Here is a 57,671-nt window from a genome sequence, read left to right as displayed (position 1 = left end):
TTTTAGCCTGATAAATTAAATCAACGCTTGTTCTTTTAATTTCTCCAATCCCCAAATCTATCATTATATTATCCGAGTAAAATGCCTCATTTATATAATTTACCACTAAATTTGTTACTAAAATCCCCAGACCATCAATATCCAGCTCCGTATAGCCATTTTTTCTTAAAAACCTGACTCTTGCTTCGTGAAAAAAAGATATCAACGAATCATGCCCTAAATGATTTCCATAATTAATATCATTAATCCTGACGTCAATTGCAGTACTGAATATGCTTTTTTTAATTGATGGAATTTTAAAGCTCGTCATTATTTTCTATCCTCTTTCAGGATCAATCACATTGGATAAGGATTCCATGAGATCCGCGCTGATAATTATTCGGATCTCCTGAATCTGCATAAACGATATAATTGCTAAATATCGTGCTTATTTGCCACTCCGCTAATCAGACTTGCCAGCAAATAGCGATACATTAAATAGAACCCTATTATAAAGAAATATCCCACTGCCAACCAAAGTACAATCAGCGGGTCTAAAAGTCCTCCTAAAAAAAACAACCCTAGAAACCCTGTCTGGACTGCTAGAGCCAGGAAAAACGCTTTTATCTTATTTCCCATTTTTTGCCCCATTTTTCATAATCTGCATATAGTAAATCAACAGTCTTCGTCATTCCATAGCTCTCAATTTAATGGAGTTACCGAAGGCTTTCAGCGAAAGATAAAATGGCTACAACGGAGGACTTATGAATTTAGAAATTTTAAAAACTACAGGTTAAAAGGAGGATGTGGTGGATCGAAAAAATTGCCTCTTAAATGAGGAAAATCTAATTTTTGGTGCCCAGGGCCGGAGTCGAACCGGCACGGACTTTTGGTCCGAGGGATTTTAAGTCCCTTGCGTCTACCTGTTTCGCCACCTGGGCATATTTGGAGGCTGAGGCCGGAATCGAACCGGCGTCCACGGCTTTGCAGGCCGCTGCATAACCACTCTGCCACACAGCCGTTTAACTTTAAAAAAAAAGCGACTGCTTCGTCGCTTTATTTGGAGCGGGAAACGAGACTCGAACTCGCGACCCCAACCTTGGCAAGGTTGTGCTCTACCAACTGAGCTATTCCCGCCTGTCTACGGGTTGCAATTCTACCGTAAATTCAGACCCTGTCAATAAAAATTAAATTATTTTTTTAATTAGTTAAAACTTTTCTTCTAGGGCGCAACAGGCCGTTTTTCCATGAGTTGAGGCCAGGCAATTGTAAGGTATACTATCATCGACCAAATAGTTAAAATTGCGGCTATATACAGCATGATAAAACCAATAACACCCCATATGGACTGAGAGGGGGTGAATGCCACTAATAAAAAAAGCGCGAGCATTTGAATAGTCGTCTTGATTTTACCAATATAGCTTACTGTGATACTGGCACGGCTGCCTATTTCCGCCATCCACTCTCTAAGTGCTGAAATTACAATTTCTCGCCCTACAATCACAATAGCCGGAATGGTGATATAGTCCATCTCCTTTGCACCAACAAGCAACAATAAACTACAGGCGACCAATAACTTATCAGCAACCGGATCAAGGAACGCGCCAAATGGCGACATTTGTTTTAATTTACGCGCCAGGTAGCCATCCAGCCAATCAGTAAAACTGGCCAGGGCAAAAATGGCAGCAGCCAACCCGTGCGCCCATTGAACCGGCAGGTAAAAAGCAATAATGAACACTGGAATGAGCATAATGCGCAGAAGCGTTAACAAATTGGGCAAACTGATTGAAATATTCACTTGCGCCCTCCCTCGGATAATTGTAAATAATCAGCTAAACGCTCGTAATCATCAAATACGGCCATGGCACCAGCCACAAGCAATGCCTCCTTCTGCTGGTGATAAAAATCTACGGCAACTGCGTCAACTCCAATATTTGTTGCCATTTCCATGTCCGTTGCTGAATCGCCTATCATCAGTGTTTCATCAGCGGAGACAGCAAATTCAGCCAGAATTTCCTCCAGCATTTGAGGGCAAGGCTTTGCCGGAGCCTGTCCCGCTGACCGGGTCACCTTAAAAAAAGCGTCCAATCCGCTGATATGCAAAACACGCTGCAAAGATTGATAACCTTTGTTGGTAGCTATCGCAATATGAATGCCCGCTTCATGCAAACGCTTAATAAACGCTTTTGCCCCGGGAATCAAAAAAACGTCCGTCGTCCGGGAAATTAATGATTGTTGCACTGCCTGCAGTAATTGCTCATGCTGCTCTTCGGTCAAATGAGGAAATACTTTCCTTAACGCTTTTACCAGCCCAAGCTCTACTGATTGACGAGCCAACTGCTCATCTACCTCACCAAAATTCAAGCGCTTTGCTTCCATCGCCACGCTATTAAAAATTTGCCCCAGTGTGTCCCCCAAGGTCCCTTCCCAATCAAACACTACCAAGCGATATAGCTTACCCATGACCTAACGAGCTCCTCGCACGTAATATTTTCAGTGTTTCAGCAAACTGTTCGTCCAAGTCAGCCTCAAACAAATAATTTTTTCCATTCAGGTTAAATTGAATTGCTCTTGCATGCAAATAAAGACGTGATTTTAATAATTCCAATCCTTCTATTTGCACTGGCTTGCCATATTTTTCATCGCCTGCAATTGGATGAGCCAGATGAGCACTATGCACCCTTATCTGATGAGTGCGTCCTGTTTTCGGGGAAGCTTCCACCCAACATGCCTGCTGATAATTTTCAAGCAACTTGAAAGCCGTTTCCGATGGTTTACCTTCCGGACTGACTGTAACAATTCTTTCCCCGGATTTTACTATATTTTTTTCCAAAGCAGCGGTAACAACCCTATTTTTTTTATCCTGCCAAGGATACATAAGCAGTGCCCAATAAGTTTTATGCACTTCCCTTGCCTCTAACAAAGCATGGATAGACCGCAGCATACTGCGCTTTTTTGCAAGTAACAAACAACCGGATGTTTCTTTGTCCAGACGATGAACAAGCTCTAAATAAGATAAATCGCTGCGTATTTTTCGAAATGCTTCGATCACACCCAAATCCACACCACTCCCGCCGTGTACAGCAATACCCGCAGGCTTATTAATTACCAGGAGGCTGTTGTCCTCAAACAAAATGCTCTCCTGTAATTTAAGCGACAGTTTATTACCAATAAAGGGGGATTCTTTGCTTTGCGAAACCCGCACAGGCGGAATCCGGATACAATCCCCCTGTGTCAAGCGTAAAGAGGCTTGCGCCCTCCCTTTATTCACACGCACTTCACCTGAGCGAATTATGCGGTAAATATGACTTTTGGGAACACCTTTAAGGATCCGCGTTAGATAATTATCAAGGCGTTGTCCTTCTTCTTCTGCACCAATCTCTGTATAACGTACATCACTCATTAGCATAAACCTGTTTTCTGTTGCTATTTTTTTTGGTAGTATTGAAAGCTGCGTGGTATTTAGCGCAAACCGAATTATAACGTATTTAAAGAAAGAAAAGTTTATTGGTCGGTTAGCCGACTTTATCAGGTCTGCGGATAATATGCTAAAACAAATCCAAATAGCTGGTTTGTGCAGATACAGTATGGCTGTTAGCATGAACTAAGTGATTAAAGGAATTGTGGTATAATTTAAGGCAGAACCTAATTTAATATAAAAAACGCGCTTCCCTGAGTTTAAGACATAAGGAAGCACCCCAGTATCAGAGCCAAATTGAAAACGAACTCATCAGATACCCACGCATGTCAGACATGCTTTACATCAGCCCTGGCTGTTTTGCGAATTACAGGCAAAGGATGGTTTCCTTATGCATAAAGCTATCAATAAGCCTTCTCATCACAAAATCTATTGCCAAAGATGTATTCATCAGCATGCGCCGCATATTTGCAGGTACCATGCGTGCGGTCTGTCATTAGGAACTGGGGGATGCTTAAAGAGGATATTTTTTGTTACTGCAGGAGCTCATTAACGTTTGCCGGGTGAAGGCAGGGCTTTAATTTTCGAGAAAGGTAATGCGATTTTTGATAAACGCAGCGAATATCAAGGCACAACATCCATCACCTGCTCTGTTAATAAGCTCGAAGAAACGCTTGCTGGCTATGCCCTTAACCTCCTGGATAACCAGGAAATGTGGCTTCGTGATAAACCAGTTCAAGCAACAAAAAATAGACGCCTTGCACTGTCTTACTTAGCGTTGCGCCCTTTGATGGGGTAGATAATGGAAAAAATGTTAATAAATGCAACGCAGGCTGAAGAAATCCGGGTTGCACTGGTAAAAAACAATCATCTTTATGATTTGGATATTGAGTGTCCTTCTGAAGTTAAGAAAAAAGGCAATATTTATAAGGCCGTTGTAACTCGCAGAGAACCGAGTCTGGATGCTGTATTCGTTGAATATGGCTCGAAGCGACAAGGTTTTTTGCCATTAAAAGAAATTGCCCCTGAATATTTAAGCAAAAACCCCGATGATTTTGGCGACGACAGACCACCTATCACCACCTTGATTCGTGAAGGTCAGGAATTACTCATTCAGGTTGATAAAGAGGAAAGAGGCAGCAAAGGTGCTGCGTTGACTACTTATATCACACTGGCGGGCTGTTATCTGGTATTAATGCCCAACAATCCAAAGTCAGGCGGTATTTCACGTCGTATTGAAGGCGATGACAGGGATGAATTAAAGGAAACCCTGAATGCACTGCAACTGCCTGATGAGATGGGACTTATCATAAGAACAGCAGGCGTCGGCAAGAGTCAGGATGAGTTACAAGCCGATTTGGATATGCTGTGTAACCAATGGCAAGCAATTAAGCAGGCTTATCATACCCAGCTTGCGCCCTGTCTGATTCATCAGGAAGGTGATGTCATTATCCGCTCAATTCGCGATAATTTACGTAAGTCAATTGGCGAAATCATCATTGACGATCAGGTTTCCTATGTAAAAGCCAAACAGTACATTGAGCAGGTAAAGCCTGATTTTTTACCCAATCTTAAACTTTATAACAGCACAATCCCGCTATTTAATTTTTACCAGATAGAAAGCCAGATAGAAATGGCTTACCAGCGAGAAGTCCTGTTACCTTCTGGCGGCGCATTAGTAATAGATCGTACAGAGGCTTTGGTTTCAATTGACATTAACTCAGCCAAGGCAACAAGTGGCTCGGATATTGAAACGACTGCATTAAATACAAACCTTGAAGCAGCTGACGAAATTGCACGTCAGTTACGTTTACGTGATCTGGGGGGATTGGTTGTCATTGATTTCATTGACATGAGCTCCAGCAAAAATCAACGGGATGTTGAAAATCGACTGAAAGAGGCGCTTAAAGCAGACAGGGCTCGTATTCAGGTCGGTCGCATCTCTCGCTTTGGCTTGCTTGAAATGTCTCGCCAACGCTTACGTCTTTCTTTAGGTGAAAGCGCTCAGGAAATATGTCCACGTTGCGAAGGGCGTGGTGTAGTTAGAAACATTCAATCTCAGGGGCTATCAATTATTCGATTGATTGAAGAAGAAGCCTTAAAGGAAAAGACCGCAGAAGTTCAGGTTCAATTACCTGCTGAAATGGCTACCTTTATTATGAATGAAAAACGTGAATTCATCCTAAATATCGAGAAGCGACATGGCGTTCAGGTATTAATTCTGGCCAACCCTTACCTGCAACCCCCACAGTACAATATTACACGCTTAAAGGAAGATAACGTTGGCAAACACAAAAAGCCAAGTTATTCTTTGTTGCAACAGCCTGAATTAAATGTAGTTCGCGCCGAAGATGGCGTTAAACTTGATGAACCAGCAGTAAAAGCTTTCTCTGCTTCACCGGCAAAAACGCAGCAAAACAATTTCATCAAACGTCTATGGACAAATTTATTTGGAGCCAATGAAGTCAAGGCTGCTACAGAAACCAAACATGAAAAAGGTGTACGCAGAGGTTCCGAACAACAACAAAAACAACAAACTCAGACATCCAGCGAAAAACGCTATTCAGGTCAAAACGGTCGACGCCGTCGCCCGACGGGAAACCAGCAACAGCGACAGCCTCAACGAAAAAAAGGCCAGAGCACTACCCATCAGGCTGGAGGTCGTGTTGTGCAAATGAAAACAGAAGCAGCAAAAAAAAGAGCACCCGTTAATAAAGAATCCAGAGATAATTGATTCGCATTAACGAATGCATCAATCATATGGCGCTCTAGTGTCTGTCGAAAATTGATCCCTACTGCCTACGTTCCGCGCTTCATGCGCGGTATCCACGCAAACCACACGAAACTTCCTCTTGACAAAGTTTGAGAATAGATTCCGCGCATAAAGCGCGGAACGTAGGCTCTGGTTCCAATTTTGACGAGACACCAGGCTAAACTTTGAGTAGGGTAAGTTAAAAAACAGGCGTTTATGCTTAAGTTAAATGAATTGTTAATGATTGCTATTGCGGGGTTTCTCTTATGGGCGGTTAATCTTTATCCGATTAATCCCTTTCTTAGTCTGATTCTTAACTTCGTTTTGATTGCTGCATTAGTGATTTACCTGATGCAGTTTTTAGGCCTGATAAAAAATATATTACCTACAATAAGAATTTTTTATTAGGCCTTGATTTGATTAGCAGATGCTATATTAACTTTTAAGCACAATGCTGAGGTAACTCCAAAAGAATGTCACCAATTGCTTTTAACCGCGAGTCATCAAATTGGTAAGCAATACTTGCATTATTCCTGCAGATTAACCGAATGTTCAAATGGATATCAGTACTGTCTTTATCAGCAACAACGGTATTAATCTCCGCAAGCGAACCAGACAGGCCATAATTTCCATAATTAATAACAGGCCCCTCATTGGAATATCGACTATAGCTGCCCGGAATTGACTTGTAGGAATAGCTGCACTGAATAGAAAAATAACCATTCGTCAAACCATCAGTCATGGCAGGCAAGATTAGGGTAGCCGCATTAAGTGCGGACGTGAAAAGGACAAGAAGACTACCTACAGCAATTTTTTTCATTAAACTATCCATTAAACAAGATTATCGGCGCTGGGATTATGAATCAATTTCCAACGAGTCACAAGCAGGGTATTCCAATAATCCGGGATTAGAGCTTGATAATAAACACCTGCCCCCGGATTTCACTGGCGCTCCATCCGGGTTACAGCTTTCAAGGAAAAACCACAGTTTTAATCGGACAGCCTCGCCCCATAATCAGTTAGCGCTGTCCGACTTAGTCTCGCTATAATCCTGTTGCAATCGGGCTTACCCCTATATTAGGGTTAAAGCCACAATCATCGAGGAGCTTCAGCAGATTATTACCTCGGGGAGTCAGACGTTTGATACAATAGGACTCAAGATAATTATAAAGTATATAGTAATAATCTGGCTGGGTGAGGATAGTCAATATTTTTTCAGCCCGCTCTACATGATGGACTTGACTATAATCACAGGCTTGAAAAAGAACTGAAGCAAGCATGGATGCCAGACTTGCCTTGCGAAGCGGATTTGCCAGATAAAATCGCTGGATACACTCATCCAGTGCCCGATCTTTATCCCATTCTACCAGATTAGTGTAAAGGCTCATGGGAACCTCTGCATCAAATTTATCAAGCGGTGCAGAATCCAGTTGTTGTAGGGCATAGGCAGCAGGTATTACGGCCTGAACATTCGCCCATGAGCAGTTACCCGCAATCTGGGAGCTTATCGGCAGCTTAATCAAAGGAATTAAACCTAATTTTTGATTAATTTTTTGATGAAAATAATGGCGGCTTTGCTTTCTATAAAGAAACTCTTGCAGGAAGCGTACGTTAATTGTCTCAGGGTTAGTTATCCGATAAATATTAACGCTACCTTCTTTTAGGCTGTTCTCGCCCCTGTCAATTTTAGCCCACCAATCTTTATAACGTATAAAACAAAACGCATGCCCGCGGCTGGCAGCAGGCAGAATCAACATCGGTGAGGACTGAATTAAATAAGCCAGACGCTCTTGGTCACTGTCCGTTAACATCGGATGCAACTGTAATTGTAATAATTCGGAAGCAACAGCAAAGGCATCCATTATCTCATGTAAATAAGGGAAGTGTTCCCGCAGGTGACGGGTTGAATAACTGCTGATGAAGCGCCTTAGGGAGTCTTTCACTACAGCGACTGTAAATTCAAGAATAAACCCTTCATAATCGAGTTCAATAAATTCACCGTCACCATTCACTATATCAACGTCCCCTTTAAGTTCAAAACGATGGCCTAATAACTTGCCATTGATGAAATCAAGTGCAAAATCAAGTTTTGCCCCATGCTGATAAAGCAGGTGTTTAAGAGCATCTTGCCCCCTTAAAACGGGATAAACCAATATCGCTAATCCAGCGCTGGTATAAGCATTAGGATTAGCACCATGGTTTAGCAGAAGACGTGATAATTCCAAATCATTATTATCAACAGCCCAATGAAGAGGTGTACGTCCGGTGACATCGGCTTTGTTGACATCCACGCCACGGGCAATCAGTTGTTCGGCTATATGGATCTGACGGGTTATAGCGCTTTCAATTAACGGGGTATAACCATACTCATCAATGTCATCCAACGATTCACCTTGACGAATATACAGGTCAAAATCAGGCATGCGGCAGCTGATGATCTCATTGGCAATGGTCATTTAAACATCCTATCTGGAAGGTTCTGGTGCTGTCTTCATTTTCGGTGCCAATCCCAAACGAAGTTGTTTCTCCATTTCCTGTTCCCGTCTTTCGTTTTCATATTTCATGTGCGCCTCGGTGTTCAGCGGTGGTTCAGGACTAAGATTAGGATCAATCCCATCATTGCGCTGGGAGTTTTGCCAAGGATGTTGCATGATGCTGTTCTGGAGTTCACCTTCAGGCGCCGTCTGGGGCTTTTCCTGATGATCACGCGCATGGATTTTGGTAGCCAGTTTTTTGCTTAATGTCTCTTGAAATGAAACTCGCCTTTCCCTTTCTATCCTTGGCGTTTCTTCAGCCAAAATGGATTTCGTACCACTCTCGTTTAAAGGTGGCCAAGTAGGAATGCCAATATTTGATTTGTTTCTTTTTGTCGCCATAATACTAGTATAAATTATAAATAATCACGTTGCAGAATTTCAGCAATTTGCACAGCATTCGTAGCGGCTCCTTTACGGATATTATCAGCCACTACCCACAAATTTAAACCATTCGGATGCGAAATGTCCTGGCGAATGCGTCCTACAAACACTTCATCATGCCCTACAGCATGAGTCATAGGTGTTGGATATTGAAGTTTTTTTATATTATCAATTACTTTAACACCTGGCGCTTTTTTTAAAATTTTTCTTGCTGCAGCTGCTGTAAGAGGCGCTTTTAATTCAAGGTGGATTGCTTCAGAATGGCCATAAAGGACAGGGACACGTACAGTTGTTGGATTCACCAAAATCGTTTCATCTTCCATGATTTTTTGGGTTTCCCAAACCATTTTCATCTCTTCACGGGTATAGTCATTTTCCTGGAATTCATCAATATGAGGCAAAACATTAAAGGCGATCTGGTGAGGGTAAACTGATGGCTTGATAGGTCTTCCATTCAATAACTCCCCTAACTGGGCAACTAACTCCGTAATTGCTTTCTTGCCTGTTCCTGATACGGCCTGATAAGTAGCCACATTAATGCGGCTAATGCCCACAGCATCATGTAAGGGCTTTAAAGCAACAACCATTTGAATAGTTGAACAATTGGGGTTGGCAATAATGCCTCGATTCTTATAGTCAGCAATGCGATGAGCATTCACTTCCGGTACCACGAGTGGGATGTCATCCTCATAACGAAAGCATGAGGTATTATCCACCACAATACAACCTGCTGCAGCGGCTTTGGGAGCGTATTCCCTGGAAACAGAACCTCCTGCAGAAAATAAAGCAATATCAGCCAGACTGAAATCAAAACCAGCCAAATCTTCCACATCCAGCTCCCTGTTATTAAACATAACGGTCTTGCCAAGTGAACGAGCGCTGGCAAGCGGGTAAAGATTATCCACCGGAAAATCACGCTCTTCCAGAACAGTTAATAATGTTTCACCTACAGCGCCTGTCGCGCCAACTACTGCAATATTTAAACGTCTATTCATTTAACTACCTTAATTTGTTCGAATAAGTCCTGCGGCTCACCTTATATATAAAATCCACTGTTTTGCGTGCTCCCATAGAGCACTGATTTGAGGGCAGTAGGCAATAAAGATAGGGGCTCTATTGTAGGAATCAACCGCTTACAGCCTATCATTATGGTTTACAGCATTTAGCCATTTTGCGCCTTATGACGCAACAGGTGATCCATCAATACCAAGGCCATCATTGCTTCAGCGATAGGCACCGCCCGAATTCCCACACAAGGGTCATGCCGACCTTTGGTGACCACGGTTACCTCATTTCCTTCTACGTCCACTGTTTTACCAGGCTTGATAATACTTGAGGTTGGCTTTAATGCCAGACTGACTTCAACAGGCTGGCCTGTCGATATGCCACCTAGCACCCCCCCTGCATTATTGCTCAGAAAGCCGGCTTTCGTCATTTCGTCGCGATGTTCACTGCCTGACTGGCAAACTGAATTAAATCCAGCGCCAATCTCCACCCCCTTTACAGCGTTGATTGACATCATGGCATAAGCCAGCGTGGCATCAAGCTTGTCAAACACAGGCTCGCCAAGACCCACAGGCACCCCCCGGGCAATTACTTTAACACAGGCCCCTACAGAATCCCCTTGTTTACGCAATTGATCAATTGCGTCCGCCAATTGCTGCACCTGATGCTGGTTAGGGCAGAAAAAAGGGTTAGTGTTAATTAAACCTTCATCGACAAAATCCAGCACGATGTCCCCCATCTGCTGCAGGTAACCCGTAATTTCAATCCCCACAACCCGATAAAGATAAAGCCGGGCAATGGCTCCTGCAGCAACTCTGGCCACTGTTTCTCGTGCAGAAGAACGCCCTCCTCCGCGATAGTCCCGATAGCCGTACTTATGTTGATAGGTAAAATCAGCATGCCCTGGACGAAACAAATGCCTTATCTCTTCATAATCTCTCGAGCGCTGATCCTGGTTGTGGATTAACAACGCAATAGGCGTTCCTGTGGTTAACCCTTCAAACACACCAGAAAGAATATCTACCTTATCAGCCTCCCGTCTTTGCGTTGTATACTTCGACTGGCCGGGCTTACGTTTATCAAGGAAAGGTTGAATATCTGAGGCAGTCAGAGCCAATCCTGGAGGACAGCCATCGACAATGCAACCCAAGGCAGGTCCATGGCTTTCACCAAAGCTTGTTACAGTAAACAATTTGCCCAATGTGTTTCCACTCATTTCAATTAACCTTGGGTTGCAAAATAAGTTTTCAATTGCTGTTGGGTTAACAGAAATACACCTTGCCCCCCATGCTCAAACTCAAGCCAGGTAAAAGGAACATGAGGAAAAGCCTCTTCCAGCGCTTGCTCACTGTTTCCTACCTCAACAACCAAAATACCGTCTTCGGTTAAATAATCATGGGCTTTTGCAAGGATTTTTTCAACAATGGCCAGGCCGTTGCTGCCAGTTTCCAATGCCAACCGGGGCTCATGATAATACTCAGCCGGTAAAGTCTGCATTTCCTCATGACTGACATAAGGAGGGTTAGAAACGATTAGATCATAACGAACATGAGGAATATTTTCCCAGCAGTCTGATTCAATAAGATTGACCGTCTCTTGCAAATCATGGCGCTCACAATTGATCGCTGCCACTTCCAATGCTTCAGGAGAAATATCTACAGCATCCACCATCGCTTCGGGAAATGCATAACTACAGGCAATGGCTATACACCCACTACCAGTACATAAATCCAGCACCCGTTCCACTCTATCGGCTATAAGCCAGGGAGAAAACTGCTGTTTAATCAGTTCTGCTATTGGAGAACGTGGGATCAGTACCCTTTCATCCACATAGAATGGCAATTCACAAAAGTATGCGCTGTTAGTTAAATAAGGAACAGGAACCTTATCGATTATCCGCCGGCTCAATTGCCTGGCTAATTTTTGTTTTTCTACGGAAGTGAGGCGAGCTTGCAACAGTAAAGGATCACTATCCAGAGGCAAGTGCAGGCTTGCTAAAATTAAAGCATGCATTTCATCCGATACGTTATCGGTACCGTGGCCAAAATAAAGATTTTTTCCATAAGCCTGGCTTATACCAAAACGCAGGAAATCGATAAGCGTTTCCAGCTCATCAACAGCCGCAAAAGAAGAATCATTCATAGTTGTCTCTTTCTCATAATAATGTCATTTGTTCCTGAAATTTCCAGCTCTACCGCAGGATTGTGCCCATTTCCACATGAACCGGAAAGTAAGTGACACCAGATTGGGAAAATTATAACAGTGTTGTCAAACTTTGTACCCAATTTATAAATCTATAAAATATGATTTTACCCTGATAATTTACCCAATCTTACAGCAGATATAGCCTGAATTAAGTTATAATAGCAATAATTGGTTAAATATTAATAATTATGTCTGATGATTTCTTGTCCGATGAAGACAAAACATTGTTTCGCCAAACGATAGGTGAAATAAAACCATTGCACCAAAGCAAAAAAGCATCCCTTACCCTTGAAACCAAACACTTCAAAAAACCCGAAACTCAACAAAAAGCGGTATTGTTGGAAAACAGCATCTATTTGTCAGATTATTACCAGGAAGAAGTACAGGCAGGCACCATCCTTTCCTATTGCAGCCACAGCATACCAGGCAAACGATTTCGCCAATTAAAATGTGGCCAAATCCCATGGCAATCCAGATTGGACCTGCATGGCTTAAGATCAGAGGAAGCCAAAGAAGCTTTAATTCAATTTATTCTTGAGCAAAGTGCCCTGGCCCATCGTTGTCTTTTAATTATTCACGGCAAGGGCAGCCCAAGAGGAGAAACACCTGTTTTAAAGAATCTGGTTCACCATTGGCTGAAGCAATTTCCCCATGTATTGGCGTTTCACAGTGCGTTGGCAAAGGATGGCGGCAGCGGCGCGCTCTATGTGCTGCTAAAACGACAACGGGAATGATTGAATTTATTTTGATAAACCCTTACCATTTGCACAAAATTTTGAATAATCACATCATGAGTAAACAAGCTATTATTATCGGAATTTCTGGCCCTTCCGCCTCAGGTAAGAGCCTTCTGGCCAATACCATTGTCAACGAACTTGGCTCGGAGCAGGTTGTTGTTATATCAGAAGACGCTTACTACAAAGATAACAGCCATCTGCCTTTTGCTGAACGGGAAAACATTAACTACGACCACCCGGATGCCTTTGATCATGCCTTGCTATATGAACATCTGCGCAGCTTGCAGCAAGGCAAATCAATCAATATTCCAGTTTATTCCCATTCTAAACACATTCGCCTGCCTGAAACACGTCAAGTCGGTCAACATGCAATTATTGTACTGGAAGGGATCCTGTTGCTGAGCGATAAAAGATTACGTGAGGTAATGGATATTCGTATTTTCATGTCCACTCCTCTCGATATATGTTTGACACGGCGCCTGAAACGCGATGTAGTAGAACGTCACCGCTCTTTTGAATCAGTAATACACCAGTATGAAACCACTGTTAGGCCCATGTACTTGCAATTTATCGAGCCATCAAGCCGCTATGCAGACATTATTGTTCCTCGTGGAGGAGAAAATCGCATTGCAATTGATATGATTCAGGCAAAGATGCGCGAGTTATTGGCAGTTCATCCAAACAGCTTAACCACAGAGAAAACCAGAGGAGAGTAACGTGGGATTTTTAAATGGGAAAAAAGCATTAATCGTCGGTCTGGCAAGCAGCCGCTCCATTGCTTATGGTATTGCCAAGGCTTTTCATGAACAAGGTGCAGAACTTGCCTTTACCTATCAAAATGAAAAATTGCAGAGCCGTGTCGAAACAATGGCAGGGGAGTTTAACTCCAATCTAACTTTTCCCTGTGATGTTGCTAATGATGCAGATATTAATGCTGTCTTTGAACAGTTAAGTAATTATTGGAATAACCTCGACATCCTTATCCATTCCGTTGCTTTCGCTCCCGCCGATCAAATTAGTGGAGACTTCATTGAGAGCGTAAATCGAGAGGGATTCCGTATCGCCCATGATATTAGCGCCTACAGTTTAGTTGGCCTGGCGAAGGCTGCCCTGCCCATGATGCAAGACACTCAGGGCTCTATTTTAACTTTAAGTTATTATGGAGCAGAAAAAGCCGTTCCTAACTACAATGTTATGGGTATTGCCAAGGCGAGTCTGGAAGCTTCTGTTCGTTATCTGGCTGCAAGCCTTGGACCAAAGGGGTTGCGAGTCAATGCCGTTTCAGCAGGACCGATTAAAACACTGGCAGCAGCTGGCATCAAAGATTTTCGTAAAATGCAAAACGCTTATGCCAACACCACACCACTAAAGCGCAATATCACCGCCGAAGAAGTAGGCAATACCGCTGCTTTTCTGTGCTCTGACCTGGCATCAGGCATTACAGGAGAGGTAGTCCATGTAGACGCCGGATACCATGCCATCGCCATGTCGGATTTGGATTAAGATTATTCAACGGAGGTTTTAAAATAGCCAAGTCATTAAAATCTTCGTTGAAAACCGGCAATAGCATCAAGAGTCTTTATACATCATAACAAAAAAGAAGAAAGCTATGTTTAAAGGATTGATTTTTATAATCGGCAGTTTATTGTCATGCCTCCTGCACGGAAACGGCATACCTTCATTTTATCAGGTGGACTTAATTGTATTTACCCACCAGGATGCAGGCTCTCTTCCAGGAAATCTAACAACAATCACACCCGATACATCGCATGGCATCCCCTTGCTTCCGGAAACAAGCCCTGCACTTAGCCCATACCATCTGCGACCCTCCTCTACGTCCCAATTAAAACAACAGTACTGGGCATTAAACCAAAAACCACAATATCATGTGCTTTTACATTATACCTGGGTACAGCCTTTTAATAATCAGCGGGCAATTATCTTGCCTAAAATCAGCCGTAACGGTTGGCAAGTAGAAGGCACCTTACGTATCCGGCGTTCCAATTACTACCTCCTGGACACGGATTTACTCTTCTCAACACCTGATAGCAAGGCTTCCTTTACTTTTAATCAAAAACAGCGGATATCTGGGGGCAAAGTTTACTATTTGGATCACCCTCAAGCCGGTATGCTAATCAAGGTGCATCAGTTAGGGTAGCAACATCTACTATAATTAATGTAATCGCTAACTTGGGTCTGCCATACGCCAAGGATAGATAATGTTAGGATGGGCTTTTGTTTTTTTACTAGTTGCCATGATTGCTGCAATATTCAGTTATAGGGCGCCATCAACCTCTACCTATATTGCAAAACTTATCTTCTACTTCTCTATTTTTATTTTCATTTTGTTGTTATTTGCCGCCATTTTTAGCTCAGCTCCACCACAGCCTGGCACAAAATTTTTCTAATAAATCATAAGGATAGCTGTCAACAATTGTCCTTAATCCAGAACAACAGGAGCCTTCGCACGATTAATACTACCTAATTTTTGCATCCAGCCATGGATAGTGATCGCTAACATTTTTTCCTTATAAAGATAATCATGATCTGCACCCGATAATTGTTGATAAGAATATTTTTTGTTCTCAACATTCTGCTTGCGTGCGGCAGCTTGTTCCAGTACCGGCGTATAATCAAACTGACCGGTAATATCCAATAAAGGAAATGAAATTTTTTTCATTAAATCAGCCGTATCCTCATTTTCAGGAAGATCAAAGGCTGATAACAAAATCATTCCATTCAGTTGTTTGGATTGCAATTTGCTGAAATAGCCCACAGAGCCGGATAATTCTGAACCATAGTGGATCATTGCCATGCGTTTATTATTTTTTTGACGTAAAGTGGATAAGACTTCAGGGAGCTGCTCTGTCCATGGTATTACCTGTTGACTGGTACTTAACAAAGCAACTGACCACCCAAGCTTTGCAAGCTCCTCTCCAAGATATTCGGGTAGCTTTGAGCCAGCAACAGACTGCTCGCCATTAACAATAACTACCCCCCCTCGTTGTTTGCCTCCTTTGGAAGGCCAGTAAGGTAATGCAACTTTTTGTCCTTTAACCAAAATATCCAGACTTGCCGCTTTCACTTCAGCAAAATTCAGGAAGAACAACAAGCAAAAACCAAGAAACAGTTGCATAATTGTCATGGTTATTTTGGTTAGTATCTTTTGTAATAAGCAACTTTCTTGCCTACTCTATACTAATTTGATTATCTGAAGGTATCATAAATGGATAACTTAAATAGCAACCTGCCATTTAAGTTATCCAGTACTGGGAAACCAGTGTCTCATCTGAACGCCTGTCTTGCACCCATCTTTACGTGATCCAGACGCCAATCCGAAAATTCAATCTTGACGAGACACTAAAATTCAATTCCGTTCTGATCTAAAAAGCGCTTCGCGTGCTCTGCCATAATCTGATGAGCCAGAACCGTGGGGTGAACCGGATCGAAGAATAAATAGCCTTGGCAAAGGCTTGGCTCAGCCCCCGCTTTAATACTGGCCGCCATGCGGAGGACAGAGTGTTTTGAAGGCTTTTCCACCATTGCCTCATAACAAGTTTCAGTGATATTGGTAAAGCCATATTTTTCGGGTTCAACCACCAAATTGTTCAAAGTCTGATGGACATCAAAATAAAGCCATTGAACATCAGGATAAGCATGTTTTAAGGCATTAACGTTTTCAGCCAGCACTTCATTATGTCTAGTGGAAAAATGAGTTAATGCTGCCTGCGCATTAAATTCACGCGCCAGGGGAGTTTGGCCTAAATCAGGCAAATTCAACACCATGATATGTTTTGCCCCCGCATCCACCAGGCGTCGTATCCCATCCCGGATCCCTGCATTGGTGTTGCTTACCGTCCCTTCAATGTCATCAGGAATTCCCAGGTAATTATTGGCACCGATCCAAATCACGAAGAGACTATCCTCATCTACTTTATCTTGATGAACAAGAAAATAAGTATCAATTTCTTTCTTTAGGGTAAATAAATCATCCTGATCTTCTGCTATTCCTGCCCCTCCAAAAGCATAATCCAGCAAATGTTCAGATCCCTTTGTGGGGAAGTACAACTCGGTCAAACGCTCAATCCATACAGGGCCATTTGTAAATCGCCCTTCATGATAGGGTGGAGATTGGGGCAATTTTTGATGCAAGTACTCATAAAGGTTGCCGTTGTCTGACAAACTATCACCAAATACAACGATATTGTGCAATGGTTTTGCAGCAGCCAAGGCTGAAAACATCAGAAAAAACAAGGTAGATAAGATTTTCATCTGTAACCTTAATCAATTGATTTTTTATAGAAAAGTGATAAATTATAATCCATTTTTATCAAGCAAATCAATTTTTTGAATCACTATTAAATGGCAGGCAGCTAAGCAGAGCCGCCACTTAACAACCAGGCCACCGTTAATAGGTGCAGTATGGTCTAGTGCTTCCCATAAGTTTTTAGCAGATAATGGGTAATTGCACGTAGAGACATTGCTTCGCCGCCTTCAGGCTTGCCCGGTTTTGAAGAGGTATTCCAGGCCATGATGTCAAAATGTACCCAGGGAATAGAGCCTGGTATAAACCGTTGTAGAAATAAAGCAGCCGTAATTGCCCCTGCGTATGGCGAGGCACTGGCGTTGACAAGATCAGCAATAGAAGACTCAAGCATGTTTTCATATCCGCCAAAAAGCGGCAATCGCCAGATGGGATCGTTGACAGCAGAAGAAGACTTTGCCAGCGCATTTGCCAATGTATCATCATTAGAAAACATGGCGGCAATTTCTGTACCCACCGCCACACGAGCGGCGCCCGTAAGTGTTGAAAAATCAATAAGTAGTTCCGGCTTATCCTCACAAGCTTTTACAATCGCATCAGCAAGCACCAATCGTCCTTCCGCATCCGTATTGTCAACTTCTACCGTTAACCCGTTACGCATGGTTAGGATGTCTCCTGGTCTAAACGCATCTGGTCCAATGGAATTTTCAACAGCAGGTATAAGAACCTGTAACCGAACAGGCAACTGACAGGCCATTATCCATTGAGCCAAACCTATCGCATGAGCAGCGCCTCCCATGTCTTTTTTCATCAAACGCATCGCCGTTGATGGCTTGATATCCAGGCCTCCGCTGTCGAAACAAACACCTTTTCCCACCAGGGTAATTTTAGGGTCCCTTTTATCCCCCCACGTTAAAGACAATAATCGCGGCTCATTTATTGATGCCCGCCCTACTGCATGAATCGCCGGAAAATTAGACTCCAACAAGGCATTACCGACCCACTGCTCAAACTCAGCACCATGTGCTTTGGCCAGATTAGCCACCACCTCAGCCAATTCCTCAGGGCCTAAATCATTAGTGGGTTTATTAATCAAATCCCGGACTAGAAAGACTGCGGCGACTTCCTCAGTCACTGCTGATAACCTTTCCTCTTTAATTACCAGTTTACGGGGAAGCAGTTCCTGTTTTTTGTAATCTATAAAGCGGTACTGGGCAAGCGCCCAAACAACCATCGCACTTTGCGACAAAGCTTCTTCAGTAAAATAGCAGCCTGGTGGCAATCGAGACGCAACATTTGCCAATGCTAATTCCCGATTATCATCCCCTGAACCAACATATACTTTGCCAGGCAAGCCATCATTATCATAGATAAAGCAAATATCACCGGCTTTTGCTTTAAACTGCTGGGTGAGAAAGTAATTTTGTTCAGCAGGAGTCAGGTGCCCAAGCCCCTGCTCCCATTGAGTTTTATTAATAAAACTCAAAGGTACAGCCTTCTCAACGCTAATGTCGTAAAACATTTTTGCATGCATAATCACTCCTTCATTTGGCTACGGAATTGGGCTGGGCGTACACCAACCAGATAGAGGCAGGCTAAATAGATAAGTACTGTGATACTAACATGCCCAAGCAGCAAGGATAACCGCTCCATAGCAGACTTAGACAGCCAAAAGCTCAAATCAGCCCGAGTTATCATTAGATAAACGGCGGTTGCAGTGTTCGCTACCAGCAATTGCATCATAAATTTAAGCCATCCAGAGGAGGGCTGATATATCTTTCGACGCATTAACAACAGAATTAAAACACTGCAGTTTACATAACCAGCAAGGGCAGAGGCTAAAGCAAGTCCAGCATGAGCCAGAGGCCAAATAAGCAACAGACACAACAGGCTATTCACAATCATCGCCAAAGCCCCTACTTTCACTGGTGTTTTAATATCCTGACGGGCATAAAAACCTGAAGCAAGGACTTTGACCACCATAAAAGCTGGAACACCGCTACCAAGCGCTATGAGGCTTTTTTGAGTTTGCAGGGCATCCGTAGCTGAAAACTTCCCATATGCAAAACAGCTAACAATTAAAGGCATGGAAAATAGCGCCAATCCCAAGGCTGAGGGAACGGCAATTAACAATATTAAACGCAAGCCCCAGTCAAGTGCATGAGAATAGTTCTCTTTGTTCTGATCTGCATGGCGTCTGGCCAAATGAGGTAATATAACAGTTGCAACCGCCACCCCAAATACACCTAAAGGAAAATCAGTTAACCTGTCTGTGTAATATAACCAGGTCACACTGCCTATCTGCAGAAAAGAAGCAAAAATTGAGTCCACCATTAAATTAAGTTGGGCAATAGAAACGCCAAACAAAGCAGGGACCATGAGTTTTAAAACACGTCTTACCCCAGGATCATCCCATACTATCCTTGGCCTGACCAACAACCTTCGATGATATAGAAATGGAATTTGAAACAAAAATTGAGCAATTCCTGCAATCAACACTCCCCAGGCCAAAGCAACGACTGAATGCTCAAAATGAGGGCTTAGATACAGCGCGGCCAGAATCATACTGATATTTAACAGCACCGGGGTAAATGCCGGTACACCAAAATAACCATAGGTATTCAGCACAGCCCCTGCCATGGCGGTTAACGAAACCAACATGAGAAAAGGAAAGGTCAACCGCAACATTTCTGTAGCTAATGTCAAGCGCATGCTATCGCCAAAACCAGGAGCAAAAATAAAGATAATAAAGGGGGCTCCTAACACACCAATAAAAGTGATGATCGAGAGGACTGCCCCTAATTGCCCGGCAATCCTTGAAATAAAATCCCTTACCTCAGCAAACGTTCGTTTTTGCTGATACTCTGCCAGTACAGGGACAAAGGCTTGTGAAAAAGCCCCTTCAGCAAACAGACGACGCATAAAGTTAGGAATTCTAAATGCCACATAAAAGGCATCCATTCCCGCTTGAGCACCAAATAATTGCGCAATGACCATATCGCGTGCAAAGCCAACCAAACGGGATATGAGCGTCATCATTGAGACAAGAGAAGTAGACCGCAAAAGGGTTTGTCGTTTAGGTAACATGGTTTCTATCGCAGGCATAAAGCAAGGAAATTAAAAAACAATGTCCCTATGATATACCTGATACGATTTTTTTTATAACCCCAGTTCTCAGTTTCTATGCTTTATCAGCAAGTAAAATCAAGGAGCGAGGAAAAATCAAACAAAAAACACAGCGCCAGCAGCGCTAACCCGAGCATTTTTGTTTGATTTTAACGAAGTAATCGTTGATTTGACGCAGTTTATAAAGCATAGAAACTGCGAACTGGGTTTTTATATTTTCCAGTCAATTTTTTCCCAAATCACTCTGTTTGCAAGGTTTCTATAGGGTCTTATGGAAATTCACCAGGGGTTAAACAAAATATCATTTTATTTATTTTATTTTGGCATTATCATCTGCTTTCTTATGTAAGCAAAGGAATATGCTTTATGCCATATGGTCAAGAAAATATATTAGTAACCGATCAACCACCGGCTTACGATTCCCTAATTAGTCCATCCCAACTTTACGCAGAAGAAAACACCTTGCTTAAAGAGGAAAATACACTGTTGGGTATAGAAAACGAACGACTTAAAACAACCAATAGTCAATTGATTGTGGCTAACTCCCTGTTGACAGAACAAATTCAACTCATCAACAGCCAACTTAAATTGACCAAAGAAACCACTCAGCGGCAAGACAGTATGTTTGCAGTCCTCAAGGAACATAATAAGCTATTGCAAATTAAGAACGAGGCACTAACAGAGCTGTTCAGTCTGACAGAGGGGGAACAAACAAGCTCCTATACAGAAGAAGCACTGAAACCCTATGCTGCTTTGCAAGACATCCCGGAAATTCAAAGTCTACATGATAAAATGAAAGAACTGGAAACTAATTTGCAAGAGCAAAAAGAAAATCTGACAGAAATAGACAGACAGGTGCAGGAAAAAACGCAAATTATCCAGGAAAGTCTAATAGCACTATTGGAAGGGGACACTTTTGCCCAGATAGTGCATGGGCTTGAAGCCAAAATTTCTGCCAATTTACATCAAGACCAAGGAATATTGTACGATGAGTTGGCAGGGAGATCCTCACACCAAAATGAACTGACTCAAGCGTATCTGGACAGTAAAACCGAAAAACTTACTGCATTAAATAGAATTAACAGCAATCAGAAAACACAGTTGTTTTATAACACCAGTTATAGTGTTTTATGGGCCAAAATAATTGGATTTACTTCTCTTTGCAGTGAACTCGTTGAAAAAAAAGCAGGGGCAGCCGATAAAGCATTGGAACTGGGTTCCTCAATGCTGGGGGGGCTACTCGGCGGTATCCCTATTATTGGCTCTTTGGTAGAGACAATTACCGCCTTTACTGTGAAAGAAGCGGGCGGAGCCATTATGGGGCGTTTTGAAGAACCCAAAAACCAAAATATGCTGGGGATACTACAAAATCCCGAGCAGGCAAAAAAAATGGCAGAATTATTTGCGCGAAGCTTGACCTTGCGTTATCAAAAAGACATCCAGGGCTGGGAACTAAAAAAAATTAAAGCGGTTGCAACGCTCTATAGCAATCAACTCTATGGGTTATGTCTCAGTGGAAAAATCAAAGGATGTGAGGATTATCCGATAGAAAACAAGGTGGCAATTTTTCTTGATGCATTAAAAACACCCAGCTCAAAAGAAATAGCCGAAAAAGAAAGACTGATATCCCTACCATTACCATTTTCAGTTCCAGTTTCAGCTTCTCCTGCCAGTCTGAGAACCAAGCCTAACATCGCGGAAAAATCATGGAGCACCACTGTATACAATAGTACCAAAACGTTACGGTCGCTAGTGAGTAAGCATGAATTTTCTGCTGAACATGCCCGAATCCTTTTACAAGGAGTAGAACGACAACATTCTGACTTACAACAACAATCCGTTCAGCAGCAGGGGAAAATCACCCAGATTGAGAACAGAAACAACAAGCAAGATAGAGCGATTAATAACCTGAATGGACAAGTAACCGAACTCAAAAAAAACCAAAAAAATCAAGAGGAAATGATAAGCACCCTGCAGGAGCAAATAACTAAAGCACTGGAGCTGGTTGCTAACCTCTTCGCCCCACCACCATCTGATCCCCTGTTAACAGCAACGAAACCTACCAATGAGCCTAAGGAGAAACCAAACTTTTTTTCAAGAATGAAAGATATGGGTGCCCCTAAAATTCACAAAAGCCATACTCCATCTCCGCCAACGGGCAATAATCGTCTAACCAAAAGCTCCTAGGCGTTCCCTCCATTAATTTTTTGAAGCGGGGAACATTTGACTTCTTGGTGGCTGCCAGATTTTTTTGTCGATTTTATGCATTTCATGATTGGAATATCTTGCCGTACAGAACACTTAAAGCATACAATCCAAGGTAAGCAATGATTTTTAATAATCAGACTGATATTGACGATTCAAGGGTGCTATTGCAAAGTGGTTTTTTAAAGTTGGGATTTTTGTTCTCAATGATTTTCAATTTTCTACCCTTTAATTGCAGCCATGATTCAGTCAAATATTGACAAATTCTAATGCATTGTGCATGATTGCTATCTTTTGTGACATCTTAAAGTGAGTGGAGATTTTTAAGTGGCGAATATTAAATCAGCGATTAAGCGTGCCCGTCAGAATGTTAAATTACGTCAGCGTAATGCCAGCGCGCGCTCTATGTATCGCACCTTTGTAAAAAATGTTATTAAGGCAGTAGAAGCCGGTGATCAGGAAGCCGCTCGTGCTGCTTATGCCAAGGCTCAGCCAGTTATTGACAAAGCGGCAGGGAAAGGTTTGATTCATAAGAATAAAGCTTCCCGTATTAAATCTCATCTCTGTGCCCGCGTCAAAGCAATGGCCGCCTAGCTACTCTTTCCGTTGCTCTAATCTGTGAACTCCCGAACCGGTGCTTTGCTTCCGGTTCGGTTTTTATTGAATACAATTTCTGACTTCTGATATCCAATACGCTTTCTGCCCAACAATTGACGCAATGCTACATTTCATGAGAATTGGCATTCCCTAAAAAAGATATCACAGGCTGCTTTAATTGCTCATAAGCGCGCTTTGCCGGCACGTACTGTGGGAATTGGTTCATTATACGGTCAAGAATCATACGCGATAAATTCTCATCCCCACGATTCCATTCATTTAATGCATCAAAGTACATCAAATCTGCGGGCTGACCTGCGGTGACGGGTGTCTGATTAATCACTACTGGCTCAATGAAACTCACACGCTCTTGCTGTTGAGCATCCAGCCACTGCAGGATCTTGCGTGCCTGCTGACTTCCATTTGCACTGGCTTGCTGCAGCAGCCGCTTCCCTTCATCAGGCTTGTGTTCCCCATTAATCCCATCAAAATAAATAACCCCTAATTGATATTGAGCATAAGTGTTATTGTTTGCAGCCAGCTCCTTATATAATTCAGCCGCTTTTTGATTATCTTTAGAAACACCCAACCCATATTGATGCATGCGGGCCAGTGCAAGCTTCGCCTTTTCATTCCCTTTGCTTGCAGCCTGTTGGTAATAATTGACTGCGTTGACAAAATCAAGTTTGGTGGCCACACCTGTTTCCGATAATAACCCTAATTTATAAAGTGCATCACCATCACCCAGCTCAGCAGCCTTTTTGTACCAATAAAGAGCCTGTTGCTCATCACGTTTATCCCCTGCAAGTCCATGAAAATAAAGATCCGCCAGTTGGGTCATGGATTTTTTATGTCCTGACTCCGCAGCTTTACTATAGAGAACCTTCGCTTTGGCGTAGTCAACCGGCACACCCTTGCCATCTTCATAAATAAGAGCCAAATTAAATTGACCCACCTTATTATTTTTTTCCGCAGCCAACTGATAATTTTTATGTGCCTTTTGATAATCATCATCTACGGTGTCATAAATAAAGCCAAGGGCAACCGCCGACTTAGGGTAGTTCGACTCAGACGCGGCATACCATTTTCTTGCTTCATCATAATCAGGTTTCTTACCTATCTTGCCTAGTTGATACAATTGTCCAAGCAAATATTGGGCGATTGGCTGCCCTTGATCCGCAGCCAAACCATACCATTTGGCAGCCAGCTCTGAGTCAACCTGCCCCCCTAGTCCTTTATCGTATAAATAAGCTAATTTTAACTGACCTTCCTTATCCCCTCTCTCGGCAAAATCCTGATAAATTTCTCTTGCCTGACGCATTTTATCGGGGTCATCAGCCTGGGAAAGGAAATAATCTGCCATTAGCAAACCCGCCGTACTATTACCAGCCTGACGCGCTTTGTTAAGTTCTGGAAAGAAATTCTCCCCTACTTCATGCTTCAATACGGCAAGGTTAAGGTTTGCATAGGAGAATCCTTCATCAGCCGCCTGTTGCAATAAGGATTTTCCTTTTTCCAGATCCTGGTTAACGCCAATACCCTGGCTGTAATAGGTACCCAGAATAAAGGCACTCACCGGACTCATCGCAGCCTGTTGATACCAATATAATGATTCCACAGGATTAGCAGGTACAGCAATGCCTCGTTCAAACATAATACCCAATAGAAGCGCAGCATTTCCATTGCCAGCCTGGGCTTCTTTTTTAGCTACTTCAAACGCATGAAGCTGTTTTTCAGGATCCTCGTCCATCGCCTGATAAAAAGCCAATGGTAAACTGGCCTCAACTACCCCGTTATTCACCGCCCCCTGGTAGAGCCGCTTAATCAATTTCGTACGGTTACGTTTGGCTGCCACACTCAAATCACCTTTTTGGTGCCTGGCAAAATATTCTGCCAAACGATATTCAGCAGGCCCATAATGATTAGCGGAGGCAAGGTAATACATGGCCATTGCCTGTTCAATATTAGGATAAACGATCATTTTGCCATTGGGATCTTTAAATCCTTTCTCATAAATATTTGCCAGGGCGTATTGAGCATAGGCATTTCCTTTGAAAGCGGCATCAATTAACCAGTTAATTCCCTGCTGGTAATTCACCGGATCGGTTTGCCCTTCCAAATACAAAATACCTAAATTATACTCGGCGCGCACATCCTGCTGAGTGGCAGCCAATTGATAATAAGTAATCGCTTGCTGAGGATTTTTTGCCACCACAACGCCATAATGGTAAAGCTGTCCTAACTCAAATTGGGCATCGGCTTCGCCAAGAATTGCCCGTCCATACAATTGACTAAGGATAGCCTGATAATTCGCCTGATGCTGCCATCCTTTTGCCATCTCCTCCAGATAATTAAACGGTTGAGGGCCAGCCTCATCAGGATAGGGAATCCCTTCTTCTGCCATAGATATCCGTGGCGTATGCCTTAATACTAACGACTCATTTTTTCGCAATGCCTCAATCTGCGACTCCAAAGGATAACGCGGGAATGTCCAGGAAGAAGCCTGTGCGCCGCTTAGAGTGGGCGCAATCACATCAAAATAGTCAGTGATAGCAATTTCCTCAGGTTTTGTCATCACAAATTTCGGTTTATAAAGTTCAGTCCGAGTCACTTTTTCCATTTGCGGTGCAGTATTATAATTATTTTCTTTCAATGCCTGTGGATTTTGCCAGGCACTGTAAATTCCACCCAAACGATAACCATCGATATCAAAATGATCAGCTTTATCATTTGTTAACCATCTGGCCACCTCTACACCTGGATCTGGCTGAACCCGGGAAGCTGTTTCCTTCGCTTTTTGTTGCCACTGGTCAGCAAGCTTAGTGTCAACAGCAACGCCCTTACCCTCCCGATACATCTGTGTGAGTCTCTCCTGAGCCTTGCCAGAACCACTCTGTGCGGCATGCAACATCCACATAAATGCCGTTTTCGGGTTATGAATAGCCGTGTCAGGTTGTAAATATAATTCTGCTAAAGCTAAAGCGGCTTGTGGATCATTCTCGGCAGCTGCTTTAGTGAACCAATCTTTGGCAGCCTCAAGGTTATTTTGCTTAATTGCCATTTCACCTAATTTCAGCATCGCAGGAGGGTATTTTTTTGCGGCCAGTTGTTCCAGTAATTCCTGGGACTTACTATTGTCCCTCCCGACTAAAGTGCCACTGGCATAAAGCTCAGACAGTGTTAACTGTGCTTTCGGGTTCCCTTGTTCCGCAGCTTTGTTCAACCATATTAAACCAAGCTTTTTGTTTCTTGAATCGCGGCTCCCAAGAAAGTATTCGCCCAGCGTATATTGCGCAATCGGATCACCACTTTTGGCCGCATCAATATAATAGCGCCTGGCCAGATCCGGATTTTTTTTCGTTCCAAATCCAAATAAATAGGCTGCTGCACAATACATTTGAGCACGGACATCACCTGCTGCTGCAGTTTTTTTAAACCAGTGCAACGCCTTTTCAGGATCCCCTGCTTCAATCAGATAATAGCGGGCAAGTAACTGTTGCGCAGGCAAAACACCCTTTTCAGCCGCCCGTTCAAAATGACGTAACGCCAAGGTATTGTTTTTCAATTCACCAAAACCATATAAGCGCATACGGCCCAGATAATAATCCGCTATCGGGTCTTTATTCGTTTGATTAATGAGTGCTTGTGCAGCTAATGGATAATTCCCCTGGCGGTAAGCGTCAAGCCCGTTGATCGCATAAACAGCCTGACTTCCTGTTGCTGCAACTAAATAAAACCATGGTACGAATGATTTCATGGTATTTCCCCTCATTTATGTTACCGCTATCAGCGGCTTATTTATTGTGCTGGAATAATGCCATACTGCACTACTTCTCTTATTGCGCCATTTCTTGTGTTACTGTGCACTATCCAGTAATTACCCCGATTATTAAGGCCAAAACGCACATTTGTATACTCACAAACCCGCAGACTATCCGAGCAATCTACAATTTTTCCATAAGATTGCTTTCCGTCTGGAACAGTACATATGAATTTCACCTGCTTTTCACTGGTAGCAAATACAGCCCACTGCCGGGGATTGATTGCATGATTCAAGAACATGCTGCGGGAGCTTTCACCATCCCGCATTTGATAAAGATTGACTTTCTGATTCAACGTATTAAATAAGAAATACATCGATTGCCTCGCCCCGGATTCCTCCGGGAAAAGTCGCAGGATTTTTAACTCAAACTTATATCCGATATCCCGGCAGCCCAATGGATTTCTACTGTCTTCAACCTCCTTAGGTTCCTTCGCTGCAAAAGCGCAGATCCCCATAGACAAGAGAGACAGCAAAAGAATACTTTTTAAAGGTGTTTTTATTAGAGTTTTCATTATCTTTTCCCACTTGCATTAGTCATAATTGGCCGAACAATTACCTTAGTCCCCAGATGATCATTTCTCTCGCTGGATAATTCTATAAACTCATGGTTCAACCATTGTGCATCACGGGTAAACATGCGAACACAGCCATGACTTGCCCTGTATCCAGGAACATCATGTGAACCATGCATAGCGAATCCTTTATGGAAGTACATGCAGTAAGGCATCTTTGCTCCACCCCGCCCGATAGGAAATATATTTGAGCGGCATTTCTCATTTTCCTTACTGAAGACGCGAAAAATCCCTGTCATTGTCCTGCAGGTTTTGCTGCTATTATCAGAACACTTATCACTACCAGAAGAAATAGGTCCCCATTTGAGTAACTGACCGTCTACATCAAAGGCTCCCCACGCCAGCTTATCCTGATCAACGATAATTTGCTTTTCCCCCCCGGTATCTATCCTTAAAGGAAAAGGAGCAAAATCAAGGAGCGTTTTTTGTTCTAAATTACGAGGAACAGCAATCTCCTTTCCCGCCCACAAATAATTATAAGTACGGTTTAAGCGCTGTACGATATCTCGCTGTTGTTCGTCAGGGAACAGTTTTTCCCAGGATTGGCCTCCTTTAACCTTGATACACTCATACTGTGGGTATGCACAAAGCGCTGTTCCATAATAACCTGTCGCATTCGCAAGGAATGCCGGTATCATCAGTGCAATCACTTCTATTAACTTTTTCATCGTGATCCCCCAGTCTCATTGTAATTGTTATGAAGCAAAAAGCGTGCTCAATAAAAACTGTTACTTCTAAGATGTATTTCGGTAATCTGTACAAAAAGTTTAGTGAATGGACAAAATTTAAAATAAAAAAATAATTTATCTATAAATCATAGGGTTAATAAACTGATGTAAATCATCAAGGATGAAAGTGCTGATAGATTCGGATTGCCAGTTCCTGGTTAATACCGTTGACCTTGGCGATTTCATCTACAGGTGCACGAGCTATTTCACGCAAGCCGCCAAATCGGCGTAACAACGCTTGCCGCCGTTTGGGCCCTACTCCTTCGATTACCTCCAAGGAAGACTCAAGGCTGGCGCTTTGACGTTTTTTGCGGTGGGATGAAATGGCAAAACGATGGGCTTCATCACGAATATGCTGCAGTAAATGCAATGCAGGGGAATCGGCAGGTAAACTAACTTCCTTATCCTGCGTAACCAGAATTAAACGCTCCCACCCTGCTTTACGCTCAGGCCCCTTGGCAATACCAAGCAGTGTCACACTGTTGATTTGTAATCTGGCAAAAACTTGTTTTGCAACAGCAACCTGTCCCTTGCCACCATCAATAATCAACACGTCCGGCAAGCGATGCTCCTGAAGCAGATGCTTAAACCGGCGCGTGATGGCCTGCTCCATGGCGGCATAATCATCCCCAGGGGTGATCCCATGAATATTGAAACGGCGGTATTGATTCTTACAAGGTCCTTCCTGGTCAAAAACAACACAGGAGGCGACTGTTTCCTCACCTTGCGTATGACTTATATCAAAGCACTCCATACGCTGAACAGGCTCTTTCCGTTGCAGAAATTCAGCCAGCGCTTCATACCTGGCTTTCATCATGGAGGATGAGGCCATATGATCGGTAACAGCCAGATGTAAGTTATTATGAGCGAAATCCAACCAACGCGCCCTCAGGCCACGGGGCTTTGTCTGAATCTGACAGAATTTACCACGTAACTCAATCAACATAGCCTCAACGGTTTTAAGATCTGCAACAGGTTGATCGGTGATAATCAATGCAGGGATCCGTTCCGGCATATCAAGATAGTAAAACGCAATAAAGGCTTCAAAAACTTGCTGCCATAATTCATTCTCAACTGATTCTTCGGCAAAACCCTGCTGAGGCACGGAAGGAAAAAAACTCTGACTGGCCAATATATGACCATCACGTACCGTGACACATTGAATGCAGGCGAACCCAGGCCTGGCTTCAATTGCAATCACATCAGCATCACCTCGTAACTGGGCAATACCTTGCTGCTCCTGTACCAATCGCAGGCTTTTGATTTGATCGCGTAAAACGGCTGCTTCTTCGAACTCTAAACGAGCAACTGCTTCCTCCATGCGTTTCGCTAACTCTTCAAGAATAAGCTGACTTTTCCCCTGCAAAAATCGACTCGCGTCTCTTATCGACTGATTGTAATCTTCAGTAGAAATATACCCTGTACAAGGAGCGCTACAACGCTTGATCTGATACTGTAAGCAAGGCCTGGAGCGAGCATTGAAATAGCTATCCCGGCAATTGCGGATTTTAAATATTTTCTGAATGGCACTTAAGGTTTCACGTACCGCTGCCACGCCAGGATAAGGCCCGTAAAACTCTCCTGTCTTGGGTTTTTTCTTGCTTCGATAAAGCTCCATACGAGGAAATGGGTGGTTACTGACATGAATGTAAGGGTAGGTTTTATCATCACGCAACAGAACGTTATACTTGGGGCGCAGAGATTTGATTAAATTACTTTCCAGCAATAAAGCTTCCGTTTCACTTCTGGTAACACTGACTTCAATAGAAGCTATCTGACTCACTAAAGAACGTACTTTGGCTCCTGTGTTCTGTTTATTAAAATAGCTGCCAACACGTTTTTTTAAGTTACTGGCCTTGCCCACATACAAAACAGTACCCTGTTCATCCAGCATACGGTAAACGCCCGGCAGGCTGCTAAGATTCGCTATAACAACCGTCAGATCGGAGGATAAAGAATTATTATTCATAGACAACAAGCTTTGTGCGAATTAATAGAAGAATGGGGACATTATAGCTTATAAGCTTTATTTACTATTCTGCAACTCGTCATGCAGAGCATCATTAGGTTGTTCAATAATCCGGTGCTTCATTGCCAGAAAGGTAAGTTCGACATCGTTTTTAATTCCCAGCTTTTCAAACATGCGATAACGATAGCCATTGATCGTCTTAGGGCTTAAAAATAACCTGTCCGCTATATCCTGGACAGTCATCCCACTGGTAATCATCAGCATTACCTGCATTTCGCGTTCTGACAACAAGTCAAAAGGCGAGTCCTGAGCCGCATCAAGACTATTGATTGCCATTTTTTGAGCTATTTCGGCACTTAAATATTTTTCACCCCTGGCAACCTTGCGAATAGCAGCAGCCATTTCTTCTGCTCCTGATTCCTTGGTTAAATAGCCCATTGCCCCTAACTGAAGAACCCTTGTTGGCATGGGCTCAGCACACATCGCAGTAACAGCAATCACTTTTACCTGCGGATGAGACTTCTTAAGCCTCCTGGTCACTTCCCAGCCATCAATACCGGGCATTTTCATGTCAAGCAAAACCACATCTGGCTTATGAGACTTCACTAAAGCCAAAGCTTGCTCTCCACTATCAGCATCAGCCACTACTTCTACATCAGGCAAGTCATCCAATAATCGTCGAATCCCCATTCTTACCAGGGCATGGTCATCAACAATTAGAACTTTTATCAAGCAATGCTCCTTGACTCATAGCCAATGAACACAAACGTGTATCGATATTATCAAGACTAACCGGCCATTACAATTGGAATTGATTCAATTATTGCCTGTCCATCCAGTGATTCTACAGCGAAGTAATGAATCCTTAACTACTAATTATAGCCGATTGTGAAAGAACCACTTAACAAGCCAGTATATGAATGCTGGGATTATTTTCATCTACCGGAAAAAAAGGAGGATACTCCCCTAGCTCCCTTGCACGCTGAATAAATTTAAGAATGTCAGATTTAACAAAATCATAGAGCATCTGATAATCATCAATAACAAAATAAACAGGTTGCAGTCTGTCAATTCGATAGGGCATACGGAAGGCAACGACCGGATCAAAAAGTACGCGCATGGCTTCATCACTTTCCACGCTATAAGGTGTTTCACTAATTGAGGATAAAATCCCTCCCCCATAAGCGCGTAATCCTTGCGTTGCTTTAATCAAGCCAAATTCAACAGTAAACCAGAAAAGACGTTGCAGCAAGGGCCACTCATGCTCAGGAAAGCTTAAAACCTTGCAGGCATAGTTATGGACAAATTCAGCATAGACAGGATCGGTCAGCATAGGACAATGGCCAAATAATTCGTGAAAGATATCCGGTTCCTGTACGTAATCTATTTCTTGCTCACAGCGAATAAACGTTGCTGCGGGAAAACGACGTTTCGCCAGAAGTTCAAAAAATTCTCGTGCTGAAATTAACGCCGCTACAGGAGCGACCTCCCAACCTGTCAATGCCTGAAGACGGCGGCTTACCTCGGGCAACTGCGGAATATATTCAGCCGAAAGGCCAAGACTACTTAACCCTTGCACAAACTCATCACACGCCCTTCCCGGGATAATTTTCATCTGGCGCTCATACAATATTTGCCAAATACGATGCTCCTCGGATGAATAATCCACCATACCCTGGGCATCAGGTTGATGGGAAACATAACGGCTGACAAATTGCATAACAACTCCTGAATGCTATTGGCATGCAGGTTTTTATCCAACAAGTTATAAAGACAAAAACCAAATGCCCTTATCAAAAATAGTAAATTAGAATCACTAAATCAGGGGCGATTAAAAGTGCGGTTTTCCTGGCCGACGCCCCGCAATCACCCCTCAAGATCGCTGGATCCCGTTGTCAGCCGCGGGATGTCGAGACTCGTTGGAATAAACCAACTAGAATCACTATATTAATCGTACCCCTTAAATTATAGTGCTTTGCCTGCCCATGCAATAATTTTTATTGGCTGAAGGGTACGATTAAAACTGCGGTTGGTGTTAATTAAGCCCGGATGGAGCGCAGTTTTAATCGCTCCCGAGGCTGCCCCAGCACTGAATAATAATTAATCATCGCCTTTATCCCTTCTGGTACGTTGAATTTGGGAAAGAGGGATCAACGTTTCTATTCCCTGCTCAAGCCGTTGTTGTTCCCCCTTCCATGCATGACCATAGATAACTTCATAGGTCAGTGGATATTTATCATTCGTGCATAAAGTCTGATAAGCTTTTTCAAAGGCTTGCCAGGATTGTTTGCCTGTTAGCCCTTCATTGCGCTTGCGATTAATATTTCGTACTCCCTGTGCCTTCAGGCTTATTAACAGCTGCTTTAGATCAGAGTAATGTACAGCCAGTATTTCCATGTCCACTACCGGATCAATAAAATATTCCCTTAACAAGCAGTCACCAATATCATGCATGTCCATGAATTCGTTAGTATGAGCATAATGGTCAGCCTCAAGCCATGCCTGCTTCAATTCCTTAAATGTATCAGGCCCCAAAGTAGAGAACATGAGGCAACCCTGTCGGTTCATGACACGGTTTATTTCGCGAAAAACGCTTTCCATGCTCGACCAATGCACCACTTGATTGGTGAAGATGAGATCAAACAAGCCAGAGGGAAAAGGAAGCTGTCCCATATCCGCATTAATGAGTGGCCATTTGCGTCGCCATCCTTGCTTCTTTTTCGCTTCACGCAACATAGCACAGGCTAAATCAACGCCTACCACCTCTGCCTGAGGATAAAGTTTTTTTAACTTGGAGATGAAAAGTCCTGTACCACAACCCAAATCAAGTACATAACGCGGTTTAATCTTCAGATAGTACAAACGTTCAAACAGCCGCTCACCAATCTCATGTTGTACTTTGGCTGCCTGTTCATACTCTGCAGCATGCTTGTTAAATGTATTGCAAATTTCTGTTGTTGAATTCATCATGGAAAAGGAAGTTAAGTTAGGAAACCCAATACTCGTGCATCAGAAAATAATCAGTATAACACAGATGCTGCGTTTGCCCTCTGTCTGTGTACTTTGTAATCAATACCATCACCAGCCTTATGCTGTCTGCCAGGCCTGCTGTGAATTTTTTAAAGCCATTGGTCCAGCCTGTCGTTACTGTGCTTTTCCCTTACCCGATGAAAATTTCCTGGTCTGTGGTCAGTGCAGCAGATTAAAGCCGGCTTTCGACCGAACTTTTGTCGCCTATCGCTTTGAAGAACCACTAAGAAACTTATTACACGAGTATAAATACCATGGGGGGCTGTATTTACGAAATTTTTTAGTAAAGCTCATGCTGGACGCCATAGCCAATACCCCGATAACGACCCAATGCTTAATACCCGTTCCCTTACACCCAAAGCGATTAAAGCAACGTGGGTTTAATCAGGCTGCTGAATTTTCAAAGTTGCTGGCAAAGCATTTAAATGTCCCTTGTGCACTGACAATTTGTAAAAAAATACGGCATACTCAACCTCAGGTTAACCTCAGTGGCAAAGAACGAAAACAAAATTTGCATCATGCCTTTCAGGTAAAGGCAACCGCTTATCAGCATGTAACACTGGTAGATGATTTATTAACCACCGGAAGCACGGTCAATGAACTGGCTTCCCTGTTGAAAAAACAGGGGGTTTCCCAAGTTGATGTGTGGTGCTGCGCAAGAGCAGCAGGCGACTGAGATGATACAAGTGCTAATGGAGGTACCGCTGCAGGTCGTTTAAGAGAAGTTGCACCAACAATACTGCAAAAAAAATGACTGCCAGGCGATGCAGCAGAACCTCCATCGCGACAGAGACAGGTTTCCCTCGAATTTTCTCTAACAGCGCATAAACAATCGAACCACCGTCAAGGCCAGGAACAGGGAATAAATTAATAAGTCCAACAGCAAGACTTAAACTGGCAATAAAATATAAAAAAACAGTAAAGCCCTGAAGAAAAGAGCCGGTTGATGCAGCAAATAAACCAATTGGCCCCAGCAGTAATGAAAAAGGAATCATCCCCGTGAGTAATTGCTTGAGCATTACCAGAAAAAACACCAGCAAGTGCATGGAATTCGCTACTGCTCGATAAGCAGCATTCACCACAGATTTGCTTTTGACCTCTTCCTGATGCTCCTTTGCGGAATCAGGTATAATTCCCAGACCCGACAGTAAGGAATCATCCTGCCTGTTATAGCGCCATTGACTTAAATCCAGGCTGGTTTCACGCACATTGCCCTGATTGTCCTTAAAAGCCACCGGCACATTTTTTTTGCCAAGAGCCATGATCAGGAGCATCCCCGCTTCCCGCCAGGAATCCGTTTTCTTTTGCCCCATACTGATTAAACGATTTCCTGATTCAAGACCTGCCTGTGCAGCAACGCTATGAGGGGCCACATCAAGAATAACAGGAGGACTGTGTTGGTAACCGATTAAAAATAACCAGGTTAAGGCCAGCCAGGCGACCAGTAAATTGGCCAAGGCTCCTGATAAGAGAATAATACAACGAATCCACACAGGTTTTTGATCGAAACAAAGCGGTAACTCTTGTGGCGAAACAGGTTGGATGCGTGAGTTTAGTAATTGCACATAACCGCCTAAAGGCCAAATAGCCCAAACCCACTCCTGATCGGATTTTCCTTTCCAGGTAATGAGCAGTTTGCCAAACCCAATGGAAATCCGCTTTATTTTTACAGAAAAAATCCTTGCGGCTATTGCATGTCCTGCTTCATGGATGCCTACAACCAGGATTAAAGTCAATATAATCGCAGGCAAGGACAATAGCATCTAATTCTCCATTAACGTGTATTATCGACCACTAACTGCAAAAAAGGTTGTCCCTGTCGTCCTGTCAACTCATACCCTCTCCGGTAAACTTCAAAAGTCCGATAGGGTGTATCAGTTTCGCTATCAACTAACTCCACGTCATTTCCGTTTCTGTCCACTAACGTTACTGTAAGGCGCATTTCCCTGAAATGTTCGATATGATAACGCTCCTTAAACAACCGTAACACATTTAATAAGCTTTCAGCAGCCTCTTCACTATCGTGATTACCTTGAAAAATTATATTCATTTAGGGCCCCTCTCAGGATACCTTTCCTGGACATAAGTAGGTAAGCTTATTAGCGGCGAAAAGTAAAAGTACTTGAGTTTTATCTTATCTCTACAAATCTCGCTGCTAATAGTTTACAATTCCAAGATTATTCTGATGCTACCCTGTAAATTCTATGGTATTTATTGCCTGTGGGCTAAATCATAAAACCGCACCGCTTGAGGTACGTGAAAAAGTCGCCTTACCATTGGCAATGCAAGATAACTTGCTAAACAATCTGGTTGATTTGCCTGTAGTCAATGAAGCAGCCATTCTGTCGACCTGCAATCGTACCGAGATTTATTGCGAAACCGAAAAACCGGAAAATATTGTTCCCTGGCTTGCCTCTCAGCACCAGCTGGCACCGGAATCACTCTCCCCCTATCTTTACCTTTATCATGGACATCAAGGTATCCGCCATACTTTACGTGTCGCCAGCGGCCTGGATTCGATGATGTTGGGAGAGCCACAGATTCTTGGGCAAATGAAGCAGGCATATCAACATGCCTGTAATCTTGGCACAGTAAAAACCAATTTAAGGCGTGTATTTGAATACGTGTTTAGTGCCAGCAAGCGAATCCGTAACCGCAGTGGTATTGGCAACAACCCTGTTTCTGTTGCCTATGCAGCCGTCCAGCTGATAGGGCAAATTTTTTCAGACTATAAGAAACTTAAAGTATTTATAATTGGCTCAGGAGAAACCTCTACCCTGGTTGCAAAATATTTACACAAACAAGGCGTGAGACATTTCCTGATTGCGAGTCGTACCAAGGATAATGCCAGACAGTTAGCTGCTGCTTTTGACGGAGAAGCACTCACTGTCGGAGATATTCCGGAGTATCTTTCTCAGGCAGACGTTATCGTTTCTGCCACTGCCTGTCCTCTTCCGTTTATCAATAAAAGTCTGGTGGAACACGCCTTAAGCAAACGGCAACAGGCTCCAATGTTCTTTCTGGATTTAGCAGTTCCAAGAGACATTGAGGCAGAGGTTGCCGAACTGGATGCGGTTCATCTGTATAATATCGATGATCTGCACTTGATGATTGAACAAGGTATGGATGAGCGTCGTGAGGCTGCCCTGCAAGCTGAGCAATTAATTGATGGAGAACTGGATAACTATATTCGCTGGCATCGTTCGCTGCGAGCGAAAGGGATTATCTGTGATTACCGCACACAGATGCAGAATCTGGCACAACAGGAATTGCTGAGAGCCCAGAAAAAATTGCTGGCAGGGCATAGCCAGGATTTAATATTACAGGAATTTTGCGACCGCCTGGTTAATAAATTAGCCCATCAGCCAACGGTAGGATTGCGTCAGGCAGCCTGGGATGGTCGTGAAGATCTGCTTGACCTGGCGAATTATTTGTTTAATCCACTTCATGATTCAATTCCCCTATGAAAAAATCACTTGAATTAAAACTTGAACAGATGCTTGAGCGCTTTCAAGAAGTCAGCCGCCTGCTCTCTGAACCTGCCATCATTACTGACCAGAATCAATTTAAAAGCCTGTCGAAAGAATATGCCCAGCTAGAGCCTATAGCCAACTGCTATAATGACTATGTTCAAGCCCGTAACGATCTTGCCTCTTTACAAGAGCTTCTCGCCGGTGACGACAAAGAACTGGCGTCTATGGCTGAAGATGAATTAGAAGGCGCTGAGGAGGCAGCCAATAAACTTGAAGAGGCACTGCAGTGGCATCTTGTCCCTAAGGATCCGGATGATAACCGGAATGTTTATCTTGAAATACGGGCAGGTACGGGAGGCGATGAAGCGGCAATTTTTGCCGGAGATTTATTCCGTATGTATCATCGCTATGCTGAAACTCAGGGTTGGCAAGTTGAGGTTATCAGTGCCAGTCATGGGGAACATGGAGGCTATAAGGAAGTTATCGCTCTCATAAGCGGCCAGGATGTTTATTCCCAATTAAAATTTGAATCAGGGGCACACCGTGTGCAACGGGTACCAGAAACCGAGTCCCAGGGTCGGGTGCATACTTCAGCCTGCACAGTCGCTGTAATGCCTGAAGTAGATGAAATTGACGAGGTGGAAATTAACAGTGATGAGCTGAGAGTTGATACCTATCGTTCATCAGGGGCTGGCGGCCAGCACGTCAATAAAACAGACTCAGCCATTCGCATCACCCATTTACCGACAGGTATTGTGGTGGAATGTCAGGATGAACGGTCCCAGCATAAGAACCGCGCCAAAGCGCTGGCACTATTAAAAACCAGACTGCTCGACGCAGAACAAAGCAAACAAAGGCAGCAGCAGGCAGAAACCCGTAAATCATTAGTGGGCACAGGGGATCGTTCTGAACGTATCCGGACTTATAATTTTCCTCAGGGAAGGCTGACTGATCATCGGATTAACCTTACACTTTATCAGCTTCCAGATATCATTGCCGGCAATTTGTCGCCGGTTGTTGAGGCTTTACAACGTGAGCATCATGCAGAATTGCTTGCCGAGCTGGGTCGTCATGATGGAAATTAGAGGGGCACTCTCCCAGGCCGCAGCACTGCTTGAAAATAGTTCCAGCGCACACCTGGATGCGGAAATCCTGCTCGCTCATGTATTGATAAAAAACCGGGCTTATTTATACGCTTATCCTGATGCCAAGTTAAATCCGGTTCAATGGCAAACGTTCCAACAATTAATTAATCAACGCGCACAAGGAGTTCCTGTTGCCTACTTAACAGGTATACGAGAGTTCTGGTCTTTGCCACTAAAGGTGTGTGAGGATACCTTGATCCCTCGACCAGAGACTGAACTACTGGTAGAGCTTACACTTAAGTTGCTGACAGACAGGAAGGAAGCTCAGCTACTCGATCTGGGTACCGGCAGCGGTGCTATTGCTTTAGCCTGTGCTTCAGAACGGCCTGGCTGGTATATTACGGCCTGTGATTGCAGTGAGGGAGCACTACGAACAGCTGAGGAAAATGCAGCAAGATTAGGAATCCATAATGTTTTCTTTTATCACTCGGACTGGTTTGAAAAAATAGGCTCCACATTGTTTGATGCCATTGTTGCAAACCCCCCTTATATTGCCCTGAACGACCCTCACTTGATGGAAGGGGATGTGCGTTTTGAACCCCAGCTGGCCCTGGTTAGCGGCAACGATGGCTTAACAGCCATTGAGCACATTATTAAGCATAGCCTTGCCAGACTCAAACCAGACGGTCTATTATTACTGGAACATGGTTACGATCAACAATCTGCAGTCAGATCCATGTTTAAAGAATACGGATATAAGAAGATTGAATGTTGGCAAGATTGGCAAGGGAATGACCGTATAAGTGGCGGTAGACGAATAATTAGTTGATGGTAAACCTGATTTTTGATATACCTAGCGGTTTTCAATCGCATGCCATGGTGGCTTGTTGATAGGATGCAACAGCAGGAGGCATAGATGCCAGAGCAAACAATTGATTCAACCAACGAGAGTATACACAACGTGAAAAATGACGCCGTTAGCAGTATGGGAATAGCCCCTTATCAAGAGATTGAGGGCGAAGAGTATATGAATGACAAACAGCTGGCACATATTGAAAAAATATTGCTGGCCTGGCGCCAATCATTAATGGAAGAAGTTGACCGAACAGTAACTCATATGAAGGACGAAGCGGCTAATTTTCCTGACCCCTCCGACAGAGCCAGTCAGGAAGAAGAATTCAGCCTTGAGCTAAGAACACGTGATCGCGAGCGCAAGCTGATAAAAAAAATTGAAGATGCCCTTGAAAGACTGCGGGATGACGATTTTGGCTATTGTGAAGCATGCGGGATTGAAATCGGTCTGCGCCGACTGGAAGCGCGCCCGACAGCCACCCTTTGTATTGATTGCAAAACATTATCCGAGATTAAGGAACGTCAAAACCAAGGAGGTTAGAGACTTCCAGAGTACTCTCCTGTGGATCCTGCGGTCAATGCCGTGGGATTTCGCGTTATAAAAACTCACTGATCTATACTCAAGATACATCACAGCACCCTAGCCCTGCAATGCCACCTCTATCTTTTCTGCGTACCGGGCTACTGCCCCTTTGTTTTTTTCAAGAACCAGGGTGGCATTTCTGACGAGGCTGTTTTTCCTTTCTTTATCCTGATGCAGGCTGACAATCCGCTCAATCAATTCATTGACATGACGAACTGACTCAATCGCCTTTGCTTCCATTAAATCGCAGCAGATTGTTTTAAAATTATGAATATAAGGGCCAGTCAATACAGGCACCTCCATCGCTATTGGCTCCAGGACATTATGTCCACCAACCGGAATTAAACTTCCTCCGACAAAGGCATAATCACTAACCTGGTAAAAACCTAATAACTCCCCTAAAGAATCCAATACAATGACTTCATTATCAGGCTTAAGCGTATCAATTTTGCTGCGAAGGCCAGTATTAAACTTCATTTGACGGCTTAATTGATAAATTTGCTGGAAGCGTTCCGGGTGACGAGGCGCGATTAATAACAGTACATCAGGGATGGCTGCCTGCAATGTTCCTAAACCTGACAAGATAAGTTCCTCTTCATTATCATGGGTACTGGCAATGATTATAACTGTCCGGTGACTCCCCCATCTTGTTTTTAATTGCCTAAAAACGCCAGGATTGGCAGCCTGAGTTTGCAAATCAAATTTGATGTTGCCGACTACCTGTACTTTTTCCTTAGGCGCTCCAAGTGCCTGATAGCGTTTAGCATCATCCTCACTTTGGGTTAATATCGCGTCAAACTGGCCCAGCATCAGCTGAAAAAAGAATTTTAACTTTTTATATCCCTGATAAGAGCGTTCGGAAAGGCGGGCATTGACCAGAAAAAGGGGTATCTTTGCCTTATGCGCATAATAAATCAGGTTAGGCCATAGTTCCGTTTCGACAAAAACCACTGAGCGCGGCCTTATGTTTTTATAGAACCGCTTAACAATCCAGGGTAAATCATAAGGAACATACTGGTGGGTAATGCTAGAGCCAAAGCGCTGACGAACCTGCTCCGAGCCGGTAGGTGTCATTGTAGTGACCATAATTTTCCGCTGCTTTCCCAGTAAAGCATTAATTAACGGGGTTACGGCAATCACTTCACCTAACGACACCGCATGAATCCAAACATCAACGCCGTCTTGAGGTACTTTATTGAGCGCAAAGCGTTCGGAAATACGTCGCCGATAGGATGGTATACGCTTCCCTTTCCACCAAAGCCTTAATAACAACCAGGGTACCAGGAGGTACATCAGCAATGAATAGGCTTGTCGCATAATTTACCTAGCAAAAAAGAAGCAAGTATAATCTTTATTTTCGAATAACGTTAAAAAATTTTATACCAGAAGCACAACATCCAAAGATTAAGTAATGATATGGGCGCATCCTCTCCTGGTTTCGACAGACAAGAAAAGGAGAATGCACAGAATCTAAATAGAAATAAAAAAATTTAATTTCAGAATAATTTAATCTTCTGGGCTTATAATTAAAATTAAGTCAGGCTGGTTATTACTATCGCCATGGGATTATCTAAATGAATTTGCGTGAATTTTTTACTCACTATCATTGGTGGGGAAAATTAATTGGGGCTTTTTTTGGTTACCTGATAGGTGGGCCAGCCGGTGCATTGTTTGGTATCTTAATCGGTAATTTTTTTGATCGCGGCATTATTGAGCATTTTACCCGTCCCCACTGGCATTACCATAAAGAAAAGAGAAAAGCGGTCCAGAAAATTTTTTTCCAGGCCACTTTTTCAGTGATGGGTCATATCGCTAAAGCCGATGGCCGTGTCTCCGAGCAAGAAATTGAGATGGCAAAAACATTAATGGATGAAATGCGCCTTGGCCGAGAGCAAAAAACCCAGGCAAAACGCTTTTTTAGTGAAGGAAAGGCGGCTAACTTTGATTTAGGCAACATAATCAGCCTGTTGCAACAAGTATGCCATGACAATCGTGAATTATTAAAGTTATTTATTGACATTCAATATCGCGCCGCCCAATCTGGTGGTTTATCGCCCGAAAAAATCCTGGCACTCAATATAGTACTGGGACGTCTTGGCTTTGCCCCTCTCCACCAGCAATATCGTTTCTATGAGGATCCAGGTGCCTATGCTTCACAATCTTCAGGAAGGTCCTACCAGAATTCCTCACATAAGCAGAGTAATTACCAAACACCATCCCATACACTGGCGCATGCTTATGCTATTTTGGAAGTCGATAAAAATGCCGGCAGACAAGAGGTAAAGCGAGCCTATAGACGCCTGATTAGCCGCAATCATCCCGACAGGCTAATCGCACAGGGCTTGCCTGAACAAATGATTAAAGTGGCCAATGATAAAACTCAGAAAATTCGTAAGGCTTACGAACAAATCTGTGCCAGTAAGGGATGGTAGCCCTCTTAGGAGGAAGCAAGCTGTCTCTGGCCAGATGTACGCTTAATTGTTTTTTCGGGCAACAAAAATACCAATCCTCCCGCCACGATAAGAGAAAAAGGAATAATCAAAAGCGCTTTTTGATAAGCGCCAAGCAGGTTGCCCGAATGCGCAAGATTCAGATCAAGAAGTAATCCCACCAAAGGTTGCATCAAGGGGGCAGTCAGCATCGCCAGGGTATTAGTAAAACCCGTACAGGTTGATAATGATTCGGCAGGAGCCAGTTCATTGGCAATAGAAAAGGAAAGCATGTAGGCACCACAGCAAACCCCAATCAAAAACATTAAGCAAGCCAGGATAAACGCGCTTTGGACAGGCAGGTATAAAACGGCAAAAATTAAACCGGCTGTAGACAGACAAGAGCCAACCATCAAAGGCCTTCTAGAGAAAAAGTTAACCAGCCGACCAAAAAGAGGGCAGCTTACAGCGGCACCTAAAAAAATCATTGCAGCAACAATACTGCCCTGCCTCAAACTACAGGATAATTTAGCCTGAACAAAAGGAACCGCCCACATGGCGCCAAAAACGGTAATCACCGTAAAGCTTAATCCTACAAATATTCCGTTAACCCAGGCTTTGCCATTGGTTAAAATTTTCAATAAATTTTTCCTGGAATTAAATACCTTGTCTTTTTTCACATCATCAGGGATATAACGCCAACAGCAATAGGCGATACCAAAGCCAACGAGGGCGGTACTGTTAATAAAACTGCGCCATCCCCACTGCTCAATGAGTGCCCCCATACTTATCATACCGAGCATGGTAATAATAAAGCCCAATGTTTCTGATAAACCCATCATGAAACCAAAATGTTTCAATGGAAAATGTTGTCTTAATAAATGAGATAAACCGACAAAGGCAAATGCAGATCCTGCACCGATTAACATACGACCGATCATCAGAAGAAAAAAGTTGTGGCTATGGGCAAAAAACACACACCCAACACTGCACACAAGCACGTTTGCCGTCAACAATAAACGCGTACTTTTACGATCGAAAAGCATCCCCACCGGAATTTGCATGCTCGTGTACACATAATAAAAAGCACTACTCAAAATACCTGCCGCAAAAGCAGAGATCCTCATTTCATGCATAATGGCACCAATTACCACGCCAGATGACAATTGCAGGAAAAATTGAAACAATACAAAAGATACGCCCAGCAACCAAATTCCATAACGATGGTTTTTACTTGCAAAAGATACACTACTTTCGGTCATTAATTCTGCTATATGATAAAAAAGAGAGGACTATACACAACTTCTGCTGGATTGGGTATATACCCAAGGTACTTCAAAAGGCTAATTTTTAGACGAATCAACTTTTTTTGACCATCAGATGTTTAAACACGAGGAATAGCAAGCTCTATTGTGAATGTTTAAACGTCTGATGGGCGGAAAAATGGATAGTATAAAAATAGCATTTTGAAGTACCTTGGGTATATATTCCGCTTTAAGGAAGCAACATGAACTTACGTGACTTACAGTACTTTGTTACATTAGCCGAAGTAATGCATTTTGGTGAAGCTGCCAAACGTTGCCATATTAGCCAGCCCACCCTGAGCATGCAAATAAAAAAGCTTGAAGAGGAGTTAGGCATTACCCTCTTTGAACGAACTAACAAGCAAGTGATGTTGACCGACAGTGGCCGTACTCTGGTTGGTAAAGCACGTCAAATCCTGACGCAGGCAGCTGAAATGAAGGATGTTGCCCGAGCAGCATCGGATCCTTATTCCGGTGAATTACGGCTTGGTGTCATTCCTACCCTCGCGCCCTATCTGCTGCCTCATGTCATGCCGGAATTTCAAACTTCTTTTCCCAGATTACGGGTGTGGCTTCTTGAAGAAAAAACGCATGAACTAGTCGATAAATTAGCTTCGGGTCAGCTTGATGCAGCAATAATGGCAACACCCGTGGAAGCAGACTTCTCCAAACAAATTCTTTTTGAAGAACCGTTTTATTTTGCATCCGCTTTTGACCCAATTAACAAAAATCAAACAGAAATGCAGCTTACTGGCTTGGCAGGACAGCCCATCATGTTGCTGGAGGAAGGCCATTGCCTGCGCGAGCAGGCAATGGAAGTCTGTAAACTGGCCAAAACAGAGACCCGGGTAGACTTTACTGCCACCAGCCTTGAGACATTGCGCTTGATGGTTCAAGCGGGTATTGGTGTGACACTTTTACCCGCATTAGCAGTTTACAATAATAAACCTGATAACTTGCAGTGCATTCCTTTTGCTAAACCAGCCCCTTTTCGCACAATCGCTCTCTACTGGAGACCAGGCTCAGTAAAAAGCGACTGTCTGCAGGCTATTGCAACATTAATTCGCGCTAAAGTTCATCAATTATTATAAGTAACTCATGTTACGCACATGCGATTAAGAGCCTGGATAGAGCGCAAGCGAAATCCAGGGGCATGTGTTTATTATCAAGCTCCGACCCCTGATTTCGCCGGCGCTCCATCCGGGCTTTCAAGGAAAACCACAGTTTTAATCGCACCCTTTTTACTTATCTAATGTGACCAGGATTAAATTTTTGTTATATACTTTGTCTAAAAAGCGGGAGTAACTATGGTAAGGGATGCCAAATTCAAAAAAAACAACAAGGCACACAAACAAGCGCTTGGCCTAATTAACAAACCTGAACAGCCCACTGGTGCCAGACAGACTTATGAACGGATTGCCTGTGTATTTCAGGGCGGCGGGGCGCTTGGAGCCTACCAGGTCGGTGCTTACCGTGCAATTCATCAACAAGGCTATGATCCTAATTACCTGGCCGGAGTCTCTATCGGTGCGATTAACAGTGCCATTATTGCCGGAAATCCGCGAGAAACGCAGATCGAAAAATTACTGGAATTTTGGGATACCATTGCCCCAAAGCTATGGATTGATTTATTCACTCATTATGATGCCTTTGATTTTACCCACCATTGGCATAATCGCATCGGAGCACTTCACTCGTTATTTTTTGGTTTGGACGGTTTTTTCAAGCCAAGGCCGCTCCCCCCGACTGCCTTGAATCAGGATACACCAGATAAATTAAGTTATTACGACACCTCAGAATTACGTAGTACACTCGAACGGTTAATTGACTTTGACCGCATTAATGAGAAAAAAATCACCCTCTGCCTGGGATCGGTAAACATCACTACAGGTGAAATGGTGTTTTTTAATAATCAAATGATGACGATTACTGCGGATCACGTTATGGCCAGTGGTGCTTTACCGCCTGGATTCCCGGCAATCAAGATAGGTGATGATTATTATTGGGACGGCGGCATTTATGCCAATACCCCCCTGGTTACTGTACTCGATGCCTTACCCGAACAAGATACCCTTTGCTTTGTGGTTGACTGTTTTAGTTTGAAGGGGCCTTTGCCTAACACTATGGATCAACTTGAAGAGCGGCAAAAAGACATTCGCTATGCCAGTCATTCACGGCGCCTAACCAATGTTTATACCAGCCGCCAAAATTTACAGGCAGCCATTAATTACTTAGGTCAAAAACTGACACCAGAAGCCAAAAATGATCCTGAAGTAAAAAAAATACTGGAATTAGGGCATGAAAAACGTTTTAGTGTAGTGCATATCATTTATAATGGAACTCCCTTTTCGCATTCATTTAAAGATTATAACTTTATCCGTTCAGCGATTAATTTCCGCATGGAAACCGGCTACAAAAATGCAATGGCAGTACTTAATAACCCTGAGTGGGAGAAAAAATCAGATAAAAAATTATCCTGTTCAATCTATGGGGTAACCTCTGATTACTTTGAGCAACATTAGGTGAGATGTTGGTTGCCTCTGTCTCGATGGAGCGAAAAGACCATAGTTGCAGTCAATGAATAAATGAAGGTACCTGCTCGCCTTAATAATTGCTAATCAAAATATCCATACTACGGATCACTAAAGCGGATTTATGAGCAGGATCGGGAGTCATAACAATCGCTGTGATATCAATTCTGTTATGCAATTCAGGAATAAAAAAGGATTGATGAACGCGCCAGCAGCTCGCACCATAACAATCTTTAGGTGAAATAATCACTGCAGGAGAAACTGGCGCAGGATTTAAAACAAGCTTTTTATCATGGATTGGATGTAGATGATTTTCAAAAAAAGCCTGCATGGGTCTCCAGGCTGCTGGCAAAAAATGTTTCCGCACGTTGACAGCCTGAGATATATCCGCATGATAGCCAACAGATAAGGTGATCCTCAAGGTCCGCTCAGTCCATTTGCTTACTTCAAGAGGAGTATAGGCATAGGTAAGGAAGGGGAAAATCAAGAATAGTATTAAGAGACTATGAAAATGAGAATGACTCATGGTATCCATCCTTTTCTCATTTAACAACCCAAACTGACCAGGAAATGCCTTCTTCCCTCCAGAATACAGGGTTATTTTCAAAGTATATAATTTATATTATAGCAAAAGAAACACAGGCAATTTACCTATCCTGCGAGCAAAGCCGCAGGATAGGTAATCAATCATGGATAACATTGAATTTCTGAATACCTACTTTTTAGGTTCAGGCATTCTTTCACTGCTGTTTCTGAAAACAGAAGAGGGATGATGGGGGGGTATTGTTTTTCCCTGAGAACCATTTCCTATGATTGGTGCCTTACGTTCAGAAACCATCCTGCTTTCAACGCCAGGGACTCTGCTTACCCCCATAGAAGGCTTATTTTCTGGCATGATGGTTTTGCTGACAGCCATCGTGGCATGACTAACCGCCTTGGCTACTTTATTAGGAAAATTCTTTGGATTCTTGTCAGCTGCTTTATTTTTAGCAGTTACCGTTTTTGAAACGGATTTTGAAGAAGCAGCTGTTTTACTTGCTGATTTGCCTGACGAAGACTTCTTAGGTGATGCTTTCGCTTTACCAGGTTTGGTAGAGGGAGAAGCCATTTTACTTGATGATGCGGCTTTCCTGGCTGAGGCAGTACTCTTTTTTTGCGAAGAGGATGCTTTTTTTACTGTTTTTGCAGTTTTGACTGTACTTGATTTTGCGATAGGGCTGTTTTTTGCTTCCTTAGTCATTGAAGAAATTGCCGCTTCCATGATCTGGAAAGACTGCCGCATATAATCAAGCATCTGATTACTATGCTCCATCGCGAATTTAATCTGGTTATCAAGAAGTTTTTGGGGCTGCTGCAAGTCAGATAGCTGCAGGGATCTGCCATGCTGCAAATTTTGCCACGTCCTTAAGTTTAGCGCCATCATTGATTGAAATGGTTTTTGCATTTCAGTCATCATGACAGACCAGCGTTTTAAAAAATCCTGATTCATTATTATCTCCATATGTTGCGTTGCACTACTTCAGCCTAGCTGATTAATTAAAAATTTGCGAATAATTTATAAAATTTTTTCTTAGTAGAAGTAACCTTGGCTAAGACATCAAAATTTATCCATCACTTCCTGTAAATGTTTCACTGGTTCAACCTCAATTGCAAAACCATGTTTAGGGGCATTGGCAAAGGGGATGATAGCCCGTTTAAACCCATGCTTTACCGCTTCACGCAAACGTTCCTGACCACTTTGTACCGGTCTGATTTCACCAGCCAATCCCACTTCACCAAAAATAATCGTCTCTCGATTGAAAACCTGATTTCTTAGGCTGGAAACAACAGCTGCCAATAATGCCAAATCACTTGCAGTTTCTGTAACTTTGACTCCACCAACCACATTAATAAAAACATCCTGATCAAAGGTAGCTATGCCTCCATGGCGATGTAAGACAGCGAGTAAAATTGCCAAACGGTTATGTTCAAGTCCTGCAGTGATACGTTTTGCCTGCTGGCCATGAGCCTCATCAACTAAAGCCTGTACTTCCACAAGCATCGGGCGGGATCCCTCCCAAGTGACCATCACGGCACTACCCGGGGTTGGTTCTGGTTGACGCGATAAAAAGATGGCAGACGGATTAGCCACCTCCTTTAATCCCCTGTCCGTCATTGCAAAAATACCCAATTCGTTAACTGCCCCAAAACGATTTTTAATCGCACGGATCACTCGAAAACGGCTATCACTCTGTCCTTCAAAATACAAGACACTGTCGACCATATGTTCAAGTACCCGCGGGCCTGCCAAAGCACCCTCTTTGGTTACATGGCCGACTAAAAAGACTGCAGTTTGAGTCATTTTAGCAAAGCGTACTAATTGCGCTGCAGATTCCCTGACCTGTCCAATGCCCCCTGGTGCAGAACTTAGCGTTTCGGTAAAAATAGTTTGTACTGAATCAATAACCATTATCCGGGGTGTTTCTTTTTGTGCATGGGCAATAATTGTTTCCACCTGTGTCTCAGCAAGCAAACATAATCCGGCAAGCGGTAATTGCAGCCGCTTAGCCCGCATGGCCACCTGCTGTAAAGACTCCTCACCCGTCACATAAAGTACTTTTTGCGTCTGGGACAGGTTGGCAATCGTCTGTAGCAGCAAGGTAGATTTCCCTATTCCCGGATCTCCTCCAATTAATACCACTGAACCATCAACCAGGCCGCCACCCAGCACTCGATTCAACTCCGATAATCCGCAATCCATCCGGACTTCATTATTCAGAACAACATCCTCCGCCAATGTTACAGCAGAACGTTGATTAGCATAATGGCCTAAACGTATATTACGACCCGTAGATACAGTACGTTCCTCATTAACTGAGTTCCAGGCGCCACACTGCGTACACTGGCCAGCCCATTGAGAAAATATAGCGGCACATTGACTACAAATAAATTTGACTTTTTCTTTCATGCATTGGCTCGATGTCTGGCAGATACAGTAAAATAAATCAGTTGAAACTAAAACTACAGCCAGTATACTCCATAATTTACTCAAGGTAGGTGTAATTAATGACTAAACCTGTTCATTTTGAAAAGTCAATGGCAGAGCTTGAAGACATTGTTATGCAGCTGGAAAAAGGGGAGCTGACCTTGGAGGACTCTTTAAGGCAATTTGAAAAAGGGATTACATTGGCTCGCAAATGCCAGGAAGTGCTCAATCAGGCTGAACAGAAAATTGAAATGCTTGCAATCAATTCAAAGCATGGTGAAAACCAAAATGATTAATTCGACTATCAGCCATTATCAAACCCGCCATGAATCGACACTTCACGAGTTGTTGGCAGAAGCAGATATCCCTGCCGAACAAATAAGAAATGCTATTAACTATGCCCTGTTTCCCGGGGGAAAACGTCTTCGGCCTGTGTTGGTGTATCTGGGTGGAGAAATTATTAACGTCGAGCTGCCTGTACTGGATATTATTGCAGCAGCCATTGAATTAATTCATTGTTATTCCCTGGTTCATGATGACTTACCTGCCATGGATAATGACGACCTGCGACGAGGCAAGCCCAGTTGTCATAAAGCATTCAGTGAAGCAACCGCCATTCTGGCAGGTGATGGCATGCAGGCATTGGCTATTGATCTTTTACTCAGGTATCTCCCCCAATATTTACCTTTAGACCAGGTAATTGCCATTACCCATGACCTGGTGAAAGCAAGTGGCCCAGCAGGCATGGTGAGCGGCCAAAGCCTTGACCTTTCCGAGCTTTCAAACGCCAATATTAATGAATCAGAGCTGCGTACTATTCATTCCCTCAAAACAGGACAGTTAATTTCGACCTGCTTTGATATGGTTCTGACGGCCGGTCATTGTTCCCCTGTAATTACCCAGGCCTTAAAGAGCTATGCCACTCATCTGGGTCTGGTTTTTCAGATGCAGGATGATTACCTGGATTACTATGCAAAAACTGACTCCCTTGGTAAAGGACGCGCATCCGATGCAGCGAATAACAAACGAACCTTTGCCAGCCTCTATGACAAGGAGTCACTGTTTCATTTGATTACGACACATTTTCAACAGGCAAAAGACGTCCTGTTGCCTTTGGCAGCGCAAGCAAAAAATTTAGTAGCGTTAACTGATTATCTACAGCAACGCAGCCATCTTTAAATGACCAGGCCACTCGGTTTCGAGCTGATTTTTGCCGGAGTAAGGTTGTTGGTGATACGAGAGACAGTTCTGTCTACTCGTCTCTGAAGCATGATTTCAACCATTACTGTTTCATTTGGATGAAGAATTTTGTTAATGTCAGCAAGCGAAGAATGAAAATCAAGTAACCTGTAATAAGCAAGGGCCTGGTCACTCGCTTCAGGACGTGCCCTGATACGAAACCCCATATTACCTTGCATTTTTGGCGTATTAATGCCAGCTTCCATGATGTCATAATCAAGATAATAAGTCAGTTTTCCTCGATTATGTTGGTTTCGCTGGCGGTCTCCGAAGAAACCTGTGGGAAGCGCGTGTTCGCTAAATTTGGGACCAGCAGTTAGATAAAGATCATAATCGTCAAGATGATTGCCCCGGTCATCAATCAGTCGAAATATAATCATAGAGTAGCGATTAGTAATATACTCACGCTTATAAATAAGTGTGCTCCCAAGTTCCTTGTGCTCATTTTTCTGGGTTTCTTTAGTAACCGTATCCAACTCTTTCGCCAATGTATTATAGGAGTCACGACTGGTTACCTGGAGGCATCGCAAGACCCATATAGCCGTGGGGTGAGTGGCGGCATTGGCCATAGTAACGCTGCGAATGATTCCCATTCTTTTACCGGAATGAGAACACCCTGGCAGAACCCCAAATACCATTGGCTTTATCCGGGCCATTTGAGCGACAACAAGATTTTCACCGTTATTCCCTTGCTGATGTAGCTTTAATAGACTGTAATTCATATTCGCAGAAGCTACTCGTACTACCCCATCCGATCCGGCTTCTCCGGTGTAGGAGTTAATAGCATCATAAAGTTGGCGATCAATTTTCTGGCCTGTAAGGACAAAGGAATAGATACCATTAGCAGTGCAATCGTAATCAAGCCAACTTTCATTAAGTTCCCAGCTCATTTCACTTCCGAGCTCAAGCCAATCAAGTACATGCTGCCCCGGTTCAATACCTTCAAAAAAACTTTTCATCCGGCCTAGCCGCGATTTACCAAGTTGAGCAAGTGCGGAACCGTGGTTGGCAGGAGCCAGCATAATAAGATGACTCAATAGGCATTTTGCAAGATTATTCTTAAAGTATAAATCCATCCATTTACGAACGACGGGACCTCCGGCTGAGTGAGTTATACAAGCAAAACGCTCCCCATCTCGCAGCTTATCAGCAATTTCATCACGCACTGCATGGTCAAATGCACGTGCTATATCGTCGATTGTTACTGTATCGTCAAAGCTGATATAGTGTCCAAGGTAGATATTACCAACTTGAATATCCAGCTTTCCATCTTTGCCCTGACTTTCAAGCCATTGAGGAAGCTCTCCATAAGTATTGGTATGTGTAACACTCCAGCCATGAACGAAGATAACAATCATCACTTTTCTTAACTTATTGACTCTACAAGGGTCATTGTTGAATAAATCGATGATATCGGATTAATTTACAAGAATATAGTTAAGTCAAATTAATACTTAAGAGGCGGCGTGATGGAACTGCGGTTGGTGTTAATTAATAGCCCGGATGGAGCGTCGGCGAAATCAGAGATCGGAGCTTGATAATAAACACATGCCCTCGGATTTCGCTTACGCTCTATCCAGCCTACCATTAATTAACACCAACCACAGGTTTAATCGCACCCTGCCAGAACAGGAGGTGGAGCAGAAGCAACCTCAGCTGATTTTTAACAATTAATTCGAGCTTTACTGCAGAATCTGGGGTATAACTAACCTACATTCAGCTACCTGGCCAATTTTATGAAAGCAGCAATCATTGAAAACTATGGGGATTCCAATCAGTTTATTATCAAGGAAATAGCAAAACCGGAAATCGGTGCAAATGAAGTGTTGATAAAAATCCAGGCCTGCAGTGTAAACCCCATTGACTGGCGCATTCGCTCCGGTTCATTAAAATATGTGTATCCCATTCGCTTTCCGGCAATCCTGGGATTCGACCTGGCTGGCACAGTTGAAGCCGTTGGAAAAGAAGCCAGGTTATTTAACATCGGCGATACTGTCTATAGCTGTTCAGTAAAAAAAGAGGGGCAGGCTTACGCTCAGTATATTGCATTAGATGAAAACACGGTTTCTTTCATGCCAAAAACCATGGATTTTAAACAGGCTGCAACCGTGCCTCTGACTGCAATGACAGCCCTGCAAGCCTTGCGGGACAAAGGAAGAGTTCAAGCCAATGACAAAGTGCTTATTATTGGGGCATCAGGCGGTGTAGGTATGTTTGCCGTACAAATTGCCAAAATTTTAGGCGCCTCGGTAACCGCCGTTTGCAGCACCGAAAACATCGAGTTTGTAAAGAAGCTGGGGGCAGATGAGGTCATTGATTATAAGAAAACATCACCCTTTTCTGCTGAGCAACAGTATGATGTCATTTTCGATTGTGTAGCTGCTCATCATTATTCAAAAGCGAAGAGCAAATTAACTGGCAAGGGAATTTATATCAGCACCATTCCTGATGCTTCTCTTATTATCCAAAGTATCATTAGCAGATTTACTGCTAAAAAAGCAAAGTTTATCCTTCTGAATAAAAGCAAGGAAGACCTGGATGAAATTAGTCGGTTAATTGATAACCAGCAACTATACACTTATATTGATAGTGAGTATCATTTAAGCGATATCGCTTTGGCGCATCAACGCAGCGAAAGTCACCATGCAAGAGGAAAAATTGTAGTGCTTCCTGATTGAGGATGTTCAATTTAATGCAACTGGACCTTGACCTTACTTAGGACTTTGAACTGTTCTATTTTGGCAAAACGACCCTGCAGCGTTTTCAACAATAGTTCTAAACAGTCGAGCTGATTTTTCCTCAGCTGAGTATTCACTTAACATGTCTTTAATCATATCATCCGTTAGTATTTCATATGCTCTTTCATTTTCTTGCAAGAAACATCCTGCCATTTCTAAAAACCCGGGGCGTTTGTTAAAAACAGCAGCCGAGGCTTCGTCAGCGGGAATTAAAACTTCTTGTGCTGTCTTTGCTGCTAACTTCGGATGATAATGTAAATCTTTACGCAGCATGAAAACCATTTCAACGTTGTCCTTATCATTTTTTCTGGCAATTAATGCAATATCACTTTTTTCAGAATCAGGTAAATTTTGTGATAGAAATTTATCTTGAATATTTTTTATAAATTCTATCGTCTCCTGGTCAACTTCATCGAATTCAAATAAAAAAGCCTGGGCCGGGTAATCAAGCTTATAGCATTGTCCCTTTGGAACAACTGTAACCTCCTGACGTTTCGACTTGAAAACAGGAAGCTCTCCTGAATAGCATTGTTTGAAACATTGAATATGTAAAACATGTTTATCGGTAATTGCCGAAGGAGAATTTTGTCCCAAGATATCACCTGGACTTAACGTTTTAATCAGCTCTAACATGAGCGGTGCATTAGTCTGACTTCTAGTACCCTTAATTTCCTTTACTTTCTCAATAATATTATTTCTCACCTGTTTCGCTTCTTCGATAGTTAGCTCTCTTCGGCGCATAAGGAATTCATCCGCGTCTGAAGACTCCCAGAACCGGTGGTGGTGTTTTTGTGTAGACACTGAAGGTAACGATTGCAATAATCGGTTCTTCTCTTCCAGGTAACTGGGCACCTTACCCCTGAGATCAGTAAATAATACCTGCTTTTCAAAGTAGGGCGATGTAGGTTGTAATGCGGCTATCTGCTGCCCGCATGCCTCAAATTTAAAGTAATAGCGCGTATCATAAAATTTTTTGAGCTGGCGTTGGTAATCAATGACTCTATCAATTTCCGATATACTTTCGGCGCTCAGATACTCGCATATTGCTTTTTCAGAAACCAGAACAAGTTCTAAATTACTCAGGCCAAACATCTTGTGGTTTTCATCCGTTCCTGGCTCAATGATATTTAATATCACGCTTTCGTCACACTCTACCCCATTCCCTGGAAAAGCAAATCGGGGAACCGGATTAAATGTATTTTTCGGTCTACTTTTATCAAGAACCAGTTTAATAAAACTGGATTTGCCTTCTGTGATAACCGGTTTATAGGTTGGATTATCTCGTTTGATTGGTTTTTTCATGTTGCCAATCATATTAACAACCGCTCCTAAACCAAATTTTTGATAGACGCTGGCATGGACGTTTTGCAAACTCGTTTCTTTACCGGGTATTTTTCTGGAATGCACAGGCTTGCGTGCTGATTGATAAACTTCTTTTTGGGGTGATTGCTGCAGTTTTTCAGCTCTCTCCTTTTGCCAGAATTGACGTTTTGAAGAGGCATCCTCAACCGAAGAACTTAATGATAAGGCACGCCCCTTATACTCAACGGGTCGCACCTGACTTAGGTGAAATCGAACCGTTTTACCTGACGTTTGAGCTTCTCTTGTTACTATCAGATTAGCCTGGTTGCGCCCTCTGTAAGTATATATCCAGTTATGGGCGGTAGAATTCTCCCAGTTTTTTTCAAATACCTCTTCTGACATACCTCCTCTTTCCGTCATATCTCTGTATTTGCGTGACTTTTTAAGCGCTTCATCAGATTCTGGTTGAACAAATATACGAATCACAGCTTGATCCTGATATTTCATATAGGGATAAAAGAACCCTAAAGATGAAACGCCTTCATAGACAATAAGATCAGCCGGCTGTATGGTATCTACATTTTTTTCACGAGCACCTGTTAAACTGTCATATTTCGGCACAACAATGGTTTTTCTATCAATTAAATCAGCTAGTTTGTCAAATAATTCAGCATCACGAGCAGCATCAGAACAGGGGTGTACATCAAGTTGTGTTCTGGAAGTACGAGACAATCCAAATAAATCCTGAGGAAGAAACGTCGTGCTTAACCCTCCCGGGGCATGATTTTTTAATTGCTCGTATAAATAACTGGAAAAGGTCGATTTTCCGACTCCGGCAGGACCATCAATCATTATCATAACCGCTTTGTTGTCATCTTTAATTTGATGACTTATCTGGTTAAGAATAAGTATAATTTCACTGACAATAGGATTAAAACTGTCCGCAATTTGTTTCCTCATTTATCAAACATATGCAAATCAAACCATAAGATCAATATTATAACATTTTGTTTAAATTATGCAATTTTCAGACTGCAGACGGGGCAACTCTCGTATGGACAAATTTAGCAGTTGTGGAGATCCATGTTGAGTGTAAGCACAACACCATAACAAAAACAGATCTCCGCCTACGCGCAGATGACAAATTTAACCAAAATTATTATGAAAAGATGATTTATCGCCGTTAACCTGCTCCAATAGCAGTGCTTTTCTTATATGAGAGTTGCACCCCTGCAAACTGTTTAGCGGTGAAATTTAGTGTCGTTTAACTACCCAATCAATCCCGGGCTTGTTTATATTCAACAATCTGACATTGATTGGGGAATAAGCCCGTAAGTGCACTTTAATCTATCAGCCCGCACCAGCGATTGGCGCTCTTGGAAAAAGGGACAAATCGGCAGAAATCTTACCTTTAGTATAGAACCCCAGCTGACTTATTGGTGTCTTAAGGTCAGCTCTCCTATCCAATTGCTCTAATCTGTCAACCTGTTTTTCCTGTCTTTCTAACAAACTCTCATAACGCTTATTGCTTTGCTTTAATTCTTCCTTCACTATCGCAAGTTCACGCTCCGCTTCGCAAATACGATTGGCAATGCTGTCAAAGCTCGCCTCTTTATCACTAAGGAATTTAGTTAGTCTTTCCTGGAAGCTACTGCGTTGACAGGCATCTTCAATGACCGTTCCTGATAACGTCTGCACCGTTCCCTGTAAGGTTGCCGCTACCCTTTTCGCTTTTTCAATTTCTAATCCCATAGAAACCCGCACCTCTGCCAGCTCACTTACCTTTTCGGTTAATTGAACCTTGCTTCTCTCATAATCTTTTTTAACTTCAGCTAATTCATCCTGATTAGCCTTCAGCAACTTTTCATTGTCCGCGACCGTTTTTTTCAATTTGACAGCAGTTGTCTCAAGCTCATTCCTGGAAGACCTTAGTAATGCTTCTGTGGCAGCAAGAACCTCCACCTGATTAGTCAGTGCATCAACCTGGTTTTCCAATGCATCTAATGAATTTATAAGTCTTTGATTCTCATTACGAAATTTTTCAATTTCCTCTGCCAGGTTTTTGCGAATTTTATCCAGCGCTGTAATGGTGATTTCCAGGATATCAGCAAGGCTATAAATTCCTTGCTTTAGCCTGTCAGTCATATTTTTATTACAAGAATGGTGATCATCAAGAACAATACCACTTGCGGCATAAGCAGCCACCGTCGCCCCGCTTATGGCCAGCAAGATGGTTATATGCGCTATAAGACCTACCGCCAGGGTAGGTACTGTCAGGATAATGCCGCCAAGAATTTTTTGCCATAACGGCAACTCACCCCAGAAATTGGCTACACGTGAGAATAAACTTTCATTCTGCTCCATCGTATCGATAATAATACCCAGACTATGCTTTAACTGCCCAAGCTGCTCCTGGCTAAACACAATCTGAGTGAGTTCAGGGTGTTGCTCCGATAAGGCGAGTGAGCTCTCAATGGATGCATTATTCAAGGCAAATTGCTCTTCCTTTTGAATCATGGCAGCTCCTTCTTGTCCATATATTCCCTTATATGCCTATTAATAATCATAAATGGATTAAAAAAGCAAGCAAAAATAGATCGAATTATCCAAGGAATAGATAAATGGTATTGAATTAAGCCATGAGAAAGGACGGAACGAATGGTAATTTAAGTCAAAAATGCAACATCCTGATCAAATTAAGTCTAATATTAATAGTAGAGTTTATCAATCGGATTTATCAATGGATCTCAAATCCTTTCAATACCTACAGGGAGCAGGATGGAATGTGACTCATTTTCCAGCACTTGATTCAGAACACACCCTGGTTCTTGTATTTGCAGCACCCGATTTCTTTCGTGATTCGGAGCCAATTCGGCAATTATCTGAATTTTACAAGAACTCTAACATGATAGGCTGCTCCAGTGCAGGAGAAATATTTGGTTCCCGTATTTATGACAGCAGCCTCTCCGTTGTAGTTATCAAATTCTCACATACACCTGTTAAAATCGTAAAAGCCCATGTTGACCAAATGGAAGACTCTTTTGCTGCCGGAAAACTAATTGCCAGCCAACTTCAACAGGATGATTTGAAAAGTATTTTTGTACTGTCTGAAGGATTAAATGTTAACGGTTCGGAATTGGTTAAAGGCTTAAACAGCGGAAATAGTGGCAAACAAGTCCTGATTACCGGAGGTCTGGCTGGCGATAATAGTTATTTTAATAAAACATGGACGCTTTTTAATGGTGAAATATTAAATAATTACATTGTAGCAGCAGGATTTTATGGCGAACGGATTAATGTTGGCCACGCATCTAAAGGCGGATGGGATATCTTTGGCCCGGCAAGACGTATTACCCGCTCTGAACAAAATATTTTGTATGAACTGGATTATCGACCCGTTTTGTCATTATATAAAGAATACTTGGGGGAAAGAGCCTCTGAATTGCCGGCCTCAGGATTACTTTACCCTCTAGCCATCCAGGATATGTCTTCTAAAGAAAAAATTCCTTTGGTTCGTACCATATTAGGGGTAGATGAAGAAAAGCAGGCGCTCATTTTTGCCGGAGACATGCCTACTGGCTATCATGCCCAATTAATGAGAGCAAATTTTGATCGGCTTATAACCAGCGCCAGTGAAGCAGGTGAACTTGCTGGCAAGCGAATGTGGGAAATGGCAAAAAATACCAACGGCCCCATCCTTGCAATCAGTATTAGTTGCGTAGGCAGGCGTTTACTTCTAGAGCAGCGATCGATTAAAATTTAAACAGATCGACATTTGTTTAAAATTATGATCAAATGCATACATTATCTACTATAAGGGTTATGTGTGTCATCTCAAAGCC

53 protein-coding genes, 3 tRNA genes and 2 pseudogenes (2 of these 58 cut by a window edge) are annotated in these 57,671 nt (G+C 42.9%); 23 read left to right on the top strand and 35 right to left on the bottom strand.

Annotated features, from left to right (window positions below; all coding sequences use genetic code 11):
- Both E1O65_RS04065 and E1O65_RS04060 read right to left on the bottom strand, forming a co-directional pair.
- On the bottom strand, nt 1-310 hold the 5' portion of the coding sequence (locus E1O65_RS04065) for a thioesterase family protein (protein WP_133132310.1). It extends 131 nt beyond the left edge of the window; the window shows 310 of its 441 coding nt (coding positions 1-310); the start codon lies at nt 308-310; its stop codon lies off the left edge, out of view.
- A 104-nt stretch (nt 311-414) separates the two neighbouring features.
- The gene (locus tag E1O65_RS04060) at nt 415-618 is read right to left on the bottom strand and encodes a hypothetical protein (protein WP_133132309.1); all 204 of its coding nucleotides are present in this window, start codon (nt 616-618) and stop codon (nt 415-417) included.
- Between the two features lie 61 nt (nt 619-679).
- Here E1O65_RS04060 and E1O65_RS12645 point away from each other — a divergent pair.
- Nucleotides 680-817 (top strand): annotated as a pseudogene (locus E1O65_RS12645) (transposase); the annotation flags it as partial.
- A gap of 15 nt (nt 818-832) precedes the next feature.
- Here the strand turns inward: E1O65_RS12645 and E1O65_RS04050 are convergent.
- The 6 genes from E1O65_RS04050 to E1O65_RS04025 form a co-directional block, all read right to left on the bottom strand.
- A tRNA-Leu gene (locus E1O65_RS04050) sits at nt 833-920 on the bottom strand.
- Nucleotides 921-925: 5 nt separating this feature from the next.
- Nucleotides 926-999, bottom strand: a tRNA-Cys gene (locus tag E1O65_RS04045).
- 41 nt (nt 1,000-1,040) lie between these two features.
- Nucleotides 1,041-1,116, bottom strand: a tRNA-Gly gene (locus tag E1O65_RS04040).
- 85 nt (nt 1,117-1,201) lie between these two features.
- On the bottom strand, nt 1,202-1,777 hold the full coding sequence (gene pgsA, locus E1O65_RS04035; protein WP_133132308.1) for a CDP-diacylglycerol--glycerol-3-phosphate 3-phosphatidyltransferase: 576 nt from the start codon (nt 1,775-1,777) through the stop codon (nt 1,202-1,204).
- The gene (locus E1O65_RS04030) at nt 1,774-2,442 is read right to left on the bottom strand and encodes an HAD-IIIA family hydrolase (RefSeq protein ID WP_133132307.1); all 669 of its coding nucleotides are present in this window, start codon (nt 2,440-2,442) and stop codon (nt 1,774-1,776) included. Before E1O65_RS04030 ends, pgsA begins: the two co-directional genes overlap by 4 nt.
- The gene (locus E1O65_RS04025; RefSeq protein WP_133132306.1) at nt 2,435-3,382 is read right to left on the bottom strand and encodes an RluA family pseudouridine synthase; all 948 of its coding nucleotides are present in this window, start codon (nt 3,380-3,382) and stop codon (nt 2,435-2,437) included. The genes E1O65_RS04030 and E1O65_RS04025 overlap by 8 nt, the downstream gene beginning before the upstream one ends.
- A 571-nt stretch (nt 3,383-3,953) precedes the next feature.
- On the opposite strand from E1O65_RS04025, the gene E1O65_RS04020 reads away from it, so the two are divergent.
- From E1O65_RS04020 to E1O65_RS04010, 3 genes are all read left to right on the top strand, one after another.
- Nucleotides 3,954-4,196, top strand: a complete 243-nt coding sequence (locus E1O65_RS04020; RefSeq protein WP_133132305.1) for a hypothetical protein — start codon at nt 3,954-3,956, stop codon at nt 4,194-4,196.
- A gap of 3 nt (nt 4,197-4,199) precedes the next feature.
- Entirely contained in the window at nt 4,200-6,131 is a 1,932-nt protein-coding gene (locus tag E1O65_RS04015) for an Rne/Rng family ribonuclease (RefSeq protein WP_133132304.1), read from the top strand.
- Nucleotides 6,132-6,365: 234 nt separating this feature from the next.
- Complete coding sequence (locus E1O65_RS04010; RefSeq protein WP_133132303.1) at nt 6,366-6,557, top strand: Thivi_2564 family membrane protein; 192 nt, start codon at nt 6,366-6,368, stop codon at nt 6,555-6,557.
- Nucleotides 6,558-6,591: 34 nt separating this feature from the next.
- Here E1O65_RS04010 and E1O65_RS04005 read toward each other — a convergent pair whose 3' ends face one another.
- The 6 genes from E1O65_RS04005 to prmB all read right to left on the bottom strand — a co-directional run bounded on the left by E1O65_RS04005 (nt 6,592) and on the right by prmB (nt 12,214).
- Entirely contained in the window at nt 6,592-6,969 is a 378-nt protein-coding gene (locus tag E1O65_RS04005) for a hypothetical protein (RefSeq protein WP_133132302.1), read from the bottom strand.
- A gap of 223 nt (nt 6,970-7,192) precedes the next feature.
- Nucleotides 7,193-8,605 (bottom strand): Dot/Icm T4SS effector AnkH/LegA3, encoded by a 1,413-nt coding sequence (ankH, locus tag E1O65_RS04000; protein ID WP_133132301.1) that lies wholly within the window; start codon nt 8,603-8,605, stop codon nt 7,193-7,195.
- Nucleotides 8,606-8,614: 9 nt separating this feature from the next.
- A complete protein-coding gene (locus tag E1O65_RS03995) occupies nt 8,615-9,025 on the bottom strand; it encodes a hypothetical protein (protein WP_133132300.1) in 411 nt (136 codons plus the stop codon).
- A 14-nt stretch (nt 9,026-9,039) separates the two neighbouring features.
- The gene (locus E1O65_RS03990; RefSeq protein ID WP_133132299.1) at nt 9,040-10,062 is read right to left on the bottom strand and encodes an aspartate-semialdehyde dehydrogenase; all 1,023 of its coding nucleotides are present in this window, start codon (nt 10,060-10,062) and stop codon (nt 9,040-9,042) included.
- Nucleotides 10,063-10,229: 167 nt separating this feature from the next.
- Complete coding sequence (gene aroC / locus E1O65_RS03985) at nt 10,230-11,288, bottom strand: chorismate synthase (protein WP_133132298.1); 1,059 nt, start codon at nt 11,286-11,288, stop codon at nt 10,230-10,232.
- A gap of 5 nt (nt 11,289-11,293) precedes the next feature.
- The gene (gene prmB / locus E1O65_RS03980) at nt 11,294-12,214 is read right to left on the bottom strand and encodes a 50S ribosomal protein L3 N(5)-glutamine methyltransferase (RefSeq protein WP_133132297.1); all 921 of its coding nucleotides are present in this window, start codon (nt 12,212-12,214) and stop codon (nt 11,294-11,296) included.
- A gap of 251 nt (nt 12,215-12,465) precedes the next feature.
- On the opposite strand from prmB, the gene E1O65_RS03975 reads away from it, so the two are divergent.
- The 4 genes from E1O65_RS03975 (at nt 12,466) to E1O65_RS03960 (ending at nt 15,172) form a co-directional block, all read left to right on the top strand.
- Nucleotides 12,466-13,011: a Smr/MutS family protein gene (locus E1O65_RS03975; RefSeq protein ID WP_133132296.1), complete on the top strand. Its 546-nt coding sequence runs from the start codon at nt 12,466-12,468 to the stop codon at nt 13,009-13,011.
- A 56-nt stretch (nt 13,012-13,067) separates the two neighbouring features.
- Nucleotides 13,068-13,730: a uridine kinase gene (udk, locus tag E1O65_RS03970; RefSeq protein WP_165474893.1), complete on the top strand. Its 663-nt coding sequence runs from the start codon at nt 13,068-13,070 to the stop codon at nt 13,728-13,730.
- Nucleotide 13,731: 1 nt separating this feature from the next.
- On the top strand, nt 13,732-14,517 hold the full coding sequence (locus E1O65_RS03965; RefSeq protein ID WP_133132294.1) for an enoyl-ACP reductase: 786 nt from the start codon (nt 13,732-13,734) through the stop codon (nt 14,515-14,517).
- Nucleotides 14,518-14,623: 106 nt separating this feature from the next.
- Nucleotides 14,624-15,172: a CsiV family protein gene (locus E1O65_RS03960; protein ID WP_133132293.1), complete on the top strand. Its 549-nt coding sequence runs from the start codon at nt 14,624-14,626 to the stop codon at nt 15,170-15,172.
- Between the two features lie 282 nt (nt 15,173-15,454).
- On the opposite strand, the gene E1O65_RS03950 is transcribed toward E1O65_RS03960, so the two are convergent.
- The 4 genes from E1O65_RS03950 to murJ form a co-directional block, all read right to left on the bottom strand.
- Nucleotides 15,455-16,150 (bottom strand): DUF3530 family protein, encoded by a 696-nt coding sequence (locus E1O65_RS03950; RefSeq protein WP_133132291.1) that lies wholly within the window; start codon nt 16,148-16,150, stop codon nt 15,455-15,457.
- A 224-nt stretch (nt 16,151-16,374) separates the two neighbouring features.
- On the bottom strand, nt 16,375-17,286 hold the full coding sequence (gene plaA / locus E1O65_RS03945; protein WP_133132290.1) for a GDSL family lysophospholipase PlaA: 912 nt from the start codon (nt 17,284-17,286) through the stop codon (nt 16,375-16,377).
- A 155-nt stretch (nt 17,287-17,441) separates the two neighbouring features.
- Nucleotides 17,442-18,812, bottom strand: a complete 1,371-nt coding sequence (locus tag E1O65_RS03940; RefSeq protein ID WP_133132289.1) for a leucyl aminopeptidase family protein — start codon at nt 18,810-18,812, stop codon at nt 17,442-17,444.
- Between the two features lie 2 nt (nt 18,813-18,814).
- On the bottom strand, nt 18,815-20,365 hold the full coding sequence (gene murJ, locus E1O65_RS03935) for a murein biosynthesis integral membrane protein MurJ (RefSeq protein WP_133132288.1): 1,551 nt from the start codon (nt 20,363-20,365) through the stop codon (nt 18,815-18,817).
- Between the two features lie 405 nt (nt 20,366-20,770).
- Between murJ and E1O65_RS03930 the strand changes: the two genes are divergently transcribed.
- Both E1O65_RS03930 and rpsT read left to right on the top strand, forming a co-directional pair.
- Complete coding sequence (locus E1O65_RS03930; RefSeq protein WP_133132287.1) at nt 20,771-22,591, top strand: hypothetical protein; 1,821 nt, start codon at nt 20,771-20,773, stop codon at nt 22,589-22,591.
- Nucleotides 22,592-22,936: 345 nt separating this feature from the next.
- Nucleotides 22,937-23,203, top strand: coding sequence for a 30S ribosomal protein S20 (rpsT, locus tag E1O65_RS03925; protein ID WP_133132286.1), 267 nt, complete (start codon nt 22,937-22,939; stop codon nt 23,201-23,203).
- 127 nt (nt 23,204-23,330) lie between these two features.
- Here the strand turns inward: rpsT and E1O65_RS03920 are convergent, their stop codons facing one another.
- The 7 genes from E1O65_RS03920 to bioC form a co-directional block, all read right to left on the bottom strand.
- Nucleotides 23,331-26,963 carry an SEL1-like repeat protein gene (locus tag E1O65_RS03920; RefSeq protein ID WP_133132285.1) on the bottom strand — a complete coding sequence of 1,211 codons (3,633 nt, stop codon included), beginning with the start codon at nt 26,961-26,963 and terminating at the stop codon, nt 23,331-23,333.
- A gap of 41 nt (nt 26,964-27,004) precedes the next feature.
- On the bottom strand, nt 27,005-27,541 hold the full coding sequence (locus tag E1O65_RS03915; RefSeq protein ID WP_133132284.1) for an endopeptidase IV: 537 nt from the start codon (nt 27,539-27,541) through the stop codon (nt 27,005-27,007).
- The gene (locus E1O65_RS03910) at nt 27,541-28,239 is read right to left on the bottom strand and encodes a L,D-transpeptidase (RefSeq protein WP_242601534.1); all 699 of its coding nucleotides are present in this window, start codon (nt 28,237-28,239) and stop codon (nt 27,541-27,543) included. Before E1O65_RS03910 ends, E1O65_RS03915 begins: the two co-directional genes overlap by 1 nt.
- A gap of 205 nt (nt 28,240-28,444) precedes the next feature.
- Nucleotides 28,445-30,298, bottom strand: coding sequence for an excinuclease ABC subunit UvrC (uvrC, locus tag E1O65_RS03905; RefSeq protein WP_133132282.1), 1,854 nt, complete (start codon nt 30,296-30,298; stop codon nt 28,445-28,447).
- Nucleotides 30,299-30,355: 57 nt separating this feature from the next.
- Nucleotides 30,356-31,030 carry a two-component system response regulator LetA gene (letA, locus tag E1O65_RS03900; protein ID WP_133132281.1) on the bottom strand — a complete coding sequence of 225 codons (675 nt, stop codon included), beginning with the start codon at nt 31,028-31,030 and terminating at the stop codon, nt 30,356-30,358.
- A 169-nt stretch (nt 31,031-31,199) separates the two neighbouring features.
- Entirely contained in the window at nt 31,200-32,018 is an 819-nt protein-coding gene (gene phhA / locus E1O65_RS03895; RefSeq protein WP_133132280.1) for a phenylalanine 4-monooxygenase, read from the bottom strand.
- Between the two features lie 380 nt (nt 32,019-32,398).
- Nucleotides 32,399-33,265 (bottom strand): malonyl-ACP O-methyltransferase BioC, encoded by an 867-nt coding sequence (bioC, locus tag E1O65_RS03890; protein ID WP_133132322.1) that lies wholly within the window; start codon nt 33,263-33,265, stop codon nt 32,399-32,401.
- A 37-nt stretch (nt 33,266-33,302) separates the two neighbouring features.
- Between bioC and E1O65_RS03885 the strand changes: the two genes are divergently transcribed.
- Nucleotides 33,303-34,004 carry a ComF family protein gene (locus tag E1O65_RS03885; protein WP_242601533.1) on the top strand — a complete coding sequence of 234 codons (702 nt, stop codon included), beginning with the start codon at nt 33,303-33,305 and terminating at the stop codon, nt 34,002-34,004.
- Nucleotides 34,005-34,017: 13 nt separating this feature from the next.
- Here the strand turns inward: E1O65_RS03885 and E1O65_RS03880 are convergent, their stop codons facing one another.
- Entirely contained in the window at nt 34,018-35,091 is a 1,074-nt protein-coding gene (locus E1O65_RS03880; protein ID WP_133132279.1) for a site-2 protease family protein, read from the bottom strand.
- A gap of 11 nt (nt 35,092-35,102) precedes the next feature.
- Nucleotides 35,103-35,378 (bottom strand): hypothetical protein, encoded by a 276-nt coding sequence (locus E1O65_RS03875; protein ID WP_133132278.1) that lies wholly within the window; start codon nt 35,376-35,378, stop codon nt 35,103-35,105.
- 154 nt (nt 35,379-35,532) lie between these two features.
- On the opposite strand from E1O65_RS03875, the gene hemA reads away from it, so the two are divergent.
- The 4 genes from hemA to dksA all read left to right on the top strand — a co-directional run bounded on the left by hemA (nt 35,533) and on the right by dksA (nt 39,279).
- Complete coding sequence (gene hemA, locus E1O65_RS03870; protein ID WP_133132277.1) at nt 35,533-36,795, top strand: glutamyl-tRNA reductase; 1,263 nt, start codon at nt 35,533-35,535, stop codon at nt 36,793-36,795.
- Nucleotides 36,792-37,886, top strand: a complete 1,095-nt coding sequence (prfA, locus tag E1O65_RS03865) for a peptide chain release factor 1 (RefSeq protein ID WP_133132276.1) — start codon at nt 36,792-36,794, stop codon at nt 37,884-37,886. Before hemA ends, prfA begins: the two co-directional genes overlap by 4 nt.
- Nucleotides 37,873-38,715 carry a peptide chain release factor N(5)-glutamine methyltransferase gene (gene prmC, locus E1O65_RS03860; protein ID WP_133132275.1) on the top strand — a complete coding sequence of 281 codons (843 nt, stop codon included), beginning with the start codon at nt 37,873-37,875 and terminating at the stop codon, nt 38,713-38,715. Before prfA ends, prmC begins: the two co-directional genes overlap by 14 nt.
- Before the next feature lie 87 nt (nt 38,716-38,802).
- Nucleotides 38,803-39,279: an RNA polymerase-binding protein DksA gene (gene dksA, locus E1O65_RS03855; RefSeq protein WP_133132274.1), complete on the top strand. Its 477-nt coding sequence runs from the start codon at nt 38,803-38,805 to the stop codon at nt 39,277-39,279.
- Nucleotides 39,280-39,378: 99 nt separating this feature from the next.
- Here the strand turns inward: dksA and waaA are convergent, their stop codons facing one another.
- On the bottom strand, nt 39,379-40,638 hold the full coding sequence (gene waaA / locus E1O65_RS03850; protein WP_133132273.1) for a lipid IV(A) 3-deoxy-D-manno-octulosonic acid transferase: 1,260 nt from the start codon (nt 40,636-40,638) through the stop codon (nt 39,379-39,381).
- Nucleotides 40,639-40,895: 257 nt separating this feature from the next.
- On the opposite strand from waaA, the gene djlA reads away from it, so the two are divergent.
- Nucleotides 40,896-41,753, top strand: a complete 858-nt coding sequence (gene djlA, locus E1O65_RS03845) for a co-chaperone DjlA (RefSeq protein ID WP_133132272.1) — start codon at nt 40,896-40,898, stop codon at nt 41,751-41,753.
- A 5-nt stretch (nt 41,754-41,758) separates the two neighbouring features.
- Here djlA and E1O65_RS03840 read toward each other — a convergent pair whose 3' ends face one another.
- Nucleotides 41,759-43,012: an MFS transporter gene (locus tag E1O65_RS03840; RefSeq protein ID WP_133132271.1), complete on the bottom strand. Its 1,254-nt coding sequence runs from the start codon at nt 43,010-43,012 to the stop codon at nt 41,759-41,761.
- Nucleotides 43,013-43,257: 245 nt separating this feature from the next.
- On the opposite strand from E1O65_RS03840, the gene E1O65_RS03835 reads away from it, so the two are divergent.
- Both E1O65_RS03835 and E1O65_RS03830 read left to right on the top strand, forming a co-directional pair.
- The gene (locus tag E1O65_RS03835; protein WP_133132270.1) at nt 43,258-44,145 is read left to right on the top strand and encodes a LysR substrate-binding domain-containing protein; all 888 of its coding nucleotides are present in this window, start codon (nt 43,258-43,260) and stop codon (nt 44,143-44,145) included.
- Between the two features lie 216 nt (nt 44,146-44,361).
- Complete coding sequence (locus E1O65_RS03830) at nt 44,362-45,576, top strand: patatin-like phospholipase family protein (protein ID WP_133132269.1); 1,215 nt, start codon at nt 44,362-44,364, stop codon at nt 45,574-45,576.
- An 82-nt stretch (nt 45,577-45,658) separates the two neighbouring features.
- Here the strand turns inward: E1O65_RS03830 and E1O65_RS03825 are convergent, their stop codons facing one another.
- The 3 genes from E1O65_RS03825 to radA form a co-directional block, all read right to left on the bottom strand.
- Nucleotides 45,659-46,111 (bottom strand): hypothetical protein, encoded by a 453-nt coding sequence (locus E1O65_RS03825; RefSeq protein WP_133132268.1) that lies wholly within the window; start codon nt 46,109-46,111, stop codon nt 45,659-45,661.
- Nucleotides 46,112-46,300: 189 nt separating this feature from the next.
- Nucleotides 46,301-47,074 carry a hypothetical protein gene (locus tag E1O65_RS03820; RefSeq protein WP_133132267.1) on the bottom strand — a complete coding sequence of 258 codons (774 nt, stop codon included), beginning with the start codon at nt 47,072-47,074 and terminating at the stop codon, nt 46,301-46,303.
- Nucleotides 47,075-47,182: 108 nt separating this feature from the next.
- Entirely contained in the window at nt 47,183-48,532 is a 1,350-nt protein-coding gene (gene radA / locus E1O65_RS03815) for a DNA repair protein RadA (RefSeq protein WP_133132266.1), read from the bottom strand.
- A 98-nt stretch (nt 48,533-48,630) separates the two neighbouring features.
- Here radA and E1O65_RS03810 point away from each other — a divergent pair, with 98 nt between their 5' ends.
- Nucleotides 48,631-48,846, top strand: coding sequence for an exodeoxyribonuclease VII small subunit (locus tag E1O65_RS03810; protein ID WP_133132265.1), 216 nt, complete (start codon nt 48,631-48,633; stop codon nt 48,844-48,846).
- Entirely contained in the window at nt 48,839-49,729 is an 891-nt protein-coding gene (locus E1O65_RS03805; protein WP_133132264.1) for a polyprenyl synthetase family protein, read from the top strand. The genes E1O65_RS03810 and E1O65_RS03805 overlap by 8 nt, the downstream gene beginning before the upstream one ends.
- Here the strand turns inward: E1O65_RS03805 and plaB are convergent.
- On the bottom strand, nt 49,726-51,147 hold the full coding sequence (plaB, locus tag E1O65_RS03800) for a phospholipase PlaB (protein WP_133132263.1): 1,422 nt from the start codon (nt 51,145-51,147) through the stop codon (nt 49,726-49,728). The two genes, E1O65_RS03805 and plaB, sit on opposite strands and share 4 nt — an antisense overlap.
- A gap of 378 nt (nt 51,148-51,525) precedes the next feature.
- On the opposite strand from plaB, the gene E1O65_RS03795 reads away from it, so the two are divergent.
- On the top strand, nt 51,526-52,467 hold the full coding sequence (locus E1O65_RS03795) for an NAD(P)-dependent alcohol dehydrogenase (protein ID WP_133132262.1): 942 nt from the start codon (nt 51,526-51,528) through the stop codon (nt 52,465-52,467).
- 33 nt (nt 52,468-52,500) lie between these two features.
- Here E1O65_RS03795 and E1O65_RS03790 read toward each other — a convergent pair whose 3' ends face one another.
- Both E1O65_RS03790 and E1O65_RS03785 read right to left on the bottom strand, forming a co-directional pair.
- Entirely contained in the window at nt 52,501-54,789 is a 2,289-nt protein-coding gene (locus E1O65_RS03790) for a hypothetical protein (RefSeq protein ID WP_133132261.1), read from the bottom strand.
- A gap of 390 nt (nt 54,790-55,179) precedes the next feature.
- Nucleotides 55,180-56,346 carry a LegC2/C7 family Dot/Icm T4SS effector gene (locus tag E1O65_RS03785; protein WP_133132260.1) on the bottom strand — a complete coding sequence of 389 codons (1,167 nt, stop codon included), beginning with the start codon at nt 56,344-56,346 and terminating at the stop codon, nt 55,180-55,182.
- 223 nt (nt 56,347-56,569) lie between these two features.
- Here E1O65_RS03785 and E1O65_RS03780 point away from each other — a divergent pair, with 223 nt between their 5' ends.
- Nucleotides 56,570-57,592, top strand: coding sequence for an FIST N-terminal domain-containing protein (locus E1O65_RS03780; protein ID WP_133132259.1), 1,023 nt, complete (start codon nt 56,570-56,572; stop codon nt 57,590-57,592).
- Between the two features lie 63 nt (nt 57,593-57,655).
- A pseudogene (locus tag E1O65_RS03775) lies at nt 57,656-57,671 on the top strand (transposase); it runs 1,552 nt beyond the window's last position.

The sequence above is a fragment of the Legionella sp. W10-070 genome, assembly GCF_900640175.1.
GTDB lineage: Bacteria > Pseudomonadota > Gammaproteobacteria > Legionellales > Legionellaceae > Tatlockia.
Note: the sequence above shows the minus strand (reverse complement) of the source record. Positions and strands in the feature narration are given on the sequence as shown.

Coding starts and splice junctions, on each gene's coding strand:
- prmC (WP_133132275.1), top strand. CDS start 37,873: ATGATGGAAATTAGAGGGGCACTCTCCCAGGCCGCAGCACTGCTTGAA.
- hemA (WP_133132277.1), top strand. CDS start 35,533: ATGGTATTTATTGCCTGTGGGCTAAATCATAAAACCGCACCGCTTGAG.
- E1O65_RS03990 (WP_133132299.1), bottom strand. CDS start 10,062: ATGAATAGACGTTTAAATATTGCAGTAGTTGGCGCGACAGGCGCTGTA.
- E1O65_RS03810 (WP_133132265.1), top strand. CDS start 48,631: ATGACTAAACCTGTTCATTTTGAAAAGTCAATGGCAGAGCTTGAAGAC.
- E1O65_RS04010 (WP_133132303.1), top strand. CDS start 6,366: ATGCTTAAGTTAAATGAATTGTTAATGATTGCTATTGCGGGGTTTCTC.
- E1O65_RS03820 (WP_133132267.1), bottom strand. CDS start 47,074: ATGAATCAGGATTTTTTAAAACGCTGGTCTGTCATGATGACTGAAATG.
- E1O65_RS03880 (WP_133132279.1), bottom strand. CDS start 35,091: ATGCTATTGTCCTTGCCTGCGATTATATTGACTTTAATCCTGGTTGTA.
- E1O65_RS03805 (WP_133132264.1), top strand. CDS start 48,839: ATGATTAATTCGACTATCAGCCATTATCAAACCCGCCATGAATCGACA.
- plaB (WP_133132263.1), bottom strand. CDS start 51,147: ATGATTGTTATCTTCGTTCATGGCTGGAGTGTTACACATACCAATACT.
- udk (WP_165474893.1), top strand. CDS start 13,068: ATGAGTAAACAAGCTATTATTATCGGAATTTCTGGCCCTTCCGCCTCA.
- djlA (WP_133132272.1), top strand. CDS start 40,896: ATGAATTTGCGTGAATTTTTTACTCACTATCATTGGTGGGGAAAATTA.
- ankH (WP_133132301.1), bottom strand. CDS start 8,605: ATGACCATTGCCAATGAGATCATCAGCTGCCGCATGCCTGATTTTGAC.
- E1O65_RS04060 (WP_133132309.1), bottom strand. CDS start 618: ATGGGAAATAAGATAAAAGCGTTTTTCCTGGCTCTAGCAGTCCAGACA.
- E1O65_RS03915 (WP_133132284.1), bottom strand. CDS start 27,541: ATGAAAACTCTAATAAAAACACCTTTAAAAAGTATTCTTTTGCTGTCT.
- murJ (WP_133132288.1), bottom strand. CDS start 20,365: ATGTTACCTAAACGACAAACCCTTTTGCGGTCTACTTCTCTTGTCTCA.
- uvrC (WP_133132282.1), bottom strand. CDS start 30,298: ATGAATAATAATTCTTTATCCTCCGATCTGACGGTTGTTATAGCGAAT.
- E1O65_RS03875 (WP_133132278.1), bottom strand. CDS start 35,378: ATGAATATAATTTTTCAAGGTAATCACGATAGTGAAGAGGCTGCTGAA.
- bioC (WP_133132322.1), bottom strand. CDS start 33,265: ATGAATTCAACAACAGAAATTTGCAATACATTTAACAAGCATGCTGCA.
- radA (WP_133132266.1), bottom strand. CDS start 48,532: ATGAAAGAAAAAGTCAAATTTATTTGTAGTCAATGTGCCGCTATATTT.
- E1O65_RS03910 (WP_242601534.1), bottom strand. CDS start 28,239: ATGATACCGGCATTCCTTGCGAATGCGACAGGTTATTATGGAACAGCG.
- E1O65_RS04030 (WP_133132307.1), bottom strand. CDS start 2,442: ATGGGTAAGCTATATCGCTTGGTAGTGTTTGATTGGGAAGGGACCTTG.
- dksA (WP_133132274.1), top strand. CDS start 38,803: ATGCCAGAGCAAACAATTGATTCAACCAACGAGAGTATACACAACGTG.
- E1O65_RS03940 (WP_133132289.1), bottom strand. CDS start 18,812: ATGCATGCAAAAATGTTTTACGACATTAGCGTTGAGAAGGCTGTACCT.
- E1O65_RS03790 (WP_133132261.1), bottom strand. CDS start 54,789: ATGAGGAAACAAATTGCGGACAGTTTTAATCCTATTGTCAGTGAAATT.
- plaA (WP_133132290.1), bottom strand. CDS start 17,286: ATGAAAATCTTATCTACCTTGTTTTTTCTGATGTTTTCAGCCTTGGCT.
- E1O65_RS03835 (WP_133132270.1), top strand. CDS start 43,258: ATGAACTTACGTGACTTACAGTACTTTGTTACATTAGCCGAAGTAATG.
- E1O65_RS03780 (WP_133132259.1), top strand. CDS start 56,570: ATGGATCTCAAATCCTTTCAATACCTACAGGGAGCAGGATGGAATGTG.
- E1O65_RS03975 (WP_133132296.1), top strand. CDS start 12,466: ATGTCTGATGATTTCTTGTCCGATGAAGACAAAACATTGTTTCGCCAA.
- E1O65_RS04015 (WP_133132304.1), top strand. CDS start 4,200: ATGGAAAAAATGTTAATAAATGCAACGCAGGCTGAAGAAATCCGGGTT.
- phhA (WP_133132280.1), bottom strand. CDS start 32,018: ATGCAATTTGTCAGCCGTTATGTTTCCCATCAACCTGATGCCCAGGGT.
- prfA (WP_133132276.1), top strand. CDS start 36,792: ATGAAAAAATCACTTGAATTAAAACTTGAACAGATGCTTGAGCGCTTT.
- E1O65_RS03840 (WP_133132271.1), bottom strand. CDS start 43,012: ATGACCGAAAGTAGTGTATCTTTTGCAAGTAAAAACCATCGTTATGGA.
- E1O65_RS03795 (WP_133132262.1), top strand. CDS start 51,526: ATGAAAGCAGCAATCATTGAAAACTATGGGGATTCCAATCAGTTTATT.
- E1O65_RS03825 (WP_133132268.1), bottom strand. CDS start 46,111: ATGAGTCATTCTCATTTTCATAGTCTCTTAATACTATTCTTGATTTTC.
- prmB (WP_133132297.1), bottom strand. CDS start 12,214: ATGAATGATTCTTCTTTTGCGGCTGTTGATGAGCTGGAAACGCTTATC.
- E1O65_RS04025 (WP_133132306.1), bottom strand. CDS start 3,382: ATGAGTGATGTACGTTATACAGAGATTGGTGCAGAAGAAGAAGGACAA.
- E1O65_RS03920 (WP_133132285.1), bottom strand. CDS start 26,963: ATGAAATCATTCGTACCATGGTTTTATTTAGTTGCAGCAACAGGAAGT.
- E1O65_RS03785 (WP_133132260.1), bottom strand. CDS start 56,346: ATGATTCAAAAGGAAGAGCAATTTGCCTTGAATAATGCATCCATTGAG.
- aroC (WP_133132298.1), bottom strand. CDS start 11,288: ATGAGTGGAAACACATTGGGCAAATTGTTTACTGTAACAAGCTTTGGT.
- E1O65_RS03995 (WP_133132300.1), bottom strand. CDS start 9,025: ATGGCGACAAAAAGAAACAAATCAAATATTGGCATTCCTACTTGGCCA.
- E1O65_RS04005 (WP_133132302.1), bottom strand. CDS start 6,969: ATGAAAAAAATTGCTGTAGGTAGTCTTCTTGTCCTTTTCACGTCCGCA.
- E1O65_RS03830 (WP_133132269.1), top strand. CDS start 44,362: ATGGTAAGGGATGCCAAATTCAAAAAAAACAACAAGGCACACAAACAA.
- waaA (WP_133132273.1), bottom strand. CDS start 40,638: ATGCGACAAGCCTATTCATTGCTGATGTACCTCCTGGTACCCTGGTTG.
- E1O65_RS03930 (WP_133132287.1), top strand. CDS start 20,771: ATGCCATATGGTCAAGAAAATATATTAGTAACCGATCAACCACCGGCT.
- E1O65_RS03960 (WP_133132293.1), top strand. CDS start 14,624: ATGTTTAAAGGATTGATTTTTATAATCGGCAGTTTATTGTCATGCCTC.
- E1O65_RS03950 (WP_133132291.1), bottom strand. CDS start 16,150: ATGCAACTGTTTCTTGGTTTTTGCTTGTTGTTCTTCCTGAATTTTGCT.